This window comes from Microaerobacter geothermalis (assembly GCF_021608135.1).
Lineage (GTDB): Bacteria > Bacillota > Bacilli > DSM-22679 > DSM-22679 > Microaerobacter > Microaerobacter geothermalis.
Genome location: NZ_JAKIHL010000012.1, coordinates 1 through 57,671, shown reverse-complemented (window position 1 = coordinate 57,671; position 57,671 = coordinate 1). Strand labels below are relative to the sequence as shown.

Genomic DNA, 57,671 nt, shown 5'->3' with positions numbered 1-57,671 from the left:
CCCATATTCCTCAGCAAACCCTAGTTTATTTATACGGAGGAACTACTAATACATACATTAAACAATTGAATATCACGAAGGATAAAGTGGAAATTGTTTCACCTAATTTCTTTGTTTTAAATAAGGATGGTCAATTGACAATCGATGTAAATGAAAGCCTTGTTAAGTATATACGAGAAACCGGAAAAAAGATAATTCCTTTTATCAGCAACCATTGGAACAGGCAGTCGGGGATTCTTGCATTAAAAAACCAGGATCAGATTGTGGCGCAACTGGTAAAGTCCATCGTATCCTATGATTTGGATGGCCTCAATTATGATATTGAAAACCTGACAGAGAGTGAAAGGGATTTGCAAACCCAATTCATAAAAAAGCTGGCGGATAAATTACAACCCCTTGGAAAAACAGTGACTGTTGCCATCCCTCCCGTATCAGGAAATCAAAGTACAGGATGGTTCGCGTCCTTCGATTATGAAGCAATCGGAAAGATCGCCGATTACATATATGTGATGACCTATGACCAGCACTATGAAGGGAGCCCACCCGGGCCAGTCGCAGGAATACCCTGGATAAAGGAATCTCTGGATTATCTAACGAAAATCATTCCGCCTGAAAAAATCATCTTGGGCCTTCCTTTTTATGGGCGAACCTGGTCATCCGGCAGCAAAGGAAAAGGAATCAATTATTCTCAAATTGAAAATCTTATCTCGACATACGGCGGCAAGCCCGGCTGGGATGGAGAAAACCAGGTACCCTATGTCAAACTATATGATAAACGTGGAAACTTTCTTTATGAAATTTGGTATGAAAACGAAAGAAGTTTAACCCAAAAATTGCAGTTGGTCAATCAATATCAATTGGCCGGGTGGGGAGCATGGAGATTGGGTCAAGAAGATCCTGCCTTTTGGTTTAAAGTTGATCGATATCAGAATAATCCCTTCCGGGATATTTCAACCTATTGGGGGAGAGATGCGATCCTATCTTTAAACCGGCTCCATCTCATTAATGGATATCAGGATGGCACCTTTAGACCCAACCAAACCATAACAAGAGAAGAAATGGCCCAACTTCTTAAAAGAGTCATGAAGCTTCCGGATAAAAAAGGATTCCCCTTTTCTGACGTTCCCATGGAAAGATGGTCTTCTTCATCCATTGGGACCATCTCCTTATACGGATTGATGAAGGGATATCCTGACGGAACCTTTAAACCGGCACATCCGGTTACCAGAGCCGAATTGGCTGCCATATTAAGTCGCTCATTTTCTTTTAACACAAGCGAAGAAAAAAGAATGTTCCCGGACATTGTGGGCCACTGGGCAGAGAAAGCCATCTCCACCCTCCAGATGTCAGGAGTCATCAATGGATATGAAAACGGCCTGTTTAAACCCGATCAACCCGTTACACGGGGAGAAGTAAGTGCTATTTTAAATCGTATCCTAAATTGAACAAAACCGCGATTCCCTAAAATAAGGGTCATGTATGTGTAGTTCCACCATTAGGGAATCGCTTTTTCTATGTTTATATTTGCAGTTTGAACCGATTCTAGAGAGTTCAATTGCCTCTCAGCTTCTGCCAGCAGTCGTTCAGGACAAACACCACTTTCCGGTGCAGACGAAAGACCCACCTTCCAGTTGTCCAGTTTGATTTTTGAGCCGGTTGTAAAGGGATATACCTGAATTCGTTTTAATATTCTTCCCATAACCTCTTCTGCCTGTTTTTTATTTGCTTTTTGCAACAGGATGGCAAACCTGCTTTTATCGACTCTTCCTAACAAATCATCGTCCCTCAAACAGCTTCTGACAACCATGCAAAAATCCTTTTCATATCCTTCGTAATCGGACGGAATATTAAAAAGGCATAAGGTTATCGATTCATCCCGAAGATGGGATTGTAAAAGCAACTCCCGAACTCCTTGTAAGAAACTTGCCTTTGTCAGAGTATTGCTTTCTTTATCCCTTTCAGCCAGTTCCCTAAATTTCTTCCCGGACCAAAACAGGCGGTGAAGGAGATTTTTGATCTCCGAGTCGGAATCCGTTGATGATAGCTGGTCATATAAATATTCCGCCAAGCGAATGATCGGATCAGACATTTTCCGGGAAATGAGCACCCAACAAATCAGAATGTAAATGATTGTAATGAGAAGCACAGTCCCCTGAAGCCATCGAAGGGTTTCAATTCTTTGACGGTCCTCCTGCTCCAAAAGGTTAACCATTTGATTTGAAAAAGAAATGAGCTGATTATGGTCATTTAATAAATGGTTGATTTGTTCCTTATCCAAGGGGCTATTCATGATTTCAGCCAGTTTTAGTTTGTAACTTCCCCAAAAACTTCGGATATCCTTCAGAACAGCAATCACTTCTTTATCCCTACTTGGCGAGATGTCCAATTCAATATCTCCTGTTTCCAATATGGACAATCCCAAGTCAAAGGCTCTTACCACCGTAAACACTTCATTCTTTTGTTCCTCTATTTGATCAGGTTCCGATAGATACAGCTGATACACTTGATTCGTGATTTCTTCTGCCAGCATCCGCTGTTTACCAGCCAGATTAATCTTCTTTCCCATATTCTCATCGTGGATGAAGGTGATTAATAACGCTCCTGTATTTAGAATTAACAAAACAACAAAAAACAAAAAAAGAGATGTCTTGATTTTCAAGTAAAACGCCCTCCCATCCCCCTATACGTTAACTGTAACCATTTCATATTTCACTGTCCATGGGTTCCGGGATTTTTTAAAAATCTGTAACATTTACAAATATAGCGCTCCTGCATAGTAAACTTACTTCAGGTGTAGTTTTCTTTTCTACCTGTTTAGTTAAACTTGTCCAGGAGCCTCCCGCCACTTATCTCAAGATTCATAATCGCGAATATTAGTGGGGTTAGATACTGGGCAAGATTCACCGGGCTTTTTGAAGATTTTCTATAAGTTGGACAATATCCTTTGGAAGCGGTGCTTCAAATAACATCTCTTTTTTCGAAACCGGGTGAAAGAACCGAATGGATTGGGAATGGAGGGCCTGTCTATCAATCCATTCTGTTCGTCCTCCGTACAAAGTATCTCCAAACAGTGGGTGGCCCAGATGGCTTAAATGAATTCGTATTTGATGAGTTCTTCCTGTTTCCAGTTGAAGCCGAAGCAACGCCCCTTGTCCATATTGTTCAACTACCTGATAATGGGTAATGGCTTCATCACCAGTGGAAGAGACGATTCTTTTAATCGGATGTTCTGTGCTTCTTGCGATGGGATATGTAATGGTCCCTTTTTTTTCAAGAAATTGTCCCTCAGCAACGGCGGTATAGACCCGAATGATTTCACCTTCTTTTAACTGCCGATCCAACAATTGGTGAAGATATCCCGATTTGGCAATTAAGATGGCTCCCGAGGTATCTTTATCCAGACGGTGGATAGGGTGAACACCAGGCGTGACCCCTTTCTTTTCCCAATGATAAAGCAACCCATTCGCCAACGTTCCGCTTTGCCCTAATTTCACCGGATGAACCATTAAATTGGGCGGTTTGTTGACGACAATGATCGCTTCATCTTCATACAAAATATCAAAAGAGATGTCTTCAGGAATTAAATTGCTGCTTTTTGCTCCTCCCTCTACTAATATCTGGATTTTATCTCCCGGCTTAACCATTCTTTTTAAATAAGGATTTCGGCCGTTTAATTTGATACCCTCTTTGCGGGTTAGTCTGTTCACCATTCGTCGGGAGATCAACAGTTTCTCCTTTAACACTTCCTGGAGGAGACATCCCCCTTCCTCTTCCCCTATGATGTATTCAAGCCATTTCCCTTTGATCTGCGGCATCTTGCTGCACACCTCCAATTATCCCCGTAAGGTCATATCCCCGTATTTTATTTTTCCCCATTTTCTTAACAGCTCTGAGAAAATCAGTGAGATAAGAGCCGGAAGGAAAAATTGAAGCAACAAGATTTTAACTATCACTTCAGATGAGAGACCCATAGCGGCAACAGTGCCAAATTGTCCCACTAATCCACTGGTTCCCATTCCAGCCCCTGTCGGTACATTCTCCATCTGAAACCACGTGGTAGCCATGGGGCCCAGAATTGCCCCGGCAACCGTGGGAGGGAGCAGGATCCAGGGATTTCTAACGATGTTTGGAATTTGAATCATGGAGGTTCCCAAGCCTTGAGCAAGAAGCCCTCCTATTCCATTTTCCCGGTAGCTGCTGACGGCAAATCCGATCATTTGGGCAGCACAGCCCACTGTAGCAGCTCCTGCGGCCAACCCTTTTAAATCAAGCATAATCGCGATGGCTGCACTGGATATCGGTGCTGTGAGGGCAAGTCCCATCACCGTTGCCACCAAAATTCCCATGAGTATGGGGCGCAGTTCTGTAGCCCACATGATAAATAATCCCAAGCTTTTCATCAACTGGTCGATTCCCGGGCCAATCAGACGTGCCACCATTAGACCCACCAAAATCGTGACCATCGGTGTGACAATGATATCCACCTTCGTTTCCTTGGATACCATTTTTCCAAATTCCGCTCCAAATACTGCTGCAACAAAGCTTCCTGCCGGTCCTCCCAATTGGGCTCCCGCCAATCCAGTAATTACAGATGAGAAAATAACCAACGGCGGAGCCTCTAAACCGAAAGCTACCGCCACTCCAATGGCCGGACCCATCATAGACATGGCTAATTTTCCACTCTCAACCAGCCAATTCCAGCCTGACTGTTCCCCGATTACTTTTAAGATTAGACCAATGATTAAAGAGGAAAACAGGCCAAGTGCCATATAGTTTAATGATGTAATAAAATATCTTTCGGCAGACAATTTTATATTTTTTCTCTCTAAAAATGCCTTCATTATGAACACTCTCCTCGCTTATTGACTACTATGTACATCATATTAAAAAAAGAGCTGGGTTTAAATACCCAACTCAGCTTTCCTCAATCATCATTTTAGAGGATTCATGCATAACCTTCATCTGATGTTCACTCATCATCCCGTGTTCATCCATCCCGGCCATATGCATTTTTTTATGGTAATAATACTCCATTTTTTTGTGGTACTGATACTTCTCCAAATAGTACATGTGCAAAAAGGGATCTCCCATAGACATGTGAGCCTTCCTGTGGTAGTACATTGCTCTTTCCCGATGGTACATATACTTCTCCTTATAATCGTCGCTCATTTTTTCCTCCTTACTTATGATATCATCTTCAATCAGATGCCCCCACAATGACGAGCAGGATGAACAACACCAGAACCAAAGTAAATTCATCGTTAAAAATTCCGCTCATCTTAATCCCCCTTTCCCTATTATCTTCTACCATCTCTATTCATCAGCCCCCTATTTGGTATGGACGTTTACCTAAGAATGCTCAAATTAGTACATTCGTCTTAAAAAATATACTTGCCACCTAAATATCCCAAAAAAGCAAGCAGAACACCAATTGTGTACGTAGCGCCCAGGTAAATCACCAGGATTCTCCACTCTTTTTTTCTTGCTAACTGGATGCTTTCTACCTTTAGAGTAGAAAAAGTAGTAAAAGCTCCCATAAATCCTGTTCCAAGTAGCAGCAGGACAGAAGCTGGCCAATCTGCCGCAATGAGAAAACCCAGAAGAAATGAACCTGATAAATTTACAAATAGAGTTCCGATAGGGAAATGGGAAGGAAATCGTTTCAACATCCATTGACTGACATGATATCGTGAAACGGCTCCAAAACACCCTCCCAAAGCCACCATCAAGCTGTTCCATATCATCCAGAATGTCCCTCCAGTCCTTTTTTCCTTTCATTCTCCTTCTTTTCCCATTGTTTTCGGGCAAGCCGGTATCCGCTCCAGGCCAACCATAGTCCGCCCCATAAACTAATTAACACATAAAAGATCCCGTAACCCCACAAACCCCTTTGAACCAGTTCCAACGTTTCAACACTGAAGGTGGAAAATGTAGTAAAAGAACCGATTAAACCTGTGCCTATTCCAATGCGAATATGGGAGGGTATTGAGGAAGAATGAGTAGACCAGGTTGTAAACCATCCAAGAAAAAATGCTCCAATATAGTTGGCCAGAAGTGTTGCCAGCGGAAAAGACTGAATCCACCAATTGGAGATGATCAAACCTAATTCATAACGAAGCAGTGATCCCACAGCTCCAGCTAAACCAGTTACAACATAAGTAATCATTCTTATAACTTCTCCCTTTGTCGAATCCTTTAAAAAAATTATTGATTCATGTAATAAATTCATGGTATCCAATTTCAACTGATTAATCAATGAACGATAAGAAAGAAGACTTGGTTCAATATAAATGGGTGAGATAGTTTATTGTCTGATGGACAAATTCATTATTTTGGAAGAAATAAACGAAAAACCGCTCCTGTCTATACCCTCCTGTCCTTCTATCACATAAAATTTTTATTGTAGAAGGGAGGTGACACCATGAATGAAAATTTAGGGGTTCGCCAAACCAACCGTCAACTTTTATTCAGGATTGACAGACGTACGTTACGAATATTAAGGAATACACGGCTAATTCTTGAGGAATTACAGCAGCATGATCGTCGCGTTGATAGAAGATTGCGTCAAATTGAAGAAAGATTGAGAAACAGCAGCCACACCAGAAGAACCTATAGGGGAAGTTGGTAAAAAATCAGAAAATAATAGACGGGAGACCTAATCAGGTACTCCCGGTTTGTTTAACTATCTATATACGAAGTATTCTCTTAGAGAATATCGTGCCTGACAAATAAGGTAAAGGGACGATTTGACCTAATTGATGGTCCCTTCTCGTATTTTCGCCCGGATTTGACTAGTGGACGTGTAAATCTTTTCCGTACCAATGGATCTAGTTTAAATCTGCTTTTTTGGCTTCCACAATGTAGGTGACATATTCACCGATGTTAGTAGCCAGATCAGACATCCTCTCCAGGAATCGGGCAACAAAAGCAAATTTCATAGCCTCTTTAATATGCTTGTTGTTTTCGGTCATATATTCAACAAGTTCATCCAATATCTCCTGATAAATCCGATCTACTTCATCATCTTTTTCAGCCATTTTTCTGGCCAAATCCACATTTTCGGTGATATAGGAGTTGATTCCATCGTGAACCATCTCCTGGGTTAATTTTGCCATATTCGGAATGTCCACCAAAGGTTTATAGAGGGTTAAATTTTCATCAACAAAATCGATGGTTACCCTTGCCAAATTACATGCCAAATCAGCCATTCTCTCCAAATCCTTGGAAATATGCATGGCCGCTGCTATCTTTCTTAAGTCCTTGGCAACAGGCTGTTGCGTAGCGATCAGTGTGATTGCCTTATTCCCTATTTCTAAATCCATTTGGTCAATCTCTACATCCCGGTCCAAGGTTTTTTGGGCTAATTCCTTATCTAAATTGGCAAGGGACCTGACGGATTGATCAATGGAAATTTCAACGGCTTCTGCCATTCTTAATAACTTCTCCTTTAATTCATTCAGGGAACGACTGTAAGCTTCTCTGTTCATACACTCACCTCATTTTTTCAATAAATTAACCAAAACGTCCGGTAATATAATCCTCTGTTCTTTTGTCCCTTGGGTTCTGGAAAAGTGTAGATGTTTCCGTACACTCAATCACTTCACCTTGCAAGAAAAATGCGGTCACGTCAGATACACGGGCAGCCTGCTGCATATTATGGGTAACAATCACAATGGTATAATTATTCTTTAATTCCTGAATTAATTCCTCTATTTTTGCCGTTGAAATCGGATCAAGGGCAGAGGTAGGCTCATCCATCAGCAAGATGTCCGGATTGACTGCCAGGGCTCTGGCAATACAAAGGCGCTGCTGCTGACCGCCGGATAATCCATAGGCCGGTCTTTTCAAGTAATCCTTTACTTCTTCCCAAAGGGCAGCCTTTTTTAAGCTCTCCTGAACAATTTCATCCAAATCATTCTTTTTGGTGATGCCATGCATTCTGGGACCAAAGGCGATATTATCGTACACACTTTTAGGAAAAGGATTGGGCTGTTGAAATACCATTCCTACTCTTTTTCTTAAGGATTCCACACTAACGTTCGGATCATAAATATTTTCTCCAAGGATTCTAACGGAGCCGGTTATATGAACTCCCTGTATCATATCATTCATCCGGTTTAATGTTCGTAAAAAGGTAGATTTCCCGCAACCAGACGGACCAATAAATGCACAGATGGATTTTTCCTCAATATTCATGGATATATCTTTTAGGGCATGAAAATCCCCATAATATAAATTTAAATCCTTTACTTCAATGATAGACACTACATTCAACTCCCCTATTCAGACTATAGATCCGGAACTAAAGATTTACACGTCTGCTTGTCGAGTTCGGTCCAGATGTGGTTAATGTCCACTTCAAGTCTAAAGAACGGAGCCCTCAAAAACATCTGGCTATTTCAAAGGTGGAGTCAGTTTGAGGGCTAATTCCCGTTCTTTAGCCTTTTCGCTTAGTTCGAACTCGAAGGCCGTCCTTTGTAAATTCTTTGATATGAAAATACCTTTTCATATCAATTTGTGACCCTTCGGGTCATGTAAGTTTAGTTCCGTACATATAAAAATTCTGCCGATACGGACATCCATTAGAATCTGCGCTGAAATTTATTCCGTAAATAAATAGCGATGGAGTTCATCGTTAATAATACAATAAGCAAAACCATAATTCCTGCCGCAGCTACATACTGAAACTCTTCCTGAGGCCTGGAGGTCCAGTTGAAGATTTGAATAGGCAAAACAGTGAAGGAATCAAAAATGCTCTTCGGCGTGAAAGCAACAAAGGTAAGGGCTCCAATCATAATCAAAGGAGCTGTTTCACCGATCGCCCTGGATAAGGCAAGGATGGTTCCGGTTAAAATGCTGGGAAACGCAGCAGGCAGTACAATATTCCTTATCGTTTGCCAACGGGTTGAACCCAAGGCATACGAAGCATTCCTTATGGTCTCAGGTATGGCGCGAATCGCCTCTTGGGCAGAAACAACAATAATGGGCAAAATTAATAGACTCATGGTTAATGCCCCGGCAATTAAACTTCTCCCAAAACCGATTCCCCTTACAAAGAGAGTTAATCCCAGAATCCCAAATACAATGGAAGGAACCCCAGCCAGGTTATTAATATTGATTTGGATCAATTTGCTGAACCAATTTTTCTTTGCATACTCTTCCAAATATATCGCTGTTCCAACACCAAGTATAAAGGAGATAGGGGCTGTTAAGGCAATGAGCCAAATACTCCCCCACAAGGCTGACTTGATTCCTGCCTTTTCAGCAAAACGGGAAGGAAAGCTGGTGAGGAACTGCCAATCAAACCAACCTAACCCTTTGGATAATATGCTATAGATAAGAATCGCAAGAGTAATAATTCCAACCGATGTTCCGGCGAAAAACAACCAATGATTGATTTGATTGATCCTTTTTCTTTTCTTGATCAATTGTTCCAATTTTACATCCATTATTTATACTCCTCCTTAAAGCGGCGAGTAATCCACTGAGCAATGATATTCATTAGAAGGGTGATGACAAATAAAGTCATCCCAACAGCAAAAATTGTCAAATATTCGATGCTACCATATGGTGTATCCCCAAGGCTGACCTGAACAATATAGGCGGTCATCGTTTGAATACTTTCTAAGGGATTCGCTGTCAATTTTGGAGTAGCGCCGGCTGCGATTGTAACAATCATCGTCTCCCCAATGGCCCTGGATAATGCCAATACAAATGAAGCGACAATACCTGAAAGGGCAGCAGGAAGGACCACTTTAAGAGCCACTTCAAATCTTGTGGCACCCAAGGCATAAGCACCATCTCTAAGGGACTTTGGTACGGATCCCATGGCATCTTCGCTGAGGGAGGAAACCATCGGAATAATCATGATTCCAACCACAATGCTAGCACTTAGGGCATTAAAAATCCCCGTATCGGGCAAAAAGATCCTTATCACCGGAGTGACAAATGTAAGGGCAAAATAGCCGTAAACAATAGTTGGAACTCCAGCAAGGACTTCCAAAATTGGTTTAATGATTCTCCTTGCCCGATCAGGGGCATATTCACTTAAATAGATGGCACTAGCTAATCCGATGGGTAAAGCAACAATGCTCGCTCCAATGGTAACCAGAAGCGTGCCGCTCAATAAAGGAAGGATTCCAAAATGTTGTGGCTTAAACAGAGGTGTCCATTTTGTATCCGTCAGAAACTCAAAAAAGGGAACGACCCGAAAGAAGTTAATAGTTTCCAGCAGTAGCGTAAGAACAATTCCCACGGTTGTAAAAATTGAGATTAGCGCAGCAAAAAACAGCAACTTCGGAACTATGAGATCTCCTAAAGGCTGCCGTTTTCCTTTCAATGAAAAAGGTTTATCCGGTAACGACATGGTGAATCTCCCCTTCCTGGACAACAAAAATCCTGATATATATGCGTAAATAAACTTACATGACCCGAAGGGTCACAAATTGATATGAAAATGGTGGTGGCCCCAAGGAAATCCTCCTCGGGGCACCACAACGATTCATGTCCCTTTATTACTTTATTTTACTGCTTGAACTTCTGCAAGACTTTTTTCATACATATCTTGTGGCAGTGGCACATATCCTACTTCGGGAACAAAGTTTGGTCCTTCGGTTAGGTAGTATTCTACGAAAGCTTTCACTTCAGGGCGTTGTAAGGATTTTTTGCTTACATAGATGAATATCGGGCGAGATAGCGGGGCATAAGTCCCATTATTCACTGTTTCATCAGTTGGTTCAATAGGGCCGTTCCCGCCATCAATCGGTACTACTTTAATTTTATCTTTGTTTTCAATATAGTAAGCATATCCGAAATATCCAAGGGAATATTTATCACCGGCAATACCTTGCACAAGGACGTTGTCGTCTTCACTGGCAGTATAATCAGAACGGCTGGCACCATCTTCTCCATTAATTACTTCAGTGAAGTAATCGAATGTTCCGGAATCTGTTCCAGGTCCGTATAATTTGATTTCTTCATCGGGCCAACCTTCACGAACTTGACTCCATTTGGTTACCTGGCTGTTTGGCTCCCAAATTTTCTTTAATTCTTCAGTGGTCAAGTAATCAACAAAATCATTTTCAGGATTTACTACTACAGAAAGTCCGTCAAAAGCCACAGGAATTTCAATATATTCAATGCCGTTTTCTTTTGCCTTTTGCGCTTCAGAATCTTTAATAGGACGGGAGGCATCGCTGATATCCGTTTCCCCTACGGTAAACTTCTTAAAACCTCCACCAGTACCGGATACCCCAACGTTTACGCGAACATCAGGATTTGCAGCCATAAATTCTTCGGCAACCGCTTCAGAGATGGGGAAAACCGTGCTGGAACCATCAATTTGAATTTCTCCAGATAATTTGGTTTCCGCCGCTTTTTCTTCAGTTTTTTGATCGTTGGCTGCTCCGCAACCCACCAACAAAATCATAGTTAGTGCAAAAATTCCTAGTACAACAAATGATTTCTTAAGACCATTCACTGAAAAACCCTCCTTATATTTTTGCATTGCCTTTCACGATTTCTAATATACCAGCCAATTATTGAGCTAGTATAATGGAATTGTTAAGGTTTTGTTAAGATAATAAGAGTTTCTGGTATTTTTTCCATTTTATCTGCCATTCATTCGATACGATAATCTGACATGCAAATCTTGGAATGCCATTTTTGACGAATTATTGCTACAGTATAGACAGGAGGTGTCCATATGAAGATTACCGTGATTGGCACAGGTTACGTCGGCTTGGTGACCGGAGCTTGTTTGGCCCACATGGGGCATGATGTCATTTGTGCCGATATCTCCGTGGAAAAAATTGCAACGTTACAGTCAGGCGGACTCCCCATTTGGGAGCATGGATTAAAAGGAATCATAGATGGGGCCAGGAATGAGAACCGTATTCAATTTACAACGGACATGGCCCAGGCCATTCAAGAATCAGAGGTCCTGTTTATTGCTGTCGGAACCCCCTCCCTCCCTGATGGAAATGCCGACCTCTCCCAACTGTGGTCCATTGTGGTGCAAATCGCAACGGTTAGCCAGAGTGATAAAACCATTGTGATTAAAAGTACAGTCCCTGTTGGGACATCGGATGAGGTAGAAGCCGTTCTTCGACATTTGTCTTCAGATCCTCTTCATTTTGAGGTCGTCAGCAACCCGGAATTCCTGCGCCAGGGAAATGCCGTTTACGATTTCCTTCATCCTGACAGAATTGTTATAGGCTGCTCCAGTTCAAGGGCAAGAAAAACTATGTCTCTAATCTATAAAGATTTCTCGGTTCCCATCCAGTTTTGCGACAGACGAAGTGCAGAAATGATCAAATATGCCTCCAATACCTTTTTGGCGATGAAAATTTCCTATATTAATATGATTGCCGGGCTCAGCGAGAAAGTGGGAGCCAACGTGGATGAGGTAGCCAGAGGAATGGGATTGGATCGGCGGATTGGTCCTTCCTTTCTTCAGGCGGGAATCGGGTATGGAGGTTCCTGTTTACCAAAGGATACCAGTGCCCTTCTTGCCCTTGGCAAGCGATTGGATCACGAACTTCCTCTGGTTGAGGCCGCTGTAAAAATTAACAAGGAGCAGTCTCAGCTGATCATCAAAAAGCTGCGCCATTCCCTTGGCTCATTGAATCAGAAGCGGATTGCCATCTTGGGATTGTCCTTTAAGCCAATGACGGATGATATTCGGGAAGCGCCTTCCCTGTCGGTTATCCGCCAATGCTTAAAGGAAGGGGCCATCATTCGGGCATATGATCCCCTTGTCCATGACTATCCTTTGAAAGACATCACCCTATGCCATGATGAATACTCGGCTATTCAATTTTGCGATGCCATAGTGATCTTGACGGAATGGGAGCAGTTCCGCCATTTGGATTGGGAGAGAATCAGCCAGAAATTGCGCCTCCCTCTGATTGTGGACGGCAGAAATATCTTTTCACTAAAACAAATGGAAGCCATTTGTGAGAAATATGGGTTGATCTATTTTTCTGTCGGACGACCTACGATCTTCGGCACATTTGGATGTGATGCCAAGGAAAAAACTTCAATCCTGGAGGAACTCAAAGCCGCTATTAACGGTTTGTAAAGATTTATTAAATACACAAAAAATGGCCTCTCCATTTCATGCATGCCCTCTGGTTGATTATGGTTTCTTATCAGGTGTCTATTCTCTAAAGAATAGAATAGCGGGAAGAACGGTGAATTTCTTCCCTTTTTTTTCTTACTTTCGTCATACTTTCGTCATTTTTTCCCTTTATGCTGAAATCAGCAGGGGAGATCTCCTTTGTCAAAAAATAAAGAATATCGAAGGAGGAATTTAGGATGAAAAAGTTGATGTCATTGGTTTTGGGGCTTGTGATTGTTCTTGGAATGGCAGTAAGCGGATATGCCGAGGATTTCACGCAGAATTCACCTGTGGATTCAATGACAAGCGGGGTAAAAAGCAAGTTTCAAGAAAAAAGGGAGGAGTTGAAAGCCCAGAAAGAAGAATGGCAAGCAGCGTGGGGAGATTTAAAAGCCAAAGGGGAAAAATGGAAAGAGTATAAAGGGGCATTTCAAGAGAAACACCAGATCATCAGGGAAAACCGACAAACTGTTCTTTCCCTGAGAGAGGAAATTCTCTCTCTTAATACAGAAGTCAGGGAGAAAATAAATGCCCTTCGGTCAAACCCAGAGGGAATCTCGGAGGAATTACAGACCCAGATTAAAGACCAGCTCGCAGTCATTAAGGCTGACAGGGAAGCATTGAAAGAGATAAGGGAATCTATGCAGGAACAAAAAGAACAGTTTAAAGCCAATAAAGAAAACCGGGATGCCGACGCCATGCTGGCCAACTTGGATAATGTTATCCGCATCCAGGAAACAAGGATCGAACTGTTGAATCAGCTAAGAAGTAACATGGAAAAGCTGCTGTCAATTGTGCAGTAATCGGGCTGCTTCAGACAAACTGAAGAAACCTCTGAGTCTATCTTCTGTCTCAGAGGTTTTTTCTTGTAAGTATAAATCTTTTATTTATCCGATGGCTAACCGCCACTAAGACTCCCGATGGAACTAAAGAATTTACACGTCCGCTAGTCGAGTTCGGCGGGAAGTAATTAAAGTCCGCTCCGAGACTAAAGAACGGAGCCCTCAAAAACATCCGGGTATTTCGATGATGGAGTCAGTTTGAGGGCTAATTCCCGTTCTCTAGCCCCGTAGCTTCGCACGAACTCGAAGGCCGTCCTTAGTAAAATTCTTTGATATGAAAATACCTTTTCATATCAATTTGTGACCCTTCGGGTCATGTAAGTTTAGTTCCATCCATCCATATATTTGGGGGATAAGTGGCGCTAAGCCCCTGGATAAGTTGTCGACAAAAACGCAGCGTCCTGCTGCATTGTCGACATTGGCACGTCCTGTTGCAACGTCGAAGTTAGCACCTCCATGTGTGTCATAAAACTCCACCTGAAGTAAGTTTCCTTTATACTTCCGGCGGGTTTTCTTTATGCAAATCTACTGAACGGGAAACATCAGGGTAAACTTCGTTCCTACACCTGGCGTGCTTTCTACACGAATATCCCCCTGATGTGCATCCACCAACTGTTTAACGATGGCGAGTCCAAGGCCTGATTCCCCTTTGGATTTTGTCCTCGAAGGGTCAATTTTATAAAAGCGGTCCCAGATGTCACATAAATGATCAGGAGGAATGCCTACTCCAGAATCTTGGATGGTCACCATCGTCCCTTGATCTGTCATCCAGCCATTCACTTCTATTTGGCCCCTTTCGGTAAACTGAATTCCATTTTTGATCAGGTTCATAAAGATTTGCTGAAGGCGGTCATAATCACCAAAAATGGTCGTTTCTGATTGGATCTCATAATTGAGACCCACCCCTTTCTCATCCGCCAGAGGTTGAAGCTGCTCTATCACGATTTCCAGAATGTCATTTAATGAATGGACTTCTTTTTTTAATTCAATTTTCCCGGAACGAATTTTTTCCAGGTCCAGCAATTCGTTGATGAGACGGATCAATCTCATGGTCTCCTTTTCCATTATGGCTAAATATTTATCCTTGTCCTTCTCTTCAACAAGCCCTTTTCTCATTCCTTCAATTAGCCCCCTTATGGAGGTAAGGGGTGTTCTTAATTCATGGGTCACATCAGCTGTAAATTGCTGTCTCCTTTTTTCCATGATTAACAGCTGCTGATGGCTCTCCCTCAGTCTTTCACCCATGATATTCATATCCCTTGCCAGCTGAGAAATCTCATCCTCTTTATGAACTGGAATGGGAGTTACTTGATCCCAATAACCTGATGCCACCTGTTTGGCAAATTGCCGCAATAGAAAAAGCCGTCTCGCCATCCCCTTTGAAAGAAACCAGCTAAGAACCAGAGCAATGATAAATGAGATGAGGCCTGTTTTAAGCAGCAATAGATTAAACTGAGCAGCTGCCTCCTTTGTTCCCTTCAATGGAGAAGCAAGGATAAGGAACAGGGGCTGTTCCTTCTTGGGAGAACGCAGCGGATAAATGAGCAGGGTTGCAGGTTCTTTGAACCGGCGCAGTTCCTTGAGCTGGCCAACCGGCTTTCCGCTTTTTAAACGGGCTATTTCCTCTTCAGAAAGGCGAAAAGAAGTAAAGAACCCATTGCTTACACCCGAGTTACCAACGATCTGTCCATTTCTGTTGAGAAGGGCAATACGGATGCCACGCTGTTCGGCAAAGTTTTTTATCAGTTCCAATCCGTTGTCATCAGTCAATCTTTTCTGTTCTTTAAGAAGTTGTTTCACATTTTTGGCCAACTGGTTTAACTCTGCAAGCTTCTGTTCATAGGCATAATTGGTAACGAACTTCATCAAAAATCCAAATAGGAGAACAAAAGAGAGCAGGAGCACAATCACATGATTCAAAATGAATTTGCTAAAAATACTTTTCTTCATGATGACTCTTCCTCATCCCACTTGTAGCCTACTCCCCATACCGTATGGATCCACTGATGATCTGAAGTGGAAATTTTTTTTCTTAGACGTTTAATATGTACATCCACCGTTCTTTCGTCCCCATAAAAGTCAAATCCCCACAATTTTTCCAGCAGTTGCTCTCTTGTAAACACCTGCTTCGGGTGTTTAGAGAGAAAAGAAAGGATATCAAATTCCTTTGCCGTTAACCCATTGATTTTCACACCATCAATGAAAACTTCCCTTGTTTGATCATAAACCTGAATCCGCCTGTCTCCCGGTTCTGGAATCCCAGGCTGGGAAGCATTTTTCCTTCGGCAGACCGCTTTAATTCTGGCCAGCAAGGCAAGTGGACTAAAAGGTTTTGTAATATAGTCATCTGCTCCCAATTCCAAGCCAAGGATTTGGTCTGCTTCCGTATCCTTTGCTGTCAGCATGATTAAGGGTATATCCGATGTTTGTCGCAATTTCTTGCAAAGGGTGATCCCGTCCGTTCCAGGAAGCATCCAGTCAAGGATCACAAAGTCCCATGATTGCTGTTCAAGCATTTTCTGTGCTTCATCTCCATGATGTACGAATACAGGTTGATAGCCTTCTTTGGAAAGAAATAACTCTAACATCTGACAAACGCTTTGATCATCTTCAACGACAAGAATGTTCATGACCATGTCCATCCTTTCATTTTCCCTTACAAAAAGCATAGCAGAAATTCATGCAAATTTGGATGGATTTTGGGAAGCAATTCATACTTGCAAAAAAAGGCCTGAATCTTGGAGAAAGACTCTTTTATTTCAATGCTATAGGAAATATCTAATTGATTTTAACAACGGTACGTCCGCGAACCTGGCCTTTCAGGATCGCGGCCAAAATATTTGGCAGCTCTTCCAGGGTAATTTCATTCGCTGCTTGATCCAGATCATCAGGCTTTAAATCGGACCCCATCCGATTCCATAGATTGGCCCTGGTAACCATTGGACAATAGACCGAATCGATTCCTAATAGATTGATGCCACGAAGAATAAATGGATATACTGAGGTAGAAAATTCCCCGCCTCCCGTTAAGCCGCAGGAGGCCACAGACCCGCCATACTTGATTGTGCTTAATACATAAGCAAGGGTATTCCCTCCTACCGGATCAATTGCTCCAGCCCATCGCTGTTTATCCAAGGGTTTTATTTTTTCTGGCGATAATTCTTCCCGGGATAAAACTTCTTTCGCTCCCAACTGACGAAGGTAGTCATGTTCAGACTCCTTGCCGGTACTGGCTACTACATGATAACCAAGTCTGGAGAGCATGGCCACCGCCATACTTCCCACCCCACCCGTTGCGCCGGTAACCAGGACAGGGCCGTCTTCCGGCTTTAAACCATTCTCTTCCATTCGCTGAATGGATAAAGCGGCCGTAAATCCAGCTGTGCCATAAATCATCGCTTCTTTTAATGTGAGTCCTTTAGGCAAAGGAACCACCCAATCTCCAGGAACCCTTGCAAACTGGCTGAAACCGCCAAAATGGGAAACTCCCAGCTCGTAGCTGGTGGCTATCACCTCGTCTCCCTCTTTGAAGCGATGATCTGTTGATGAAACCACAGTTCCCGCCAGATCAATTCCAGGAATGAATGGGTAGAAACGAACAATTTTTCCATTTGGAATGCTGGCTAATCCATCCTTGTAATTGACACTAGAATAAGCAACTTGAATGGTCACCTCTCCTTCTGGAAGATCATCTAACGAGATCTCCCTCATGCCGGCCGAAAAAGATTCCTCTGTTTTATTCACGATAAAAGCCATGAATTTTTCTGTCATACATACAACCCCTCTCCTATTCTTTCTTCTCCACTTATCCATTTCTATTTTTTGATGATTATTCCTTTTATTTTTTTATGGATATTTGCACATTTGGGCTTATCTTCCCATTCACAAATTAAAATTATTTTAATATAATGTTTTGCATAGGGGAAACTTTTTGTCGTTCTATAAAAAAATAAGGTGGTGCACAACTTGAATCAAGAACATTTGTTAACTCAACAGTCCTTACTCTCCCTGTTAAAAAAACAAATAAAGTCGTTCTCACTAAAAAAGGCATTTCCGTTTATCGGCCCTGCCTATTTAGTCAGTGTTGGATATATTGATCCAGGAAACTGGGCAACCAATATTGAGGGAGGCGCAAGCTTTGGATACAAGCTGCTATGGGTTCTTCTTTTAAGCAATCTTATGGCCATATTGTTGCAGGTACTTTCTGCAAAATTAGGCATTGCCACTGGAAAATCTTTAGCAGAAAACTGCAGAGAGCATTTTTCAAAACCCCTCTCCTTTTTTCTGTGGGTGACGGCCCAATTGGCGGCTATGGCTACTGATTTAGCTGAATTCCTCGGAGCTGCACTGGGATTTTATATCTTATTTGGCCTGCCCATGATGCAATCAGCCCTGTTGGCTGCGGTGTTTACCTTTCTTGTTCTCGCGTTACACCGATACGGATTTAGAAAAATTGAGTTCATTATTTTTGGATTGGTGGGAATCGTCGCCGGGGTTTATGTCCTTGAATTATTCCTGGCCAAACCGGATTGGGGACAGGTGGCCTATCATGTATTTGTTCCACAAATTGATTCAGCTAGTATATTTGTCGCCATCGGCATGCTAGGGGCAACGGTTATGCCCCATAACATCTTTCTTCACTCCGCCATTGTGAAGCATCGGCTGAAGCCCCATGATCCGGCACATAATCAAAGATTATTCAGGTATTCTGTCCTGGATTCCGTAGTGGCGTTAAATACGGCATGGTTTATTAACTCAGCGATGATCATCATGTCTGCAGCTGTATTTTTTGCCAATGGAGTAGGGGTGACTTCCATTGAAGAAGCCCAAGCTACCTTGGTTCCATTGCTGGGGGGATTTGCTGGTACGGCCTTTGCTATTGCCCTATTGTCATCTGGGCTTTCCTCTTCGGTAACAGGGACCATGGCTGGTCAGTATATTATGGAAGGATTTCTACATCGGAAAATTCCCATGTGGCTAGGACGATTTATTACCATGATTCCTGCCTTAGTGATCATTGGAATGGGAGTCAATACTTTAAAGGCCCTGATCTTAAGCCAGGTTATTTTAAGTTTGCAGCTACCTTTTACAATTATTCCTCTCATCTGGTTTACAAGGAACAAAAAGTTGATGGGAGAATATGTAAATAAAAAAATAACCACCATCCTGGTGATCCTGGTAGCTGCGATCATCCTGTTCCTAAACGGATTACTGATCTACGAGGTTTTTGGAGGGGAATTTTAGGACAGGAGTTCTAATAATTTCCGTTATCCATAAACGGTTAGCTACAGGGTATGGTAAATGACTTTGTAGGTATAGACGGAACTAGAGGGCTGTCCTTTGTGAATGCTTTCGTTCCGTCTTATACTTAAGAACGATTATTTATCTTCCAGATAAATTTCTACTTTTGAGTTGTCCAGCTCTTGAACGACAATATCATCAAAGGCTTTTTTCGCCAGGAAGGAAAGGTGCTGTTCATCTACCCCAGGATTTTCTTTTGCCACTTTCCCCTTTAACTTTTCTGTTACCTTTTCAATTAAAATGACATCTTTCATTTTTTCCTTTTCCCTGGCTTTAAATTTATTTTCTCCCATTTCCTTAATAAACTTCTGATAAGCCCCATAGATCTCCAGCTGATCGATATAACTGTCCAGCCTTTCTTTCACTTCTTCATCGGTAACAGACATGTTTTCCTTTTTAGCAATGTTGGTCATGGCGATGAACCGAATCATTTTCATCAATGCATTTTTTTCCGTATAGGCATTCTTCTCCCTGTTCAAATCTGATAATCTACCCTCCAACTCGCTTCCCGTAAAGTTTTTCCGTATATCTTCTTCGTTAATGGCAAACTGAAGCTGGTCTAATTTCACTTGATAATCCAAATCAGCTCTTGTAATCATTTCATCATTCACTTTAGCCACCAAATCTGTGCCATTATTTCTTTCAGAAGTACAGCCGCTAATGAAACCTGCAACAAGAATGCCCAACAGCATCATTCTTACATATCTCTTTCTCAATCTATCCACTCCCCTTTTACAAAAAACTAGTTTATACTTTACATATCTCATTCACCATTTATTTGCTATGAAATTTATCACAGAGGGGGAGATCCAATGTGATGATTCAAAAATTAGACGAAATTCGAGGAGTCGTCCTCTTCGTGATGGTGATATTCAGCATCATCCTTAGTCTTCCCGGCTGTTCCGCCAATAAAAACACTACCAATGAAAATATTGCCAATGATAGCGAAATCACGACAGCACCGGAAATAACCTCTGGCTTTTCCCAGGAAATGAATTTAAAATGGATTCGTAATTTTTATGACTATTCACTAACCTATGACCCTGAAAAAAAAATACTAACGGGAAATGGGTCATTAGTATATGTAAACGATTCGAAAGATGACCTTTATTCTATTGTTTTGCAGCTTTATTTAAATGCTTTTTCAAGTAATTATGATGGAAATCCGGTATTGCCAAGGTTTGCTGGAAAAGCATATCCCCACGGCAAAAAATATGGAAAAATCTCCATCAATCAAATTACTTCCGAAGGAGTCCCTTTATCTTTTTTAGAAAACACTTTATCCGTAATCATCGATCTCCCCCAACCTTTGCACCCAGGGGATTCCTTCCCAATTGATTTGCAGTTCTCCGCGGATATTCCAGATATCCGACATCGGGTAGGAAGTACCCCTAACGCCCAATGGTTCGGCAACGTATTGCCTTCCTTTGGTGTATATGATAATGGGGAATGGTTGTCCTATCCCTACTACCCCATTGGAGAACCATATGTTTCCAATATAGCTGACTATAAGATAAAACTAATGGTGCCTAAAGGTTGGGAAGTCATAGCTACAGGAGAAAAAACGAAAACAGAGGCTGTAGATGATGACGATTGGGTCAAATATTGGATTGAAGCAGAAAATGTAAGGGATTTTCTGTTCGCTATTGTGAAAGAATACAAAGTTCAGACCTTAAGTACAGATAACGGGACCCTCATCCATTTCTATTATCGAAAGGCCGATGACAAAACCGTTGACCAGCTTCTGAATCAAGTGGCCCGATCAATAGAGTATTTTTCCCGCAGGGTTGGCCCCTATCCATATAAAGAATTGGATCTCTTAGAAAATAACATGTTTATTACTGGAATGGAGTATCCTGGAATGGTGTTGATCAGGGAAGACCGGATGAATCCAGAGGGTCTAAATACGATTATCCATGAAGTGGCCCACCAATGGTTTTATAATTTAATAGGAAATGACCAAGTGAGGGAACCCTGGCTTGATGAAGGTTTTGCCACCTATCTGACCGATGAATTTATTCAAGGGGATAACTTGACTCGTTATTACCAACAGTTAAAGAAAGGGCTTCACGGCAGAATATTAAATGAAGGAACTACCTTATCCTTTTCTACTTCCCAATTTTCAGACTGGGGGCCCTACTGGAGACAAGCCTATGGAAAAGGGAGCCTGTTCTTGTTCTCACTTAGGGAAAAAATCGGAGATGATGCTTTCTCCCAATTACTCAAAAGTTTGTATAGGGATTATCAGTCTAAAATCATTCAAGCAACAGATGTCCAAAGAGTAGCGGAAAAAATATTTGGCAATTCCTTGGACGATTTTTTTGCCGCCTGGTTAAATGGAAAAGGAATCCCAAATCATTCATAAAATTTTTCATCATCACCAGCGGCAAATAAACTTTCCATTCTCACCATTAGAGATGAAGTTACGTCTTAATCATGTTCCTCCTCTTCTGTTTTATGGGGGAGGAACCCTCTCTTTTCCAGATAGGAAGAAATTTTTATCACCAAATACATGGCCACCATCACCATAAGGACAACATCAAGCAAATTGGCTCCAATAGCTAAACCGATCATGCCTGTTGCCCAAAGCTGAGCCGCAGAAGTGAGCCCTTTAATATTCTTTCCATATTTGAGAATCAGTCCCCCGCCAAGGAAACCCAATCCGGAAACCACCTGAGAAGCCAGCCTCATGGGGTCTTGCACCACATTGCTTTGTTTGGGAAGTGTCAAACTCCCGACTACCTGCTCCACTCCATAAATAGAAATAATCATAACCAAGGTAGAGCCCATACAGACAAAGGAATAGGTGCGTATTCCGGCCGGCTTGTTTTTTGAGGTTCTTTCATATCCAATGAGGAAACCGACCACTGCACTGATAAAGATTCTTAGATAAACATCCCCAGGCAATGAAAAAAATGAAAAAAAAGCTTCCTTCACTATACTCCCCCCTAAGGATCATTTCTCTAAGAGTCATTTCTTTTTCTTTTTCCAAATTGAAATGCATAAAACAGGGCAACGATAACAGATATGATTATGGCTAAAAAAATGGATTTTACAAAGAATTTAAATAAAACGACCAAAAACAAAATCACGGCAATAAAAGTTAAATTAAACCAGATCCGTCCCATATTTCTCCCCCATTCCTGATTCTACTGTCCATTTTCTCCTAAAATGATCCCTTATGCAACTTTTACCACATTGGCATCCTCTCAAAAACCCCATATACTAAAAGAAAACGATTTTCTATGTGACCATGGACAAGTGTAAGTAATTTTTTGATCAGTTAAGACAATAGATGTGGAACCAAAGATTGACATGTCCGCTAGTCGAATTCGAGCAAGAAGTGATTCACGTCCGCTTTAAACCATATAGTTCTGATCAGTAAAAACTGATTTTCTGAGGAGAGGATATCTATGGAGAGTCAACATTCTATGGAACAGAATCTTTCAACAACCGAGCTTAGCCGCAGAAAAAAATCAAAAAAAAGCCGCCGAACAGGGAAAACGATCATGGTATTCTTTCTTTCCGTTCTGGTTTGGGCCAGTTTAGCCTATGGCGGATATCGCCTTGGCTTCTCGCTGATTAACCAATCTACTGCAGCCCTTCAGCAATCGATTGATGATGTGAAAGAAAGCAACGCTCTTCAGCTTCAACGAATGACAGAACAAATGAAATCTCTGGAATTTGAATTGCAGTTGATTGAGGAATCCATCAATCAAACGGATTCACAATTATCCGATTCCAACACAACCCGCGAAGCTCTGATCAACCGGATCACTGAGTTGGACAAACAACTGGAAGAATTAAAAAAGTCCTTGCAGAAGCTAAAGGAGAATACCCGTGGTTAGACGCATCATTTGGTATTTAAATCGTTTTTTATTCTTCTTGAGTGCACCTGTCATCGGTTTTCTATTAGCTTTATCCCTTCATCCCATACCATTTCATGTAGAACAAAACCGTCTCTTAGTGAATACTGAAACCTTTCAATCCCAATTAAAGGAGCTTCGCAACAAAACAAACTCAATCGTTGAAAAGACAAGTTCGATTCAGCTTTCCCTTGAAGAACTGAAGAGCACCTTTGTAAGCCAGCAAGACCTGATTCAGGAGTTAATAGAAAAAAGCAAAGTCCAGAGCGGACTAGCCGATACAATTATCGAGGAGCAGATCATTGAACGATTGGGACCTATTTTAGATACTTATGAATCAGATCGGGTAAAGATTCAGCTTTTTGCCGTAATCGGAAAACCATACAGGGGACACGTGGCAAAAGTAAAGCTGAAGGATCCATCCGCCATTCGGGTGGTGCTGGCAAAAGATCGTTGGGGAGAAACGGAAACCACCAGTGAAGCGGCAAGGCGGATGAATGCCATCTTTGCAGTCAATGGTGGTGGCTTCTATGAAACCATTGAGCAAGGAGAAATTAAAAACAAACCGATTGGAACAACCATTGTAGACGGGAAATGGTTGAGCGGCTTCTTTCCAAGGGGGGACGATGTGTTTTTCTCAGGTTTTTCTAAAGGGGGGAGTTTGATCGGCGGCTATTTTAAAAGTAAGGAAGCACTGGCCCAATTGGAGCCCCAATCCGGGGTCAGCTTCCTCCCAATTTTAATCAAGGACGGGAAACCTCTCCCCATTCCGAAGGATTGGCAGAATCAGAGACACCCTAGAACCATCCTGGGACAATTTGTTAATGGCGATCTCTTCTTTATGGTGATTGATGGCCGCCAGCCCCGCTGGAGTATTGGCGCAACCCTTGAGGAAATACAAGAGAAGTTGATGAGCTGGAAAGTGATAGATGCCTACAACCTGGATGGCGGCGGTTCTTCCACCCTGGTTTTCAAAGGAAAACTATTAAACCGCCCCTCCGACGGACAAGAGCGGCCTGTAACAACCAATATTGTGATTTTGCCGTAATTTCATATCATTGTCCTGATACACCCGGTAAGTTATACTGGACTTAAGTGAATTTTCAAGATTAAGGAGGGAGTCATCATGAGCAGCACACCCTCAGAGAAGTCACAAAAAGTCGTAAAAGAACAGCAAGAGGCCTATCAAGAGGCAAACATCCCGAAACACTATCCTTTTATTGAAGAAAGGTATGAAATCATCAACAACATTCGTTATGACTTAAAGCCATCCCCAACGGTAAAACATCAAAGGATCCTTGGATATCTTCATAAATCCCTAGACGCTACCTGTCACAATAACGGGGTGATCATATTTGCCCCAATGGATGTTTATCTTGATGAGGGAAACATTTTTCAGCCGGACTTGATTTTTATCCTGCATGAGAATTCAGAGATTATTAAGGAAGCGAGAATTGAAGGCGCCCCTGATTTGGTTGCGGAAATTTTATCACCAAGCACAAGCCAGAATGATAAAATCCGCAAAAAAGCCCAGTATGAGCGTTTTGGAGTGAAGGAATATTGGATCGTTGACCCTGTTCATTTTACCGTCGATCAATTTGTATTGGAAAATGGGAGGTTTCTCCTGAATGCAACGTATGGCGAAGGAGATACCCTCACCTCTGATTTATTTTCCTGCGTTTCCATAGACCTAAGCCCTTTATTTGACCAAATCCGATAAAAAAAACTTACTACAGATGGAGTGATTTTCTCCATCTGTAGTTTAGTTGTGCCGCACAGGACGTGCCAATGTCGACAATGCAGCAGGACGCTGCGTTTTTGTCGACAACTTATCCAAGGGCTTAGTGCCACTTATCTCCCAAATATATGGATGGATGGAACTAATGAATTTACTAAGGACAGCCTTCGAGTTCCATCATCGAAGTACCCGGATGTGTTTGAGGGCTCCGTTCTTTAGTCTCGGAGCGGACATTGATTACTTCTCGCTGAACTCGGCTAGCGGACGTGTAAATTCTTTAGTTCCATCGGGAGTCTTAGTAGCACTTAGCCATCGGACAAAAGATCAGCTAATTTCCTGCATTGATCTCTTTTATCCGTTGGACAGCCTGGGGATTTTCCAAGGATGACAGATCTCCAGCTTCTTTCCCCAAATATGCGGACCGAATCACCCGCCTTAAAATTTTCCCATTCCTCGTGCGGGGAAGCTCGTGAACAAAATGAATCGCTTTCGGTTTTAACGGTTTCCCAAGATTTTGGGCAACCAATTCCATTAACTCCCCTTCCAATTTCTCTTCCATTTCATCGGAACACTCATCCCACCTCGGGACGACAAAACCAACGGCAGATGTTCCCTTCACCTCGTCCGGCACACCAACAACGGCCGCTTCAACCACAACAGGATGGGACACCAAAATGGACTCCAATTCGGCCGGACCTACCCGTTTTCCGGCAATTTTTAACGTATCATCACTTCGCCCCTCAATATACCAAAATCCCTCATCATCTATGCGGGCCCAATCTCCATGGACCCATACATTAGGCCACTTATTCCAATAGGTCTTTTCATAGCGTTCGGGGTCCTGCCAGAAACCGCGGGTCATTCCGGGCCACGGCTGTTTAATCACCAGTTCCCCTACTTCTCCTCTGACCGATTCTCCCTCTTCATTTACCACATCCACCACCATCCCGGGAATAGGCCCGTGAAATGAACAGGGCTTCTGGGGCAAACCAGGAAAACAGCCGATGATTCCTCCGGAAATCTCTGTCCCTCCGGAATAATTGATGATGGGACACTTCCCTTTGCCTGCTTGTTCATAGAGCCATTCCCATGGAGTTGGATTCCATGGTTCGCCTGTTGAGCCGAATACCTTTAAGGAAGAAAGGTCATGCTTTTCCACCCAAGACGTGCCGTGGGTCATTAAGCTGCGTATCGCTGTGGGTGAAACTCCAAGATGAGTCACCTTGTGCTTTTCCACCAAAGACCACATTCTATCCGGTTGTGGATAATCGGGTGTTCCCTCAAAGAGAAGAACCGTTCCACCCAACAACAGAGCGCCATATACCATCCAAGGCCCCATCATCCAACCCATATCGGTAATCCAAAACAGGATATCATCCTTGGCAAAGTCAAAGGAAAACATCATATCCTGAGCCGCCTTAAAGGGAAAACCGGCATGGACATGAACGGTCCCCTTCGGTTTTCCGGTAGTGCCGGATGTATAAATCAACAAAAACGGATCTTCACTATCCATAGGTTCAGCTTTCATCTCATCCGATTGTTGATTTAAAAGGAGATCATAACCGACTAGCAATGGGGACGATTGGCTCTGATCAATCTCTAAAGCTCCTGTACGGTCGACAACAACCAGATGAGTGAGGGATGGAGAAAGGGCAGCGGCACGTTTTGCCTCATGAAACATATCTACCCTTTTCCCCCGACGGAAAAATCCATCGGCTGTTACCATCACCTTGGCTTGACTGTCATTCACTCTTGTGGCCACGGCTTCTGCGCCATATCCGGAGAATACAGGGATGACAATGGCACCGATCTTGGCAGTCCCCAACAGAACAACGGCTGTCTCAGGGATCATGGGCAGATACATGACAACCCGATCTCCCTTTTTCACTCCCAGGCTTTTTAATCCATAGGCAAACCGGTTAACCGTCTTGTATAATTCAGAATAGGTTACCCTGCGGTTTTCTCCTCCATCTCCTTCCCAAATCAACGCTGGTTTGGTTGCGGATTCCCCTTGGGCATGTTTATCCAGAGCATCATAAGTTAAATTCATCTTTCCGTTCACATACCATTTCGTCCACGGAATACCCTGTGAAGTATCCATGACTTGGGAATAGGGTTGAAACCAGGTAAGGCCTACTTCTTTCTCCATCTCTCCCCAAAACCAGGAGGGATCATCGGCAACCGCTTGATGAAGGCTTTTTAGTTCCTTAAATCCATGCTTATCCATAAAACGTGCTAACTGCGAGAATGTCAAAATCATCGACCCTCCCTCTCGTATCTTTTTTACAACATTATACCAAATCATACACTTAATTTTTAGAAAATATGAAAGTGTAGCGCATTTAAGCTCTTCTTACCCGGATGGTTTAGATATGTCCTGTACTGGACTTCCCATCGTTTAAGATGGTTTGCCAATATTGTTGAAACCATTACCAATATGAAACACCCTCTCCTTCACTTATTCTCCATTAGGCAGGGCAGGACAATGGTAAAGGTGGATCCATTATTCTTGTCGGAGATCACTTCAATTCTGCCGCCATGATTTTCAATAATTCGGTAACAGATGGATAAGCCCAATCCCAGCCCTTCCTCCTTCGTGGAATAAAACGGGTTGAAAATGTGTTTGATTTCTTCTTCTTCCATCCCGATTCCTTCATCCTGTATCATTATTTTAGTTTCATTCTGATCCGCCAAATGTTCCAGTTTAACCGTTATTTCCCCTCCCCTTGGCATCGATTCGATAGCATTTTGAATCATGTTCATGAATACCTGCTTCATCTGGGATTTATCGATCATCACAATGACAGGTTCATGATAAGAAATATAATGAACACTGATGTTGAACAATATGGCTTGTGTTCTCATGAGTTGGACCGTCTCTTCCAGGACTTCATCTATATTTAATGCTTTTCGTATCGGGGAGTCCGGCTTAGCTGTTAACACAAAATCCGTAACCAGTTTATTCATCCGACTCAGCTCATCCGTAATAATATGCAGATACTGTTGCTCAGGTTCTGTTGATGAGTACCTCTCCTTTAACAGATGAATAAACCCAGATACAGTAGTTAACGGATTTCTGATTTCATGGGCCAATCCGTCTGCCAGTTTACCAATAATTGAAAATTTTTCAGAAGAAATAATCTGCTTTTCCAATTCATAACGCTCGGTAATGTCCCGGAATTGAACAATTACCCCAAAGAATTCATCGTTCTCATCATAAATAGGAACTGCATCGAAGAGGCAGACAATCGGTTTTCCACCCTCCTTGGAATGAAGCTTCAACTCAACGTTTTCACAGGGTTTCCCCTCCGATATAATGGAACGGATATATTTCCCGATAGGTTCCAATTGGTACAGCTTGTTTCCTTGCAGCTTTTCTTTTGGATAGCCCAACAGCTTTTCTGCGAAATCGTTCATTTCATTGACTCGCCCCTGGTTGTCCGTAATGATGATTCCATTTCTTGTTGTACGAATCATCATTTGATTGAACAACTCCAACCGTTCATTCTGTTTTCTTAACAGCAATTCCCTCTCAATGGAATCAACCATCGTTGACAATAATGAAACATATAAGGAACTGGCATACTCTATTGATGTCATAATGGAAATGGTTCCCCTTATGTCTTTAATATCAGGAAAATGAAAGGGTATCGAGTAGTAGGCAGATTGGTGGAGATGATAATGATAGTGGTCTGTTCCAACCACCTCAACGACATGGTCATGTTTTAGAGCTAATGAAATGGAGTTGGTTCCCATCTCTTCTTCGGAGAATTTAACCCCGATATGAATTCCGATCTGATTCACCTTTTTTTTATCATCTCATCCCCATACATTTCCAAAATAAACCCGTGTTCATCAGACACGACAATTAATAAAGGATCATCCTTAATAAGGGAAATCAGCTTACTAGCAAATAAAATCACCACAGACAATACATCATCATACTCTTTTAGTTTTTTCCTTAACTCACCCTGGGATAAAAAATTGGATGGTGTTGGAATTTGGAATGGATTCATATGTCTTCTTTCACAAAATTCTTTAGATTCTTTGATATACTTGATTTCCATCTTTCGACTCCCTTAGCAAGCGTGATTAACAAAAAATTCGGCAAAAGGAAACAAATTCCTCCATTTTCTATGCATAGATTCGAAAAATACATTAAAAAACAAAACCCATCTTTATGGAAAATTCCTAAAGATGGGTCTTTCAAGCTGAATTTATTCCATTTCAAATCCCATATCGGCAAGCATTTGGTAATCCTGTGATGCTTCTTGTCCGCCGGTTGTCAAATAGTCTCCGATAAAAATAGAGTTTCCAACATATAAACCCAAAGGTTGAAGGGAACGAAGATTCACTTCCCTCCCCCCGGAAATACGGATTTCCTTTGAAGGGCAGACAAACCGGAACATGGCCAGTACTTTTAAACACCTAGTTGGAGTTAATTGATTCAACCCTCCCAATTTTGTTCCCGGAATTGGGGTTAAAAAATTGACCGGGATGCTGTCGGCATCCAATTCCCGTAACGCAAAGGCCATATCCACAATATCTTCATCAGTCTCTCCCATTCCAACAATACAGCCTGAACAGGGAGACATTCCGGTTGCTTTTACAATCTCCACGGTTCTTACGCGATCCTGATAGGTATGTGTTGTTGTAATGTTCCCATGATGGGCTTCACTGGTGTTAATATTGTGATTAAATCTTTCCACGCCTGCTTCCTTTAAGCGAATGGCCTGATCAACGGTAATTAGGCCAAGGCATGCACAAATCTTAATCTTCATCGTTTTTTTTATCTCCTTGACCGCTTCAATAACCTGATCCAATTCTGGTTCAGTAGGCTTTCTCCCGCTAGCAACAATACAGTATGTACCGGCATTCATTTCGAGGGCTTTTTGGGCACCCTTTACAATTTCATCCTTTGAAAGCATGGTATATTTTTGAATAGGTGCCGTTGAATCCTTCGATTGGGAACAATAGCCGCAATCCTCCGAACAGTGACCGCTTTTCACATTGGCAATCAAGTTCAACTTCACTTTGTTTCCAAAATAGTTTCTACGGATCAAATATGCTCCAGACAATAGTTCCAGAATTTCCTCATCCTTTGTTTGCAGGATGGCCAAAGCTTCTTTCCGTTGAAGAACATGTCCTTCCAGAACTTCCCTTGCCCGTTCCACCCAATTTTTTAACCCCTTTTCTTGAGCTTTCTGTGTGTTCATCATCACTTCTCCTCCCATTTAAGCGTACCGTGAAAATAAAAAGTTAACTTTAAATTATATATAGTTAACTTATTTCCTTTATTATCAAGGAAAAGTGTTAACGAGTCAATTAGAATAGTTAACTTTATAGAAATTGAAAGGGGTCCGTCGATATCTGGGAGATGATGACATCTGTTTTGTATTTGTTCTCATCCAATTTTCCCTTTAAAAAATTGGCGACGCCCTGCTTCATCACTTTTTCGATATGATGACCGGGATCAATAATGTTTAATCCGCTGGTTAAGGCATCATGGGCCGTGTGGTAATAAATATCTCCTGTGATTAGAACATCTGCGCCTTTAAACGAAGCCTTTGATACAAAGCTATTGCCATCCCCGCCAACCACTGCCACTTTTTGCACCATTTCATCAAGGACGCCTACCACCCTAAGACCAGAAACACCGTACGCTGTTTTTACTTTTTCTGCCAGCTCCCTTAGAGATACAGGCTGAGGAAGTTTTCCAATCCTTCCAATTCCGTAGGGTTTTCCAGGGATATCCAAAGGATAAATGTCATAGGCTACTTCTTCATAGGGATGGGCTTTCATCATCGCACGAACAACTTTGCTTTGAATTTCTGCCGGAAAGATGGTTTCAATCCTGATTTCTTCCACCTTTTCCAAATTCCCATGGGAGCCAATATAGGGGTTGGTCCCTTCCCTTGGCATGAATGTGCCAAAACCTTCGATATTGAAAGTACAATGGCTGTAATTCCCAATCCAACCGGCCCCTGCCTCTGCCATGGCATGAAGTACTTCACCATGATGGGTTTTTGGAACAAAAACCACCAGTTTCTTTAACTGCTGAACATAACCTGTCTCCAGTATTTCGACCTCTTCAAGTCCCAAGGGCTGAATCAGGAGATCATTTACCCCGCCATGGGCGGCATCCAGATTGGTATGGGCGGTATACACGGCGATATCATGTTTAATCAGCTTTTCAAATATTTTCCCTCCCGGGATATCAAATCTCAAATGTTTCAACGGGCGATAAATGAGGGCATGATGGGAAATGATCAGGTCAATCCCTTGATCAATCGCTTCATCAACCACATTCTCCTGAACATCCAGGGTAACCATCACTTTTTTTATTTCCTTATTTAACGTACCTACCTGGAGCCCGATGCGATCCCCTTCCACTGCCAGGTGCTTTGGCGCAAGCTGTTCTAGGTATTGGATAATGGTTTGTCCGTTGGCAAACATGAAAGTACCTCCTGTATGCTTAATATTCGCTGACTAAAGTCCTCTTTTTTTTCCTGAGCCTCAATACTGTGGCTCCTCTCCAATTGTTTTACCACCCTTTCCATCTTTCGCAGCTCTTCTTCCCATTTTATGCGAAGAAGCAATGGCTGTCTTTTCCAAAGAAAGGGGCCAATATGAAACAAAACCTCTTTGTCCCAGGGTTGATTCAGATAGGGAGCCTCACGATCTCCCTTTTCAGCCACCACTATTTCATAGATTCGTCCTCCTTCTTCCAAAATGGATTCATCGACCAGCTGCCAGTGGTGATGGTAGAGCCAGCGTCTCACCAGTTCTTCACCTACGTTGGGCTGGAGAATCAATCGCTTGACGGCATCCAGTTTCCCTTTTCCTCCCTCTAAAATTTCAGTCATCAGGGGTCCTCCCATTCCGGCAATTACAATTGCATCCACTTCTTCAGGAGAAACAACGGAAAGTCCATCGCCTAACCGTACATCCACGTATGCGGACAAGCCTGACTGTTCGATTTGTTTTTTCGCTGATTTCCATGGTCCCCGGTTGACTTCACCGGCTATGACAAAGGGAGAAATCCCTTCCTGAACTAAAAAAGTGGGAAGGTAGGCATGATCGGAGCCGATATCGGCCACGGGACATCCTTTGGGGATATATTGAGCAATCTGATGAAGACGTTTTGAAAGCTGAATGGAATGATTCATTTTTCACCTCAAACTGGATAAAATTATTCTTACCACATTATAATCATAATTGACACAAAAAACGAACGAAAGGGTTGGAACTAACAATAAAGAAAACTTGGCTTATGCCAAGTTCCCTGTCCCAAAGACTATTTAACATTGTATCTCACAATTAAGCCGTTTCTATTTCGTTTGCCTGCTGTAAACCTAATTCCTTTATTGCCATTTCCCGCAATTTAAACTTCTGAATTTTTCCCGATGCGGTCATTGGATACTCCTCTACAATCATCACATAACGGGGAATCTTAAATTTGGAAATCTTCCCTTCACAATAGGAACGGATTTCATCCTGGGTCAATTCCACCCCGTCCTTTTTCTTAATGCAAGCCAATACCTGTTCTCCGTACTTTTCATCAGGAACCCCCACAACCTGTACGTCCAATACTTTTGGATGAGTATAAAGAAACTCCTCAATTTCCCTCGGATAAATATTTTCTCCTCCACGAATGATCATATCCTTTAAACGACCAGTAATTTTAAAATATCCCTCTTCATCCATCGTGGCTAGATCTCCGGTGTGGAGCCATCCGTCAGAATCGATGGCTTTTAAGGTTGCTTCAGGCATATTGTAATAGCCCTTCATGACCAGATACCCTCTGGTGCAGAGTTCTCCTTGAACACCAGGAGGTAAAGTTTCCCCCGTGGCGGGATCAATCACTTTCACCTCTACATTGGGCAGTACCCGACCTACTGTTGATACCCGACGCTCAATACTGTCAGAGGTTCTTGTCTGGGTAATCACCGGGGACGATTCCGTCTGCCCGTAAGCGATCGTCACCTCCCTTGCCCCCATCTGTTCTACTACTTTTTTCATGACTTCAATGGGACAGGGAGAACCTGCCATGATTCCTGTCCGCAGGGATGACAGATCATAGGAAGAAAAGTTGGGATGATTTAACTCTGCAATAAACATGGTCGGAACCCCATGAACCGCGGTGCACTTTTCCTGCTGGATGGCTTTTAGTACGGTTTCAGGATTAAACTCGATCACAGGAACCATCGTGGCTCCCAAAGCAGCGCAGGCCAGGGTACCCATCACGCACCCAAAGCAGTGAAAGAAGGGAACGGGAATGCAGAGCCGATCCTCATAGGTTAAATTCATGCATTCAGCCACATTGACGGCATTATTTAAGATATTCATATGGGAAAGCATGACTCCTTTGGGAAAACCGGTTGTTCCTGACGTATACTGCATATTAATAACTTCGTCATAATGGAGCTGGTTCTGACGGTTGGCCAATTCCTCGTCAGAAATCCCATCCCCCATGTTCACAATATCTTCCCACAGGAACATCCCCGGCTTTCTTTCTTCTCCAATGTAAATGACATTTTTTAATTTCGGCAATCTTTCAGACTTTAGTTGACCCGGTTCACAATCCATTAATTCCGGACATATTTCATAAACCATGTCCAAATAGCTTGCTCCTCTGAAACCATCAATCATAAGGAGAGTGGTAGAATCCGACTGTCGAAGAAGGTATTCTAGTTCATGGGTGCGATAACTGGTATTTACGGTGACCAAGACCGCCCCCATTTTGGCGGTTGCAAATTGGGTGGTTACCCATTCCGGAACATTGGTTGCCCAAATGGCTACATGTTCACCCTTTTCTACTCCCAATTTCATGAATCCCTTCGCGACTTGATGAACGATCTGATGAAACTGCCGGTAGTTGTAACGAAGCCCCCTTTCAATATAAACGATGGCATCCCGATCACCATACTTCTCAACTGTTTCATCAAATACTTGCGGGATGGTTTTGTAAATTAATTCAGCCAATGTACCTCACACTCCTTTTTCCCTTCTTGTGATATGGACCGTTAACAACCGATTTCCCTGGCAATGACGTTTCGTTGAATCTCGGAAGTCCCTTCGCCAATCTCCAAAAGTTTAGCATCCCGATACATTCTTTCCACATGATATTCACGCATATATCCATATCCGCCATGAATCTGGATCGCTTCATCACATACCCGAGTACTCATCTCTGAGGCAAACAGCTTTGCAATAGAAGCTTCCTTGGTAAATTTACGGCCTTGATCCTTCAACCAAGCCGCCTTGTAAACCATATTTCTTGCCACTTCAATGTTCATGGCCATATTGGCCAATTTATGCTGGATGGCCTGAAACTTGGACAGGGATTGGCCAAATTGCACCCGCTCCTTTGCATACTGCAATGCTTTTTCAAAAGCACCTTGGGCAAGGCCCACTGCCATAGCTGCAATCCCGATTCTTCCCCCATCAAGGGTAATTAAAAACTGCTTAAATCCTTCCCCTTCTTTTCCCAGTATATTTTCTTCCGGTATACGAACATTCTCCAATATTAATTCAGTCGTATTTGAAGAGTGAAGACCCATTTTTTCATAGTTTGCAATCACTTGAAAACCTGGTGAATGGGTTGGGACGATAAAGGCACTAATCCCCCTTGCCCCCTTTTCCTTGTCTGTTACTGCTGTTAAAGCCAGATATTTTGCATAGCTGGCGTTGGTTATAAAACACTTGGAACCATTAATCACCCATTCAGACCCGTCTTTCATGGCCGTTGTCCTGGTTCCTCCGGCATCAGAACCGGCATTGGGTTCTGTCAGACCGAAGGCGCCAAGGGTTTCCCCGCGAAATAAAGGGGGTAAATATTCCTTCCTTTGCTCCTCAGTCCCAAACAAATAAATGGGAGCACATCCTAGTGAAATATGGGCAGAATAGGTAATTCCAACTGATCCGCATACACGGCTTAGCTCTTCTACCGTAATGGCAAAGCTGACCGTGTCTGCTCCTCCTCCGCCGTATTCTTCGGGAAAAGGGAGACCGAGAAGCTCCAATTCTGCCATTTGTTTGATAATCTCCATGGGAAATTGGCCTGTTCGATCCCTTTCTTCCACCCCGGCGGCCACTACCTCATCAGCAAAATCCCTTACCATCTTCTTTAACATCTGTTGTTCTTGTGTTAAATCAAAGTTCATAGCCCACCCCTCCTCTTGGTATTCTGAGCGTTTGTTCAGTTAATAGGAATAATTATAACCTTTATATATATTCAGATTATTATACAAAAAGGATAATTTTCCTTCTTTTTTGAAGAATATTTAATTTTTTATTTGATATATCAGTTCCGTTTTTCGATATAATATAGGTGGACCACCTTGGAGAAGGATAAATACATAAGTGAAGGGGCAGTGATCGATGAGCCATAGCCACCACCATCATGACCATCCCAATCGTACAAAAGCAGTAGATCAAAATCGCGTGTCCATTTCCATAGCTCTCATTATTACTTCTGCTTTTGTCATTGTTGAAGCAATAGGAGGTTGGATATCCAATAGTCTTGCCCTCCTTTCTGATGCCGGCCATATGTTAAGTGACGCCGCCTCTTTGGGACTCAGCTTATTTGCCATGTGGATAGCCACCAGACCGCCCTCTTCAGAGAAAACCTTCGGCTATTACCGTTTTGAGATTCTCGCTGCCCTTTTTAACGGCCTGGCTTTACTGGGAGTCTCCATCTATATCTATATAGAAGCTTATCATCGGTTTTGGCAGCCACCAGAAGTTGCAAGCCGAATGATGCTTTTCATCGCTTTTATCGGTCTCATTGCCAATTTAGTCTGCGCTTGGATTTTAACAAGGGGAGATGTAAAGGAGAATTTAAATCTGAGAAGCGCCTTTCTTCATGTCATTGGCGATATTTTGGGTTCCCTCGGAGCCATCGGGGCAGGGCTGTTCATCTATTATTTTAATTGGTATATTGCTGATCCTATTATCAGCGTCATCATTGCAACCCTTGTTTTCCTCAGCGGTCTTCGGGTCACCGGTGAATCCCTTCATATCCTAATGGAAGGGACACCAAGGGATATAAACGTCACCCTGCTTGTAGAGACCCTAAAAAAAATACCCGGAGTGAAAAATGTCCATGAACTTCACATCTGGACCATTACATCAGGGTTTCATTCTCTAAGCTGCCATTTAGTGATTCCTTATGGAGAGGATGATCAGGAAATTCTGGAAAATGCTAAAAAGGTGATCCAACAACAATTTGGAATCACCCATACCACCATTGAAATTGAAAGACCATCCTAGCTCATATCCCTTGGAAACAACAAAAACGATACAAATTGATTATCCCCTGTGAATGATGGCATCAATCACTTTTTGCAATTTCACATATTCTGTTTTTTGCAATCCTCTGCGATACTTTGCATACAGATAGGCGGCTTTGCTAAAAGACAATTCGGTATGACAAACGACCCCTTCAACAGAATAAGGGTTATCAAAGAGAACCTGCCAGGTCCCTGATCTCTGATGTTCAGGAATCTTGGCATAAACATCCTTCTTGTATTGAAGAATTTCTTCAAGTTCCTGCCAAATAAACTGCCAAGAAGGACTAATATCCCCCGGGTTAGAAATCTTTACCTTTAGCCCATGAAGGGCTGTTTCTATTTCTGATAAGCCATTTTCATCACATTGGGCCAGCCCATCCTTTATTTGCTGAATCCATTGGTTTAACGTTTGGTAATTTACTTCTATCAGATCAAATTCTTTCAAAAATCTTCCCTCCTAACCCTTTCATTCTACGGATAAAGGAGGGAAGTTGCAAACCCCTTCAGCACATTCCCTCTGCTTTGCTTATGGAACTGCCCACGAATAGAGGTCGTTTGATCATTTAGTTGATAAACTCGTGTTTGAATGTTCCGTCCCAGGAATAGATGATCGGTTTATCATTAATCACCGTTTCCAAATGAACGGGCTCTCCCCAAAGAGCAAATACATAAGGAAGTGTTTTTTCCACATATTTGACATCCAATTCAATTCCCTCATACTGATGAAAAAGCAGCAATTCATTCTTTCCCCGGTAATGATCATCCTTCACGACAAGATAAGGGAATCCGCCATTAATTTTTGATTGGACCAGGCGATCTCTTATTTCCTCCCAATCCTTGCCTACGATTTGATAAATATCCCCTGATTTTCCAAATAGATAAAGATCCAGCTCCTTAATCAGGTCCTTGGTTAAATAGTTTCGCAAAAAGGAAAGATCATGATCCAGGCTCCTCGCTTCAAAACAAGCTTCCAATCCATATTTCCGCTCAATATCTTCAAAGATTTTTAACCCCAAGTGATAAGGATTGATTCCTGTTGGAGAGGGTTGTGTGACACTGGCATTTAATTTGGCAAACTCAAAAGTTTCTTGCTCGGTCAGCTCCATCTTACGCAAAAGACGAAGGTGCCAAAAGGTGGCCCAACCCTCATTCATAATTTTTGTTTCCAACTGGGGCCAGAAGTACATCATTTCATCATGGAGGATAAACAAGATATCCCTTTGCCAAGGTTCCAACCGACCGCTATGTTGAGCGATATACAAAAGGATATCCTTATCCGGGAAGATCCGTTTATCGTTCTCTTTCTGCTCCTGTTCGTCAAAGTGATTGGGAGCTCTTCCCCGCATAGTGCCGTCCCGATAATTTCGCCAGGGATCAATATGCTCCTGAATGGAAAGACCGGCGTCCAATATTTTTTCAACCTCATCCAATCCGTGATCAAATTCGTATTGACGGATTCGCTCCGCAACCACCGCCATATGATTCACCATATCCCGGTTGGTTAATGAAAAGTAGGGGTTGTTTTTGAAAAAGTCGCTGTGACCCAGCACATGGGCGATAATTAATTTATTCTGCAAAAGAGAGTTCCCCTCCAACAGGAAAGCGTAACAGGGGTTGGAATTGATCACCAATTCATAGATGCGGCTAAGATTGTAATCATAATCCATTTTCATCCGGTAAAAGTTTTTTCCAAAGCTCCAGTGATGATATCTTGTCGGCATGCCGTATGCCCCAATGGAATATAAAATATCTGCAGGGCATATTTCAAAATGCATCGGAAAAAAATCCAATCCTTCTTCAAGGGCCAGGGAAGTGATTTGATCAATGGCATCGGCTAACGGTTTCATCTGACTTCCTCTCATGCTGCACCCCCCTCTTTCATTCCAAAGAAGGTTTTTAAAGCCATATAAACATCCTTTTTCTCTTCAATTAAGCATTGGGTAAACCGGGGATGATCTATAGAATGAAACAGGTGCATTAATGTACTTCTTGATCCCCTTCTTCCAATTTCGCCATATCCTACCATATTGCTTACTTCAAGGAGCTTGTTTAACAATGACAAGGCCAGCGGGTTGTCATCAGACCAATTGTCGCCATCGGAAAAATGAAAGGGATAGATGTTATACCGTTGAGGAGGATACCGGTTTTCAATCAATTCCAGGGCCAACTGATAAGCGGAAGAACAGCGGGTTCCGCCGCTTTCCCCCTTTGTAAAAAACTGTTCCTCCGTTACTTCTTTTGCTTCAGTATGATGGGCAATAAAGACAATTTCCACCCTTTGATACCTGGTCCGCAAAAATCGGGTCATCCAGAAGAAGAAACTTCGGGCAATATATTTTTCAAAACTGCCCATGGAACCGGAAGTATCCATCATGGCCATGATGATGGCATTTGTCTCGGGACGATTCACTTCATTCCATGTCTTAAAACGGAGATCTTCCTCGTGTATCGGGCGGTTCATCACGCACCCATCAAGCTGGGTCCTTTTCAGATGGGCCAACAATGTTCTCTTTTTATCGATATTTCCCATGAGTCCTTTTTTTCGGATATCGTCAAAGGTAATGTCTTGGGTATATATCTCGTTTTTTTCTTTGTTTTTCAGGTTGGGAAGGGAAAGATCCTCGAATATCAACTCAGCCAGCTCATCCACCGTAATTTCCGCTTCATAATAATCCTGGCCCGGCTGATTCCCGGCTTGCTCATTCCCCTGTCCCTGACCAGCCCCATCGTTGGCCCGTCCCAATACATCCCCCACCTGACTGTCTCCCTGTCCTTGACCTACATGTTTCTGTTTATCCAGATTAAACTTAAACCGAAACTGTTCAATGGAACGAATGGGTACTTTAATGGTATCCTTACCGTTTGAAAGAATAATAGATTCCTCACTGACAATCTCCGCCAAATTTTTGCGAATGGCATCCTTTACCTTTTTCTTATGTCTTTCCTGATCGGCATACCCTTTGCGGTGAAGGCTCCAGTCTTCCTGGGACAGAATAAATAAGGGATGGTGTTTCTCCATGGGTTCTCACTCCTTTCCATTTCCCTGCTTGCACCTACCTGTTTAACAGACTGCCCACATATTTCAAAAGTTCGTTTGCACAGGTTGCACAATACCCATGATGGTCAATCAACTGTTTCATCACCTCATTCATTCGCTTCAATTGCTGTTCATCCGGCACTTTGCTTGAAGTGGTAATTTTGACGATATCTTTCAGATCGGAAAACAGTTTCTTTTCAATGGCTTCCTTCAGACGTTCATGGGATTGGTAATCAAATGTTTTTCCTTTGCGGGCATAGTACGAGATTCGAATCAAAATTTCCTCCCTGAATGATTTTTTTGCATTTTCGCTCACCCCGATCTGTTCCTCAATCGACCTCATCAGCCTTTCATCAGGCTCCCTGGGCTCTTCTGTAATTGGATCCTTTATTTTTAATCCGCTGCAGTAGGCCTCTACATTGTCCAAATAGTTGTTTAATAGGGTTTTTGCCGATTCTTCAAAGGAATAAACAAAGGCTTTCTGCACTTCTTTTTTTGCCTTTTCATCATACTCCTGCCGGGCAAGGGCGATATAATTCAGATATTTCCCCTTTTCTTCTTCAGAAATGGAAGGATGTTGATCCAACCCGTTTTTTAACGCCCGTAAGATATCCAACGCATTGATACACCGCTTTTCCTCATTGATAAATGCCGTAGAGATTCGGTTGATGACATACCGAGGGTCAATGCCAAACATTCCTTCATCAGGAAACTCCTGTTTTAACTCCTCCACATCCTTTTCATGGTAACCTTCAATATCTCGGCCATCGTAAAGGTACAGCTTCTTTAGCAGGTCGATTCCCCGTTTCTTCGACTCCCTCAGCCGAGTTAAAATGGTAAAGACCGAAGTACTCCAAAGGGCATGTGGAGCAAGATGAACATCTTGTATATCACTCTGTTTAATCAGTTTTTGATAAATTTTTTCCTCTTCCGACACCTTCAAGTTATAGGGGACCTTCATCACAATAATACGGGAATGAAGGGCTTCATTTTTCTTGTTGCTAATAAAATTCCGGTATTCCGTCTCGTTGGTATGGGCAATGATCAGCTCGTCCGCTGAAATTAGCGCAAATCTGCCTGCTTTGAAGTTGCCTTCCTGGGTCAGTGAAAGAAGATTCCATAAAAATTTTTCATCACATTTGAGCATTTCCTGAAATTCCATGAGTCCGCGATTGGCAATGTTTAATTCCCCATCAAACCGGTAGGCCCGGGGATCTGACTCTGAACCATATTGGCTAATGGTCGAAAAATCAATGCTTCCGGTTAAATCGGCAATATCCTGGGATTTCGGATCAGACGGGGCAAACGTTCCAATTCCCACTCTCTTTTCTTCAGAAATCGTAATTCGAACTACCGGAACCTCTTCAATTCTTCCTTGATAGGTTTCCTCTAGGTTAAACCGGCAGACAGGGCATAAGCTTCCTTCCACTTTAATATGATATTCATTTTCAAAATCTTCACGTAATTCTACTGGGATCAAATGGAGGGGATCTTCATTCATCGGACATCCCTTAATAGCATAGAGAGCCCCTTCATCGGTTCGGCTGTACTTTTCAAGCCCCCTTTTCAACATAGTAACAATCGTTGATTTCCCGCCACTTACAGGCCCCATTAGCAGGAGCAATCTTTTCTTTACATCCAAACGCTGGGCAGCAGGACGGAAGTATTCTTCAACTAATTTCTGTATGGCATCTTCCAATCCATATAATTCCTGTTGAAAGAAAGGGTAGATGGTCTTTCCGTTTTCTTCTTCCATCCCGTGAGACATAATCATGGAATAAATTCTGGCATGGGCGGTCTGACTTAACCTCGGGTTTTCCTTAACCATTTTCAAATAATCCAGGAATGTTCCTTCCCACTGCAGTCCCCTATCCTTCTCTCGATGTTCCGACAACTTCTCTAAAAACGGCATACATCCGACCTCCTTCTCATTAAGTTTCTATCAGTTTGCGCCAGAAATGATTTGGGTCAGCATTGATCTAAACAACTGAGACCTCTATGTCTATATAGTTGAACCATATAGAAGTGGAAAAAGGCACCAACTTATATACAGATTAATCTTGTGAACCCTTGTCCATCATTTCTGCATATAAAGTCGGTGCCTTACTGAGATGTCATATATATTCTTTTGTTAGTTTAATTATAGCTTATTTTACAACATTAATAAAGGGAATATTTTGTAAATTCTGTTTTTTGTGATTCGATTTTTGTTTGCCTTATCTTCATAAGTTTTTAATATTTATTGGATAAATTTTAGATAAGGGGTTAGGTATTTTAAGATGATGCCAGAAGTCGAAGTGTTAGTGGGAAGTGTCACTAGGTACAAGTGATTAAGGGAGGTGAGTCATGTGAAGAAGAAAATCATTGCCGGGTTAGTCCTTCTTTTGGTTCTGCTAGCCGGTACAGCGTATGCAGCAACTGATGGTTTCTACAACTTTGAAGACATGCTGCCGTTTATGAAGCAGGTACACCCTGATTGGAGTGACCAAGACCTACAGGATATGTACAATGCTTGCCATGGTGACAATGGTGCAGTTCCCTCCAATACCGGTTATCAGATGATGACCAATCTGTAGTAGAACAAAACCACCGAAGTGGTTTTTGTTCATGTTTTTTGTTCAAAATCACACGTCAGGAAATCGGCGATCCTGCTGATTTGCAGACTGAAAAAGAGACATGCTTCTCTAAGAAACATGTCTCTTTCTTCATTCATTATATATTTATTATTGTATGATTTCTCGCCCGATTTCTGTGTTCAAGAAGCAATCTGAGAAAAAACAGTTTCTGAACGAATGAGTGAATAAAACCTTCCATCTATCATGCGGACTCCCAATTCCACACAATAATCACGATCTTCTTTAACCCCATAAAGCACCCATTGAGGCGCTTCCTGATTAATCAGGAAATCGACGTAATGATCCATCCCGTCCCCCCTTATTTCCCTGTCAGTCACGTCATACAAACGCAGGACAAAAGGAAGTTCCTGAAAGGGTATGGAAAATTGCTCCTCAATATCCATCTTCATTGAATGCGGAATCTCCCATTTGGCTATCAACGTTCTAATATCAGACCATTCCATACGTATATCCGGTCCGTCAGAATCCTTTGTCTCTTTTGACGATAACCTCATTCTTAACAATCGACTCCTTTATTACTTTTTTCTCTATTATTATATCACCGAAATGTCAGAAAATGAATGGACAAAGTTTATTTAGGTGAAAAGCCGACTTAGAACACTACGAATTTCTTTATAATCTAAATATTTCCAGAATAATTCGCCATATATCAAGATATCTGTTTGCAGGTGAAAACCTTCTCTGCTCCCCTCTACTCCATTGCTAGTCCCTGAATTACCTACATAACCAAGACGTTCTCCACGGGCCACTCTCTTTCCAACTTCAATGCCATCTTCTATTCGGGAAAGATGTATATACCTGACCAACACGCCGTTCTCATATTGAACCCATACCGATCTCCCCCGCAATTTGTCCAAAATATATAAAGGAGTGCTTACAGACTGCTTTGATTGTTTTAGTAAATCTTCCCTTTCTTGATAAGTTAATTCTTGGTAATCCAGATCAGCCCTAACCACCACACCATCGGCCATAGATAACACGGGTGTCCGATCATCAATCTGTATTCCGGTAACCCCGCTATACCAATCAATTCCTTCATGAATGCCATTCCTGTAGGTTCTTGGAGCAGCAGGAAGCTGCGAATCTCTCGTGCTTAATTTGGCATTCTCAATAGGAATAGAGAGAAAGGACAAATATCTAATAAGTTCTTCAGAGGTCATATTCTCTAACGCAATATTGGGCTTCGTTTGATCTGTTGAGCCAAAGGCGGGTTTAGAGGGCTTTATGTAATAAATCTCTCCTTCTTTTATCTCTCTTATATCCAACTGTAATGCGTCACTTAAAAAAGAGGTTGGAAAAAACCACTCGTTTTCATTTTCCTTATAAACAAATGAAAACTTTTTAGGAAGGGCAATCCCATTACGAAAAACCACAGGAATTCCCCTGATTATTTCAAAAGACTGCCCTAACACTTCAAATTGTATTGTACCATTGACTTCGTCAAAAGATAACCTCCCATTCAGCTGGGAAATCAATGCTTCAATTGAAAAGAAGAAAGTTCCGTCCTGATTTAAAACCGGCAATGATTGCATCGGCAGACTCTCGGGTTGGGTTTCAACCGGGTCGATTGGTTTAACAGGTTTAACCGGTTCAACCGACGAAGCTGGCTCATCTGATTCAACTGCAGATGGCGAGGAATTTCCCCCTGTCACCTCGTCTATTTCGTTCACATTGGCCACAATAGCAAAAAGAGTTGTTAATCCTGCAACTAATCCTATTATTATCCAAATTTTTTTGTTCATCTTCCCTGTTATCCCTTTCTTTATGTAATTATTTTTACGATATCATTCCTTCATACTATCATTGTAGACGATAATCAATCATTTGGCTAAATAAAAATAGGGACTATCCCAATCACTTTGGGACAGTCCCTTCCAGTTATTCTTATTTTGCTACGATAATGATTTTTTCCCCTACGGGCTGAAATAAATTGCTGTCATCATTTTTAAACTTCATGAGAAGCTTTGCCTTGTAGGTTCCATACGCCTTAAAAGGGATATTCAATTGTTCATTTAAACGAACGGCCCCCTTTGAACCTTCAACCGACAGCTCTTTTCCTTCAACAACCAACTGGTTTTCCTGATTATACACTGCAAATTTAAAGACTGAATCCTCTTTGGGGAGATTTCCGACTTCAGCATAAAAATAAATGGTGAATGTATCTAAAAGCGGAATAATTCCAATGGGTCTAATTAAGAATAGATCATCATTTTTCAGTTCGTATTGGGTGCTAAAATACCTTTCATAATCATCATACGTTATTTTTGTTAAAGCCAACATATTGACATTAGGCTTATAAATATTAAGGGTGCCGTCAGCATTATAGCGGACAATCGCATTTAACTTCCTTGCCAATTCCGTAATCAAGGATATTTTAGGATCCAATACAAAGGAGCTTTCAGAAGGTACAATCTCCTTCCCATTTAAAAGCACTTTGACTGAAGACTCTCCCACAGTTCCAATAGCAGGGGCTGCAGAAACCGTCAAGCCCCCAATCAATAACAAGATGGTCAGCAATAATGAAATTTTCCCTTTCATGTTTGTCCCTCCGCCATTTCCTTTGCCTTTCTACGCAAAGGTTGCCTTCAATTCCATAGTTATTACTTTATACGCATAACCTTCGATTAAGTTGTGGTTCTTTCATGAAAAATTGTATGGAAATTTTCATGATGTGAAAAGATCTAAAATGAACACAGCAAAATTCCTAAAAACATTATCGAACAAAAGACAGAAAAATAATTACTTTGCACGGACAAAGCTATTTGAAGTAGATCATTACAATACATAATTTTTTATTTTTTTAAAAAAAGGGCTTGAGTTTGAAAAAATACTGTATTATAATACACTTAACAATTAACAATGTGTATTATAACAATGCTAACACAAGAAGATTTAAAAAATTTCAGGGAGGTTATTAAAATGGCTGATTGCTACAGATGTAATGGAAATGGTGAAGTCGTTTGTCCGACTTGTCGTGGAGAGAAACAAAATCATGACGGAAAGCATTGCAACCATTGTCATGGTGAAGGAATTGTACACTGTTCATACTGCGGCGGAAACGGATCCCTTGAAGTATGTTAGAAAAATACAATAAATGCGAATCCATATTTTTGCCCTCCAACGAATCATCGCTAGAGGGCATTTTGTTTTTGAAGACTGTTGATCAAGATCAAGGGTTTTTGTTTAATATATTTTCATCAACAGGATAGGAATGCAGAAATTGGTGATACAGTGATTTAAGTCAAACTTGAGTAGAAAGGAAACGCACTAATCAGTAAAGGTAAATAAAATTACTTCTCTTGATCCATTGATATACAGCTTTCCATTACATGATTCGGGCTGCTGATCCTTGATTCGCTCCCACTGGTGCATTTAATTCGCCTTCTGTAGCAGCAACAACCACGGCTGCAGCGCCATCACCGGTTACGTTGACCGACGTTCTAAACATATCTAAAATACGGTCAATCCCTGCAATTAACGCGATCCCTTCCAAAGGGAGGTTAACAGACGTCAATACCATCGTCAACATGATCAGACCCGCTCCCGGTACGCCGGCCGTTCCAATGGAAGCCAATGTGGCCGTCAGTACGATTGTTAATTGTTGTATGAAGGATAAGTCAATGCCGAAAAATTGAGCTACGAACAATGCGGAAACACCTTGATATAGTGCCGTTCCATCCATATTTATGGTTGCTCCTAATGGAAGAACGAAGCTGCTAACATTTTTGGAAACACCTAAATTATCTTCCGCACTTTTGATGGTTACCGGCAAAGTTCCAGCACTGCTAGTGGTACTGAAGGCCACTAAACTTGCAGGTGCTATACCCTTGAAAAATTTGACCGGACTCATTTGGGCGAAAACTTTTACACTCGTGGAATATACGATCAGTGCATGAAGAATACAGCCAATAGCGACAGCTAATATCACCTTTATCAATGGCAATAGTACAGAAATGCCATATTTACCAACTGTTGGTGCAATAAGTCCAAATACTCCTACCGGGGCAAATTTCATGACAACCCCCGTGATTTTATACATCACTTCGGCAAATCCATCGAAAAATTGATAAACCGGTTTCGCCTTTTCTCCAACCATCGTAATTCCAAGACCAAGGAAAATAGCAAAAAAGATGATTTGAAGTATGTTGCCTTGAACTAAACATCCATGACCCGAAGGGTCACAAATTCGGATGAAAATTTTATTTTCATATCAAAGAATCAAAAGGATTGGTGGGTACGATAGCAAGTAATGTAGCTATAAAACCTTCAGACTCTTTAGGTTCCACTTTTACATCGGACGATGCGATATCCAAGCCGCTCCCTGGTGCAAATAGATTTCCAATGATTAAGCCAAGGGATATGGCAATAGCTGTAGTAACTAAATAGAAAAAAATGGTCTTTCCACCCATTCGACCTAGTTTCTTAACATCTCCTGTACTTGCGACCCCTACCACCAAAGAAGCCAATACCAAAGGTGCAATAATAAACTTTATCAATCTTAAAAATAAGTCCCCAAGAGGTTTAACTACTTCAATACTTGGCCCAACAATAGCACCCAAAATAATAGCGACTACAAAAGCGACCATAATTTGAGTTAAAAGATTATTTTTCATTCATTCTGCCTCCCTTAATTATTACGTATTGTCAAAAATGTTTTTATATAAAAGTGAATTTTCCTTGAAAACAAAGGGATGTAATAAAAAAGCCTTGCCACTCCCCTGTTTTTAGGTTATAGATTAGGTATCCACCACCAAATCTCCAAAAGAAAGAGAGCAAAGCAAGGTTTTACCTAATCTTATATCACTTTTATTGATGTATATCAAGATTCAAGAAAAAATTATTGTGTGCCTGACGGGCTCTCTAGTGGGAAAATCTATTACATGCTCTTCTAATGAATAAATTCCCCTTGCATCGCCTATCGCTTCATATTTGATTCATATCTCCTCGTTCAGATTGATTTAATTGGCGATATATTGTTACAGTTTCAAGATAAAGGATCATAAAGCATCCTGGCTTACCATCGCTAACTTACTGATTATCAACTACAAATATCTTCAGGAAAGGCTAACTGATCAATATAAATAAACTCCCCTTTGATAAATCTAAATGCCTTTAATTACCCCTCGCTTAAAATTTGGATTTTTTTCATGTGGTTTAAAGCGCAAGATATTCTACCGATAAATAAGAATCTGTGATATCCTATACCTAATGAATAGGCGAAACCATTAAAATTATTCTAACTTATTTGAATATACCGTTGAGGTGTTACAGTAATGAAAATTGAACAAATCGAAGCCTTTGTTTATGTTGCCTTAACTGGAAGTTTTAGCAAAGCCGGAGAAATTCTATTTCTTTCCCAACCTTCTGTAAGCGCTAGGGTAAAATCATTAGAAAATGAACTAGGAAGCACTCTGTTTAATAGGGTTGGTAAAAACATTATTCTATCGAAGAGTGGAGAAAATTTTCTTCCATACGCTAAAGAAATTTTACATAACGTTCAATCAGGCAAATTAGCTATTCAAAAAGAGAACAATAAAACAGAAGGTAAACTTGTTATTTCTTCTGTGCTTATTGCTGCTTATTACATACTTCCGCAGCTTTTCGAAAAGTTTCAAAAAGCCTATCCAAAAGTGAGATTAGTTATTCATACAGGTCACTCCCACCATGTGTTGGAACAGGTTCTTAATTATGAAGTACCCATTGGCATTTCCCGTGCGGTCAACCACCCTTTGATTGAAACTACCCATTTAATGGATGATGAAATGGTTTTGGTGATATACCCAGACCATCATTTTTCCTCAAGGAAAACGGTCTCGATTGAAGAAGTCGCAAGAGAACCTTTGATCTTATTTAATCGTAGTACGTACGATTGGTCATTAACTTATGGGGTCTTCAAAAACTTAAATATTGAACCAAACGTAGTGATGGAAGTAGATAGTATAGAGGTTATAAAACGAATGGTCAAGAAACAAGTCGGAATTGCCCTACTTCCTCGTTTTTCTATTAATGAAGAATTAGCAAAAAATCAACTACTAAAAGTCAATGTATTGAATATACCCCAACTCAATCGGAATTTTGAACTCATTCATCTAAAAGGTGCAACATTTGAAGGTATTGAAAAGTTATTCATTGACTTTATCGTCAATTATTTTAACCGTAAATCCACTAATTTCTACTTATAGTGCCAACCGCTTTTTTAATTTCAACCTCCAACCCACTGATGGTAATTCTATTAATACCACATTTCAATAATTTTATGTTTTCTACGTTATTCTCGCATCTTCAATTTTTAGATACGAAACAACCTTGGATCGCTAGTAAAATATTTAGTATTTCAGCTATTTTTTATATTAGCATAATTTATACTTTATAAAAATTTAATATTTAAATTCAAAGTATAAAAAACTTCTATACTTGACTCTTGTAAATTCCGTATCTGATCTCTAAAAAAGAGCATACGGGCGGGTGTGCAAGGCGAAAAACCGTTTTTAGGCGGAAAGCTTTAGGTACTGCAGCACCTTATGGAGTGGTTTTTGTGCCAGAGCCTGCCCATACACATAGACAACTAGTTGTCAGAGATCTTTAATATAGGTACTTTAGCCTTTAAAGTTTTTCACAGAAAAAAAAGCTTCACCCTCAAGCAGAAATTCATGATAAAAGCCTGCTGAGAGTGAAGTCTTTATTGAATTATCCAATTAAAAAACCTTCCGGATATGGATCGTCTTTTTCGATGATAAACTGATGCATTCCGGTAATCCATGCCGACCCAGTGATCTGTGGAATCACAGCTTGGTACTTTCCTACTTGCTGGACATCAAGCAGTTTTCCCACAAATGTTGAGTTAATGATACTTTCATGAACAAATTCCACGTGAAGAGCCAGCTTTTTTTTTTGATATAAGGAAGCCATCTTTGCACAAGTTCCTGTACCACAAGGCGATCTGTCGATTTGTCCATTCCCGAAAACAACTACATTGCGGTAATGAATCCCTGGTTTATTGGAAAGTAAGCTAAACTCAACCAGATCAATTTTATTAATCTGAGGGATCAGGGGATGGGCAACCTTCACTTGCTTATTGGCCTCAGTCATAATCAGTTTCCCAAAATATATAAGCTGTTGATGTTCTTCCATCATTAATTTAAGTCCTAGTTGTGCAGCATCGACGATACCGAAGATACTGCCTCCAAAAGCAATATCCATGGTAATCTTTCCTATTTCAGGAAGGTCGATATCAATATCCTGGTATAAAACAAATGATGGAACGTTTTTAAGGCTCACTTCTTTCACGGTATCATTCTCAATTTTCACTTTGCATTCGACAACACCGGCAGGTGTATCCAGTCTAATGACAGGTTTGGGTTTCATGATTCCGGTATTGATGGCAGTTGTTACGGTTCCCATGGTCCCGTGACCGCACATGTTTAAATAACCCTTCGAATCCATAAAAACGACTCCCAGATCACAGGTTTCATCACAGGGTTCCGTTAATATTGCCCCAAACATATCCTTATGGCCTCTAGGTTCGCTCATTAATAATTTTCTTAACCAATCCAGCTCTGATTCCATATACAACTTTTTTTCCATCATGGTTTTTCCAAGGATTCTCGGAGCTCCGCCGGTAATAATTCTGGTTGGCTCACCCATGGTGTGGGAGTCAATAGTTTGAATATAATGTGAAAAACGAATCATAGTCACACCCCATCCTCATGAAAGTCCTTTACGATTGCTAATAAATTTTAATAATTCTATGGCAGCAAACAATGCAACGGAAATTGTGATTAATATGGAGGCGATAGCCGCTATCGTAGGGTCGATTTCCAAACGAATTCCTTCCCACATTTTTACCGGGAGCGTTTTTGCAAACACTCCGGAAACAAATATGGACACAATGAGTTCATCAAAAGATGCAATAAAAGCAAATAATGCCCCTGAAATAAGAGCGGGTGAAATAATTGGGACTGTGACTCTCATAAATGCAATAAAGGGATGAGCTCCTAAACTGATCGCCGCTTGTTCAATACGGATATCAAATCCTCTCAAGGAACCAACTACCGTGGTAATCACATAGGGAATGGCAATGATTGTATGGGCAATCACCAATCCGATAAAGGACCCTTGCAAATTGGTTCGTATAAATAAACTGTATATCGCTACCGCTATGATAATGAGAGGAACAATCATCGGAGTTACCATAATATAGTACAACATACTGTTCCATTTGGAATTGCTTCTGGCCAAAGTAATCGATGCCAATGTTCCTAATATGGTTGCACTTATCATCGTAACAAATCCAACTTTTAAGCTAAAAAAGAAGGAGTTGACCCAGGAATCACTGGAGAAAAAGTTTTTATACCACTGCAAGGAAAAACCTGGTGGCGGAAACTCCAAAAAACGTGAAGGGCTAAATGATATTGGAATTACAATAAATGTAGGCAGTATCAAGAATAATAAAACAAGACATGCAAATGAATAGATCAATATTTTATTCCAATTGATTTTCATAGAATCGCCTCCTTACGGACCAAATGATATTTTTTCCAATCCAAAGTATCTGTTAAATAAATATAGGAGGCCTAATACAACAACTAACAGAACCAAAGCAATGGCTGAACCAAATCCCCAATTAAGCTGCTCACCAATCTGTTGAGCAATAAGCTGAGAAATCATCGTGTCTTTCCGCCCTCCCAGTAACGCAGGTGTCACATAATATCCAATAGAAATGATAAATACTAGAATCGACCCGGCTGCTATTCCCGGAAAGGATAACGGAAGAAACACTTTGGTAAAGGATTTATATGGTGTTGCCCCAAGACTTTGGGCTGATTTGACCAAATCCATGTCAATATTTTTCATCACACTATAAAGCGGAAGAATCATAAAGGGTAGTAAAACATGTACTAAACCAATAATTACCCCAAAGGTATTATGAACCATTTTCATCGGTTCCTCTATGATCCCTAAAGCAAGTAATGTCTTATTTAATATTCCTTCTTTTTGTAAAATAACGATCCAGGCATAGGTTCGAACCAAAAAACTGGTCCAAAACGGCAGTAATACAAAGATTAATAATAGATTGCGAACTCTATCTGGCACAGAGGCCAGCATATAAGCAACTGGATATCCTAGAACCAAGCAAATAAAAGTAACCAATAATCCAGTTTTAATCGTGATCCATAACACCTGAAGATATGCCGGTTCTGAAAAAAAACGGACATAATGCTTCAGGGTGAATGACGGATCCAAAACACTGTTAAAAAGTACTTTAATTAAGGGATAAATAAAGAAAAACAATACAAATATTAATGCTGGGATAGCCAATAAATTTACACCCTGAATAGGAATTCTAGCTTTTTTTTGATCTGCCGTAACCCCGTGAACCAAATCTGGTTTCATACGTTGTCCTCCTTAATATTAGAAAACTTGGCATTTCGCCAAGCCTTGGACGCTGGTGAAACTTTCTTATCTGCTAAGAAAAGAAGTGGGGATATTCATCCCCACATTATTTTAATAGCCACTCCTGAAAACGGTCATTGATGGTTTCAAAGTTATCGTTCCACCAGTTTACATCTAAAATAATTTGCTTATCAAAATTGTCAGGATATGTGGGGAGTGATCTTGCATAAGATTCCTCCATAAAATCAAAGGCCTTTTTATTCGTCGGACCATATGGGATTTCATTTAGCAATTCTGCCTGTGGTTTTCCTTGAGAAGCAAATTGAATAAATTTCATAGCCGTCTCCTTATTTTTCGCTCCTTTCGGTACAACCCATGCCTCTGAGTCTAAAATTCCGTCATCATAGGTAAATGCCAACGGTTGACCCTCTTTGGCAGCGGAAGCGATACGTCCATTCCAGGCTACGGCCATCACTACTTCTTTATCAGAGAGAAGCTGGACTGGTTGAGCTCCCTGTTCCCACCAAACAATTTCATTTTTGATGCTATCCAACTTATTAAAGGCACGATCCACATCTAAAGGATACAACTGATCAGGAGCAACTCCATCAGCCAACAAGGCAATTTCTAAGGTTGTTATCGGTGATTTATATAGTGCTCGTGTACCAGGAAACTTCTCTTTATCAAAGAAGTCAGCCCAACTTTCAGGTGCTTTTCCGTTTGGGAGATTTTCATTATTGTAGGACAGTACGGTTGAATAATAGTCAATATCAACGTTATATTCTCCTACAGCACTTTCCAGCATATCGGTCTTGTCTACAATCGTGTAATCGATGGGTTCCAACAGATCTTCACTGACAAGCTTTGGAACGTCCATTCCTAGTACATCCACAACATCCCATTGAACATTTTCACCCTTAACCATGGCTTTTAGCTTTCCGATATCCACCGGGCTATCTTCTACTAAATTAACACCAGTCTCCTGCTTGAATGGTTCAAACATGGCTTTTCTTTGGGCATCCTGATATGCTCCGCCCCAACTTACCACGACAAGTTGTCCGCCGTCACTTGTCTTATCTGGAGATGAATTTTCTGTCGGTGCAGAACCGGTTTCATCTTTGGTATTTCCACCGCATGCTGCTAAGGATAAAACCAAAATAAAGATAACTGAAAATCCTAACCATTTACTCCATTTTTTCATTAGTGAAAAACCTCCTTTTATCATTATCAATTTTGTTTATTAATGAATTAAAACTCCTTGATTTACTTCCCATCCAATCATCAATTCCTGTCCCTCTCGAACAAATGGAATTTCTTTTGGACTGAGTTTAATTTTTAAATATTCACCTTTTTCTGTGATCACTTGACAGCGGCTTGAATCTCCTAAATAAACGATATCCTGAACAACTACCCGCAGCATATTATCGCCTGGCTCCTCAGGAGATACGATTGAAATAAGCTCCGGACGTATCGCAATGGTCACATTCTTTAACTCTTTGTTTAAGGTAACTGCCCGCAACAGCTCCCCTTTATTTGTTTTTATGATAGCAATTTCCTCTTCCCATCCTACAATTTGTGCATCTATTAAATTGGTTTCACCAATAAACTCCGCAACAAATCGATTATTTGGATGTTCATAAATCTCTCTGGGTGTTCCTAATTGCTCAATTTGTCCGTTGTTGATAATGCAAATTCTTGTAGACATGGTTAACGCTTCTTCCTGATCATGGGTAACTGATACGGTTGTAATTTTTAACTTTTCCTGAAGCTTTTTAATTTCCAACTGCATTTGAACCCTAAGCTGCTTATCCAATGCACCCAACGGTTCATCCAACAACAGAACTGGGGGATCAAATACAACCGCTCTTGCTAAAGCCACCCTCTGTCTTTGCCCTCCGCTAAGCTGACTCGGATAACGGTCTTTAAATTTGGTTAATTGAACAAGCTCAAGAGCTTCCAATGCTTTTTCCTTCATTTTGTCTTTTGACACTTTCCTCATCTTTAATGGAAAGCAAATGTTGTCATAAACCGTCATATGAGGAAATAAAGCATAGTTTTGGAAAACCATTCCTATTCCTCTTTTATGAGGAGGCGAGAAGGTCACATTTTCCGAACCAATTAGAACATCTCCGGATGAAGGGGTTTCAAAGCCTGAGATGATTTTTAACAACGTGGTTTTTCCTGAGCCGCTGGGGCCAAGTATGGTTAAAAATTCGCCATTTTTTACATGTAAAGATGTAGGCTGCAAGGCAGTAAAATCACCATAGTGTTTTTCTACATTTCTTACCTCAACATCAAGTGACATCTAACCCCCCCTTTTTTGGCACATCAGAAAGTACAACATCCTGATTTCAGTTATTTTATATTTTTTGTCGTTTTCCTATTTTCCGTAAATTCATTATATTATCTATACTGTTTTAACACATTGGTTCTCAACCACAATATTTTGACTATTCATTTGTTTCTGAATCACAAATGGACAATAATAAAAAAAACCCCCAATATAGAAGGCTCTTCTCAAAAAGTTATTTAAGATACCGTAAAATTAATAGATCAATATATAGCTGGCATCGTGTATGAAAATCATCAAAATCAATTTTAGCAATTTCCATGATTCTTTTAATTCGATAATTTAAAGTGTTAGGATGAACATAAAGACGCTCAGCCGTCTCTTTTAATTTACAATTGTTCACAAGATACACTTCTAAGGTTTGCAGTAATTCACTTTGATTTTCACGGTCATACTCCATAATCTTTATTAATGATTCATTGAAATAATTATCATTTTTGTTCTTCTCATGGATTGTTGTTAACAGCCGATAAATCCCAAGCTTTGAATATTCTATTAATCGTCTTGATAATTCCGGCTTTAACATACTGACGATATTAATGACTTCCAAGGCTTCCGTATAACTCTTTCCCGCCATTAAGATATTCGTATATTCATTACCAATTCCAACATAAGGAAGAATCAGTTTCTTCTTTTCCATTTGCTCAAATATTTGGTTGACAAATTCATTTGCCAATGTTTGAGAAGATCCTTCGATTAGTGAGGGACTGTCAATGATCACAACGATCTGCTCCCGGTTTTCTATCCAATGAGTGGTTTTACTCGTATAGGTAGAAAATGAACGAATTAAATTTCTAAATTGATCAATCTCCTGGTCTGATGAAAATGAGGCTAAGGAAAAGACGATAAGCGAAAATTTAGCTGGTAATGTTAATCGAATGAGTTCAGCCTCCCGTTTTAAAGCTCGTTCTGTTTTAAATTCACCTTTTAATAGCCGCCAATAAATGTTATCTTTTGCTTCTTATTGTGCCTTTTTCGTACTACTGATCTCTAATAGAATACGGGCAATATGGCCGGAAATATTCTCTAGAAATTGGAATTCCTTTTCTGTTAATGGCGGAAAATCCTCCTGAATCCAAATATACCCAATAACCTGCTTCTGGTATCCAATACTCATAGCTATTCTTTGGGTTAATCCAACTTCTTCTAAAGGGGGGATGCGAATAGGATGATTGGTAGATTCCAATTTGCGAATAATTCCGGCTCGGTTTAAACGGTCTACAACAAAACTGGGGACCTTCTTCTCCAGTATGGTTTTTTGACGGGCAGAATCAACCTCTTGGTGATTCGCACTATACGCAATCAAATCAAAATTCTTTGCTTCAATGGTTACGGGTTTCTTTAGCTCTTGACTAATCACTTCAACCATTTCATGTATGTTATCGATCAAACCATATCTTTCAAATTGATGATCATCGGGATGCTTTATACTATTATGCATTCTATCACCTGTTTCAATAAACGAATTACATTTGATATAGGGATTTATTGCATAAATATTTCACAAAATTTCAAATACCAACGTTAATATTATTTCAATTAACAATATTTTAATATTTTTTGACTAATAATAATATACCATTTTGCATATTTATTTTCCAATATTATAATAGTGATAATTGTTTTAATGTTCCATTTGTCATGCTATAATAATGAAGCAGGAGTCTCAGTAGCACTTATCTATCGGATAATCTTGAGGTGAGAAGATGACAATTATCATTGTAATCTCTATGATCATTATTTTTGCCGTTATCGGAATCTCTGTTTATGTGACAAAAAAAGCTTATTCTATAAAAGAAGAAATTGATGAAATAGAAAAAGACTAACCTATTCATCGGTGAAGGAACCATGGACGACCGCCCATAATAAGCTATATTAGCTTATCTATGATGGGAGGTACTGAAGTTGATCCAACACCCTGATTCAAGTCCTATTCCCGGCCACTTTGTAATGGACCCGCAAAAAGCATTGCTGGTTCCTCCGGAAATGAAAGGTGCACCACTTGAATCGTTAAGTGAAAGAATGTTTATTGAAGGTTCTCTTACCGAAAATCGATTTTGGTTAAGAATTATGAAGGAGCATGCGTTATTTCTTAGTGAAGGATTTAATCGTAAGGACAAAAATCTGATTCAGGAGGCACTTAAATTTTTTGATTTATTTGATCATCTGCTTAAACGGGCCCATTCCATTCCTGAAACAGATCATGCCGTGAGACAGCTAAATGAAGAAAGCATCCAGTCAACGTATGCGTTTCGTAACTTTAAGAGAAATGTCCTGATTTTAATCATCAATTGTAAAATCTCCGGGTTCAATCTTCCGCTGCTGGTAGACCATATTGCACGGGAAGCTGAATATTTTTTAAATACCCTGATTAAATTTAATCAAGGTATTCTCGAGCCTATCCAAGATGCCATTATTCTTGAAAACGTGTTTTGGCTGCGTATTATGATGGAACATTCTCATTTTATTGCCCATTTCCTTGATCCATCAGAACGGAATCTAGTGATGACAGCCCAACAATTTGGGAATGACTTTGATGTTTTATTAGATCAAGCACGGGATGTTGAATCCATGCTGTTAGGGAAAAAACCAACTTATCCTATTATCGGAAAAACAAATGAAGAAAGTCAAAATGCCACAATGGAATTAAGAGACTTCAAAAAAGCATTACTTGAAATGATTAAAAAATGTCAGATCAAGAGTGTCATCAACCCGTTATTAGCTGACCACGTACTTCGTGAAGCCGAGCATTACCTCTTTATGATCAACATCCTTGAAAAAAGATTAAAGGAAAAGAAACGAAACAAGCCTGAAGCTGCAGATGAAGCAAATTAATACACCACCAAAAAAGGGGTGACTCATAAGTATGAGCTGCCCCTTTGTTCATACTACATATTGATTATTGGTATGAATAATACATCAATACCCTGTTGAGTTTAGGTGCTCTAATTTGAATTTTGTGACACCTTCTTTATGTATACCAACCTCCGTTTATATGAAGGACATGTCCATTCGTATAGTTGGAAAACGGTGAGGCGAGGTAAAATATGCCTGCCGCTGCCTCTTCCACCGTACCAGCCCGCTTCTGGGGAATGGATTGCTCAAACATCTGCCTTACCTTTTGTGGAATACCCACTTCCACGCCGTTTACTTTCTCACCCATTTCTTTTGCCTGGGTCAATCGGGTGTCAATCAAACCAAAAGCTACGGCATTACAATTCACATTGAACGGCCCCCATTCCCTGGCCACCGTTTTGGTTAGACCGATTAAACCTGCCTTGGCCGATGAATAGTTGGCCTGCCCAACATTGCCCATAACTCCTGCCACCGATGAAACGTTTACAATCTTTCTATAGTGAAGTGTTCCCTGCTCGATATCCGCCTTGCCCGCATCCCGGAAGTAAGGGGCTGCTTCACGAATCAATCGGAATGGCCCGATTAAGTGTATATCCAGCATGGCCTGAAACTGTTCATCTGTCATTTTGTGTATCATCCCGTCCCAGGTATAACCTGCATTATTAATCAGGATATCCAGCTTGCCAAAGGCTTGAATCGTTTCTCCAATGATCTTTTTGGGAAAATCAGGATCGGTAACATTCCCCACAACAGAGATCGCTGCTCCTCCCTTGGCCCTGATCTCCTTTACCGCTTCAACAGCCGGTTCCGGATCAAGATCCGACACCACCACACGGGCCCCATGTTCCGCCATCATCTCTGCAACGGCACGTCCCACTCCCCTTCCCGAACCGGTAATAATTGCTACCTGGTTTTCCAGCATCTTCATCCCCATTTCCTCCCATTTATACGATATTTTTTGCCCGATGGCTAAGTGCCACTAAAGCTCCCGATGGAACTAAACTTACATGACCCGCAGGGTCACAAATTCTCATGAAAATAATTCCATCCAGTAGTTACCTAGTTACTGTATCATCGTCATCTTCTCATAATGGAAATTGAACAGGGGAATGGTAAGTCGTAAATCTTTATGGTGGTAGCAATATCAGACCCCGCGAACTAAACGGACAGCATCGATCATTGAGCACAAATTCCTGTTGCTGCGAGCACGAATATCAAATTACTGTTTGTCTCTGATC

General features: G+C 41.1%; 56 protein-coding genes and 1 pseudogene (1 of these 57 running past the window's edge). 15 read left to right on the top strand and 42 right to left on the bottom strand.

Annotated features, from left to right (window positions below; genetic code table 11):
- Positions 1-1,445, top strand: partial view of an S-layer homology domain-containing protein gene (locus L1765_RS06950; protein ID WP_236405941.1) — the 3' portion only. It extends 61 nt beyond the left edge of the window; the window shows 1,445 of its 1,506 coding nt (coding positions 62-1,506); its start codon lies off the left edge, out of view; the stop codon is at positions 1,443-1,445.
- Between the two features lie 50 nt (positions 1,446-1,495).
- Here the strand turns inward: L1765_RS06950 and L1765_RS06945 are convergent, their stop codons facing one another.
- From L1765_RS06945 to crcB (L1765_RS06915), 7 genes are all read right to left on the bottom strand, one after another.
- Entirely contained in the window at positions 1,496-2,659 is a 1,164-nt protein-coding gene (locus L1765_RS06945; RefSeq protein WP_236405940.1) for a diguanylate cyclase domain-containing protein, read from the bottom strand.
- Between the two features lie 241 nt (positions 2,660-2,900).
- Complete coding sequence (locus L1765_RS06940; protein ID WP_236405939.1) at positions 2,901-3,815, bottom strand: RluA family pseudouridine synthase; 915 nt, start codon at positions 3,813-3,815, stop codon at positions 2,901-2,903.
- 18 nt (positions 3,816-3,833) lie between these two features.
- Complete coding sequence (locus L1765_RS06935) at positions 3,834-4,841, bottom strand: PTS transporter subunit IIC (RefSeq protein ID WP_236405938.1); 1,008 nt, start codon at positions 4,839-4,841, stop codon at positions 3,834-3,836.
- Positions 4,842-4,914: 73 nt separating this feature from the next.
- Entirely contained in the window at positions 4,915-5,169 is a 255-nt protein-coding gene (locus L1765_RS06930; RefSeq protein ID WP_236405937.1) for a hypothetical protein, read from the bottom strand.
- A 28-nt stretch (positions 5,170-5,197) separates the two neighbouring features.
- On the bottom strand, positions 5,198-5,311 hold the full coding sequence (locus L1765_RS06925; protein ID WP_236405935.1) for a YjcZ family sporulation protein: 114 nt from the start codon (positions 5,309-5,311) through the stop codon (positions 5,198-5,200).
- Positions 5,312-5,378: 67 nt separating this feature from the next.
- Complete coding sequence (gene crcB, locus L1765_RS06920) at positions 5,379-5,744, bottom strand: fluoride efflux transporter CrcB (protein WP_236405933.1); 366 nt, start codon at positions 5,742-5,744, stop codon at positions 5,379-5,381.
- Positions 5,741-6,166, bottom strand: a complete 426-nt coding sequence (gene crcB, locus L1765_RS06915) for a fluoride efflux transporter CrcB (RefSeq protein ID WP_236405932.1) — start codon at positions 6,164-6,166, stop codon at positions 5,741-5,743. The genes crcB (L1765_RS06920) and crcB (L1765_RS06915) overlap by 4 nt, the downstream gene beginning before the upstream one ends.
- A gap of 255 nt (positions 6,167-6,421) precedes the next feature.
- Between crcB (L1765_RS06915) and L1765_RS06910 the strand changes: the two genes are divergently transcribed.
- Positions 6,422-6,628: a hypothetical protein gene (locus L1765_RS06910; protein ID WP_236405931.1), complete on the top strand. Its 207-nt coding sequence runs from the start codon at positions 6,422-6,424 to the stop codon at positions 6,626-6,628.
- 199 nt (positions 6,629-6,827) lie between these two features.
- On the opposite strand, the gene phoU is transcribed toward L1765_RS06910, so the two are convergent.
- The 5 genes from phoU to L1765_RS06885 form a co-directional block, all read right to left on the bottom strand.
- The gene (gene phoU, locus L1765_RS06905; protein WP_236405930.1) at positions 6,828-7,487 is read right to left on the bottom strand and encodes a phosphate signaling complex protein PhoU; all 660 of its coding nucleotides are present in this window, start codon (positions 7,485-7,487) and stop codon (positions 6,828-6,830) included.
- A gap of 25 nt (positions 7,488-7,512) precedes the next feature.
- Positions 7,513-8,265 carry a phosphate ABC transporter ATP-binding protein PstB gene (gene pstB, locus L1765_RS06900; RefSeq protein ID WP_236405929.1) on the bottom strand — a complete coding sequence of 251 codons (753 nt, stop codon included), beginning with the start codon at positions 8,263-8,265 and terminating at the stop codon, positions 7,513-7,515.
- A gap of 317 nt (positions 8,266-8,582) precedes the next feature.
- The gene (pstA, locus tag L1765_RS06895; protein WP_236405928.1) at positions 8,583-9,449 is read right to left on the bottom strand and encodes a phosphate ABC transporter permease PstA; all 867 of its coding nucleotides are present in this window, start codon (positions 9,447-9,449) and stop codon (positions 8,583-8,585) included.
- Positions 9,449-10,366, bottom strand: coding sequence for a phosphate ABC transporter permease subunit PstC (gene pstC, locus L1765_RS06890; RefSeq protein WP_236405927.1), 918 nt, complete (start codon positions 10,364-10,366; stop codon positions 9,449-9,451). The genes pstA and pstC overlap by 1 nt, the downstream gene beginning before the upstream one ends.
- A gap of 153 nt (positions 10,367-10,519) precedes the next feature.
- Positions 10,520-11,506: a PstS family phosphate ABC transporter substrate-binding protein gene (locus L1765_RS06885; RefSeq protein WP_407942217.1), complete on the bottom strand. Its 987-nt coding sequence runs from the start codon at positions 11,504-11,506 to the stop codon at positions 10,520-10,522.
- Between the two features lie 198 nt (positions 11,507-11,704).
- Here L1765_RS06885 and L1765_RS06880 point away from each other — a divergent pair, with 198 nt between their 5' ends.
- Positions 11,705-13,081, top strand: a complete 1,377-nt coding sequence (locus tag L1765_RS06880; RefSeq protein ID WP_236405925.1) for a UDP-glucose dehydrogenase family protein — start codon at positions 11,705-11,707, stop codon at positions 13,079-13,081.
- Between the two features lie 236 nt (positions 13,082-13,317).
- Positions 13,318-13,923, top strand: coding sequence for a hypothetical protein (locus tag L1765_RS06875; protein WP_236405924.1), 606 nt, complete (start codon positions 13,318-13,320; stop codon positions 13,921-13,923).
- 564 nt (positions 13,924-14,487) lie between these two features.
- On the opposite strand, the gene L1765_RS06870 is transcribed toward L1765_RS06875, so the two are convergent.
- The 3 genes from L1765_RS06870 to L1765_RS06860 form a co-directional block, all read right to left on the bottom strand.
- Positions 14,488-15,912: a sensor histidine kinase gene (locus L1765_RS06870; RefSeq protein WP_236405922.1), complete on the bottom strand. Its 1,425-nt coding sequence runs from the start codon at positions 15,910-15,912 to the stop codon at positions 14,488-14,490.
- Positions 15,909-16,592 carry a response regulator transcription factor gene (locus L1765_RS06865; protein ID WP_236405920.1) on the bottom strand — a complete coding sequence of 228 codons (684 nt, stop codon included), beginning with the start codon at positions 16,590-16,592 and terminating at the stop codon, positions 15,909-15,911. Before L1765_RS06865 ends, L1765_RS06870 begins: the two co-directional genes overlap by 4 nt.
- A 148-nt stretch (positions 16,593-16,740) precedes the next feature.
- Positions 16,741-17,733, bottom strand: coding sequence for an NADPH:quinone oxidoreductase family protein (locus L1765_RS06860; protein WP_236405918.1), 993 nt, complete (start codon positions 17,731-17,733; stop codon positions 16,741-16,743).
- 195 nt (positions 17,734-17,928) lie between these two features.
- Here L1765_RS06860 and L1765_RS06855 point away from each other — a divergent pair, with 195 nt between their 5' ends.
- Positions 17,929-19,206, top strand: coding sequence for an Nramp family divalent metal transporter (locus L1765_RS06855; protein WP_236405917.1), 1,278 nt, complete (start codon positions 17,929-17,931; stop codon positions 19,204-19,206).
- Between the two features lie 134 nt (positions 19,207-19,340).
- Here L1765_RS06855 and L1765_RS06850 read toward each other — a convergent pair whose 3' ends face one another.
- The gene (locus tag L1765_RS06850; RefSeq protein WP_236405916.1) at positions 19,341-19,979 is read right to left on the bottom strand and encodes a SurA N-terminal domain-containing protein; all 639 of its coding nucleotides are present in this window, start codon (positions 19,977-19,979) and stop codon (positions 19,341-19,343) included.
- A gap of 101 nt (positions 19,980-20,080) precedes the next feature.
- Between L1765_RS06850 and L1765_RS06845 the strand changes: the two genes are divergently transcribed.
- The gene (locus tag L1765_RS06845) at positions 20,081-21,628 is read left to right on the top strand and encodes a M1 family metallopeptidase (RefSeq protein WP_236405915.1); all 1,548 of its coding nucleotides are present in this window, start codon (positions 20,081-20,083) and stop codon (positions 21,626-21,628) included.
- 65 nt (positions 21,629-21,693) lie between these two features.
- On the opposite strand, the gene L1765_RS06840 is transcribed toward L1765_RS06845, so the two are convergent.
- Both L1765_RS06840 and L1765_RS06835 read right to left on the bottom strand, forming a co-directional pair.
- Positions 21,694-22,200, bottom strand: coding sequence for an MgtC/SapB family protein (locus L1765_RS06840; RefSeq protein ID WP_236405914.1), 507 nt, complete (start codon positions 22,198-22,200; stop codon positions 21,694-21,696).
- Positions 22,201-22,226: 26 nt separating this feature from the next.
- On the bottom strand, positions 22,227-22,391 hold the full coding sequence (locus tag L1765_RS06835; RefSeq protein WP_236405913.1) for a hypothetical protein: 165 nt from the start codon (positions 22,389-22,391) through the stop codon (positions 22,227-22,229).
- A gap of 285 nt (positions 22,392-22,676) precedes the next feature.
- Here L1765_RS06835 and L1765_RS06830 point away from each other — a divergent pair, with 285 nt between their 5' ends.
- From L1765_RS06830 to L1765_RS06820, 3 genes are all read left to right on the top strand, one after another.
- Positions 22,677-23,111 (top strand): hypothetical protein, encoded by a 435-nt coding sequence (locus tag L1765_RS06830; RefSeq protein WP_236405912.1) that lies wholly within the window; start codon positions 22,677-22,679, stop codon positions 23,109-23,111.
- Entirely contained in the window at positions 23,104-24,177 is a 1,074-nt protein-coding gene (locus tag L1765_RS16105) for a phosphodiester glycosidase family protein (RefSeq protein ID WP_236405911.1), read from the top strand. The genes L1765_RS06830 and L1765_RS16105 overlap by 8 nt, the downstream gene beginning before the upstream one ends.
- A 78-nt stretch (positions 24,178-24,255) precedes the next feature.
- Positions 24,256-24,849, top strand: coding sequence for a Uma2 family endonuclease (locus tag L1765_RS06820; RefSeq protein WP_236405910.1), 594 nt, complete (start codon positions 24,256-24,258; stop codon positions 24,847-24,849).
- Between the two features lie 346 nt (positions 24,850-25,195).
- Here L1765_RS06820 and L1765_RS06815 read toward each other — a convergent pair whose 3' ends face one another.
- The 8 genes from L1765_RS06815 to L1765_RS06780 all read right to left on the bottom strand — a co-directional run bounded on the left by L1765_RS06815 (position 25,196) and on the right by L1765_RS06780 (position 35,033).
- Complete coding sequence (locus L1765_RS06815) at positions 25,196-27,127, bottom strand: AMP-binding protein (RefSeq protein ID WP_236405909.1); 1,932 nt, start codon at positions 27,125-27,127, stop codon at positions 25,196-25,198.
- Between the two features lie 194 nt (positions 27,128-27,321).
- Complete coding sequence (locus tag L1765_RS06810; RefSeq protein WP_236405907.1) at positions 27,322-28,671, bottom strand: ATP-binding protein; 1,350 nt, start codon at positions 28,669-28,671, stop codon at positions 27,322-27,324.
- Positions 28,668-28,934 (bottom strand): hypothetical protein, encoded by a 267-nt coding sequence (locus tag L1765_RS06805; RefSeq protein WP_236405906.1) that lies wholly within the window; start codon positions 28,932-28,934, stop codon positions 28,668-28,670. The genes L1765_RS06810 and L1765_RS06805 overlap by 4 nt, the downstream gene beginning before the upstream one ends.
- 150 nt (positions 28,935-29,084) lie before the next feature.
- Positions 29,085-30,083, bottom strand: coding sequence for a biotin synthase BioB (bioB, locus tag L1765_RS06800; protein WP_236405958.1), 999 nt, complete (start codon positions 30,081-30,083; stop codon positions 29,085-29,087).
- A 124-nt stretch (positions 30,084-30,207) separates the two neighbouring features.
- Positions 30,208-31,323 (bottom strand): Nif3-like dinuclear metal center hexameric protein, encoded by a 1,116-nt coding sequence (locus tag L1765_RS06795; RefSeq protein WP_236405904.1) that lies wholly within the window; start codon positions 31,321-31,323, stop codon positions 30,208-30,210.
- Complete coding sequence (locus L1765_RS06790) at positions 31,287-32,036, bottom strand: tRNA (adenine(22)-N(1))-methyltransferase (RefSeq protein ID WP_236405902.1); 750 nt, start codon at positions 32,034-32,036, stop codon at positions 31,287-31,289. The genes L1765_RS06795 and L1765_RS06790 overlap by 37 nt, the downstream gene beginning before the upstream one ends.
- A gap of 151 nt (positions 32,037-32,187) precedes the next feature.
- Positions 32,188-33,840 carry an AMP-binding protein gene (locus tag L1765_RS06785; RefSeq protein WP_407942218.1) on the bottom strand — a complete coding sequence of 551 codons (1,653 nt, stop codon included), beginning with the start codon at positions 33,838-33,840 and terminating at the stop codon, positions 32,188-32,190.
- Positions 33,841-33,893: 53 nt separating this feature from the next.
- Positions 33,894-35,033 carry an acyl-CoA dehydrogenase gene (locus tag L1765_RS06780; protein ID WP_236405900.1) on the bottom strand — a complete coding sequence of 380 codons (1,140 nt, stop codon included), beginning with the start codon at positions 35,031-35,033 and terminating at the stop codon, positions 33,894-33,896.
- 217 nt (positions 35,034-35,250) lie between these two features.
- Here L1765_RS06780 and L1765_RS06775 point away from each other — a divergent pair, with 217 nt between their 5' ends.
- A complete protein-coding gene (locus L1765_RS06775; protein ID WP_236405899.1) occupies positions 35,251-36,141 on the top strand; it encodes a cation diffusion facilitator family transporter in 891 nt (296 codons plus the stop codon).
- Between the two features lie 39 nt (positions 36,142-36,180).
- On the opposite strand, the gene L1765_RS06770 is transcribed toward L1765_RS06775, so the two are convergent.
- The 4 genes from L1765_RS06770 to L1765_RS06755 all read right to left on the bottom strand — a co-directional run bounded on the left by L1765_RS06770 (position 36,181) and on the right by L1765_RS06755 (position 41,110).
- Positions 36,181-36,606, bottom strand: coding sequence for a hypothetical protein (locus tag L1765_RS06770; protein ID WP_236405898.1), 426 nt, complete (start codon positions 36,604-36,606; stop codon positions 36,181-36,183).
- A 118-nt stretch (positions 36,607-36,724) separates the two neighbouring features.
- On the bottom strand, positions 36,725-38,023 hold the full coding sequence (locus L1765_RS06765) for a SpoVR family protein (protein WP_236405897.1): 1,299 nt from the start codon (positions 38,021-38,023) through the stop codon (positions 36,725-36,727).
- Complete coding sequence (gene yhbH, locus L1765_RS06760; protein WP_236405896.1) at positions 38,020-39,180, bottom strand: sporulation protein YhbH; 1,161 nt, start codon at positions 39,178-39,180, stop codon at positions 38,020-38,022. Before yhbH ends, L1765_RS06765 begins: the two co-directional genes overlap by 4 nt.
- A gap of 34 nt (positions 39,181-39,214) precedes the next feature.
- Positions 39,215-41,110 carry a PrkA family serine protein kinase gene (locus L1765_RS06755; protein ID WP_236405895.1) on the bottom strand — a complete coding sequence of 632 codons (1,896 nt, stop codon included), beginning with the start codon at positions 41,108-41,110 and terminating at the stop codon, positions 39,215-39,217.
- A 427-nt stretch (positions 41,111-41,537) separates the two neighbouring features.
- Here L1765_RS06755 and L1765_RS06750 point away from each other — a divergent pair, with 427 nt between their 5' ends.
- Complete coding sequence (locus L1765_RS06750) at positions 41,538-41,774, top strand: CUE domain-containing protein (RefSeq protein WP_236405894.1); 237 nt, start codon at positions 41,538-41,540, stop codon at positions 41,772-41,774.
- Between the two features lie 179 nt (positions 41,775-41,953).
- Here L1765_RS06750 and L1765_RS06745 read toward each other — a convergent pair whose 3' ends face one another.
- The 3 genes from L1765_RS06745 to L1765_RS06735 form a co-directional block, all read right to left on the bottom strand.
- On the bottom strand, positions 41,954-42,328 hold the full coding sequence (locus tag L1765_RS06745; RefSeq protein ID WP_236405893.1) for a DUF4912 domain-containing protein: 375 nt from the start codon (positions 42,326-42,328) through the stop codon (positions 41,954-41,956).
- An 81-nt stretch (positions 42,329-42,409) separates the two neighbouring features.
- The gene (locus L1765_RS06740; protein WP_236405891.1) at positions 42,410-43,576 is read right to left on the bottom strand and encodes a M23 family metallopeptidase; all 1,167 of its coding nucleotides are present in this window, start codon (positions 43,574-43,576) and stop codon (positions 42,410-42,412) included.
- 142 nt (positions 43,577-43,718) lie between these two features.
- Entirely contained in the window at positions 43,719-44,372 is a 654-nt protein-coding gene (locus tag L1765_RS06735; protein ID WP_236405889.1) for a hypothetical protein, read from the bottom strand.
- A 403-nt stretch (positions 44,373-44,775) separates the two neighbouring features.
- Here L1765_RS06735 and L1765_RS06730 point away from each other — a divergent pair, with 403 nt between their 5' ends.
- Positions 44,776-44,928 (top strand): hypothetical protein, encoded by a 153-nt coding sequence (locus L1765_RS06730; RefSeq protein WP_236405886.1) that lies wholly within the window; start codon positions 44,776-44,778, stop codon positions 44,926-44,928.
- Positions 44,929-45,159: 231 nt separating this feature from the next.
- Here the strand turns inward: L1765_RS06730 and L1765_RS06725 are convergent.
- A pseudogene (locus tag L1765_RS06725) lies at positions 45,160-46,447 on the bottom strand (dicarboxylate/amino acid:cation symporter).
- A gap of 660 nt (positions 46,448-47,107) precedes the next feature.
- Here L1765_RS06725 and L1765_RS06720 point away from each other — a divergent pair.
- A complete protein-coding gene (locus L1765_RS06720; RefSeq protein WP_236405884.1) occupies positions 47,108-48,016 on the top strand; it encodes a LysR family transcriptional regulator in 909 nt (302 codons plus the stop codon).
- A gap of 505 nt (positions 48,017-48,521) precedes the next feature.
- Here L1765_RS06720 and L1765_RS06715 read toward each other — a convergent pair.
- The 7 genes from L1765_RS06715 to L1765_RS06685 form a co-directional block, all read right to left on the bottom strand.
- A complete protein-coding gene (locus L1765_RS06715) occupies positions 48,522-49,523 on the bottom strand; it encodes a proline racemase family protein (RefSeq protein WP_236405882.1) in 1,002 nt (333 codons plus the stop codon).
- 15 nt (positions 49,524-49,538) lie between these two features.
- On the bottom strand, positions 49,539-50,336 hold the full coding sequence (locus tag L1765_RS06710) for an ABC transporter permease (RefSeq protein WP_236405881.1): 798 nt from the start codon (positions 50,334-50,336) through the stop codon (positions 49,539-49,541).
- Positions 50,337-50,348: 12 nt separating this feature from the next.
- The gene (locus L1765_RS06705) at positions 50,349-51,227 is read right to left on the bottom strand and encodes an ABC transporter permease (RefSeq protein ID WP_236405880.1); all 879 of its coding nucleotides are present in this window, start codon (positions 51,225-51,227) and stop codon (positions 50,349-50,351) included.
- A gap of 106 nt (positions 51,228-51,333) precedes the next feature.
- On the bottom strand, positions 51,334-52,428 hold the full coding sequence (locus L1765_RS06700) for an ABC transporter substrate-binding protein (protein ID WP_236405879.1): 1,095 nt from the start codon (positions 52,426-52,428) through the stop codon (positions 51,334-51,336).
- A 39-nt stretch (positions 52,429-52,467) separates the two neighbouring features.
- Positions 52,468-53,532 carry an ABC transporter ATP-binding protein gene (locus L1765_RS06695; RefSeq protein ID WP_236405878.1) on the bottom strand — a complete coding sequence of 355 codons (1,065 nt, stop codon included), beginning with the start codon at positions 53,530-53,532 and terminating at the stop codon, positions 52,468-52,470.
- Between the two features lie 220 nt (positions 53,533-53,752).
- Complete coding sequence (locus L1765_RS16100; RefSeq protein WP_329609996.1) at positions 53,753-54,523, bottom strand: PucR family transcriptional regulator; 771 nt, start codon at positions 54,521-54,523, stop codon at positions 53,753-53,755.
- Between the two features lie 15 nt (positions 54,524-54,538).
- Positions 54,539-55,018: a hypothetical protein gene (locus tag L1765_RS06685; RefSeq protein ID WP_236405877.1), complete on the bottom strand. Its 480-nt coding sequence runs from the start codon at positions 55,016-55,018 to the stop codon at positions 54,539-54,541.
- A gap of 265 nt (positions 55,019-55,283) precedes the next feature.
- Here L1765_RS06685 and ytzI point away from each other — a divergent pair, with 265 nt between their 5' ends.
- Both ytzI and L1765_RS06675 read left to right on the top strand, forming a co-directional pair.
- The gene (gene ytzI / locus L1765_RS06680; protein WP_236405876.1) at positions 55,284-55,403 is read left to right on the top strand and encodes a YtzI protein; all 120 of its coding nucleotides are present in this window, start codon (positions 55,284-55,286) and stop codon (positions 55,401-55,403) included.
- Between the two features lie 124 nt (positions 55,404-55,527).
- Positions 55,528-56,412 (top strand): DUF2935 domain-containing protein, encoded by an 885-nt coding sequence (locus tag L1765_RS06675; RefSeq protein WP_236405956.1) that lies wholly within the window; start codon positions 55,528-55,530, stop codon positions 56,410-56,412.
- 136 nt (positions 56,413-56,548) lie between these two features.
- Here the strand turns inward: L1765_RS06675 and L1765_RS06670 are convergent, their stop codons facing one another.
- A complete protein-coding gene (locus tag L1765_RS06670) occupies positions 56,549-57,361 on the bottom strand; it encodes an SDR family NAD(P)-dependent oxidoreductase (RefSeq protein ID WP_236405875.1) in 813 nt (270 codons plus the stop codon).
- Positions 57,362-57,671 lie beyond the last annotated feature (310 nt).

Excerpts from the sequence above, each read along its gene's own strand:
- L1765_RS06940 (WP_236405939.1), bottom strand. The coding sequence starts at position 3,815 with ATGCCGCAGATCAAAGGGAAATGGCTTGAATACATCATAGGGGAAGAG.
- L1765_RS06935 (WP_236405938.1), bottom strand. The coding sequence starts at position 4,841 with ATGAAGGCATTTTTAGAGAGAAAAAATATAAAATTGTCTGCCGAAAGA.
- L1765_RS06930 (WP_236405937.1), bottom strand. The coding sequence starts at position 5,169 with ATGAGCGACGATTATAAGGAGAAGTATATGTACCATCGGGAAAGAGCA.
- L1765_RS06925 (WP_236405935.1), bottom strand. The coding sequence starts at position 5,311 with ATGGTAGAAGATAATAGGGAAAGGGGGATTAAGATGAGCGGAATTTTT.
- crcB (WP_236405933.1), bottom strand. The coding sequence starts at position 5,744 with ATGATATGGAACAGCTTGATGGTGGCTTTGGGAGGGTGTTTTGGAGCC.
- crcB (WP_236405932.1), bottom strand. The coding sequence starts at position 6,166 with ATGATTACTTATGTTGTAACTGGTTTAGCTGGAGCTGTGGGATCACTG.
- L1765_RS06910 (WP_236405931.1), top strand. The coding sequence starts at position 6,422 with ATGAATGAAAATTTAGGGGTTCGCCAAACCAACCGTCAACTTTTATTC.
- phoU (WP_236405930.1), bottom strand. The coding sequence starts at position 7,487 with ATGAACAGAGAAGCTTACAGTCGTTCCCTGAATGAATTAAAGGAGAAG.
- pstA (WP_236405928.1), bottom strand. The coding sequence starts at position 9,449 with ATGGATGTAAAATTGGAACAATTGATCAAGAAAAGAAAAAGGATCAAT.
- pstC (WP_236405927.1), bottom strand. The coding sequence starts at position 10,366 with ATGTCGTTACCGGATAAACCTTTTTCATTGAAAGGAAAACGGCAGCCT.
- L1765_RS06885 (WP_407942217.1), bottom strand. The coding sequence starts at position 11,506 with ATGCAAAAATATAAGGAGGGTTTTTCAGTGAATGGTCTTAAGAAATCA.
- L1765_RS06880 (WP_236405925.1), top strand. The coding sequence starts at position 11,705 with ATGAAGATTACCGTGATTGGCACAGGTTACGTCGGCTTGGTGACCGGA.
- L1765_RS06875 (WP_236405924.1), top strand. The coding sequence starts at position 13,318 with ATGAAAAAGTTGATGTCATTGGTTTTGGGGCTTGTGATTGTTCTTGGA.
- L1765_RS06870 (WP_236405922.1), bottom strand. The coding sequence starts at position 15,912 with ATGAAGAAAAGTATTTTTAGCAAATTCATTTTGAATCATGTGATTGTG.
- L1765_RS06865 (WP_236405920.1), bottom strand. The coding sequence starts at position 16,592 with ATGAACATTCTTGTCGTTGAAGATGATCAAAGCGTTTGTCAGATGTTA.
- L1765_RS06860 (WP_236405918.1), bottom strand. The coding sequence starts at position 17,733 with ATGACAGAAAAATTCATGGCTTTTATCGTGAATAAAACAGAGGAATCT.
- L1765_RS06845 (WP_236405915.1), top strand. The coding sequence starts at position 20,081 with ATGATTCAAAAATTAGACGAAATTCGAGGAGTCGTCCTCTTCGTGATG.
- L1765_RS06835 (WP_236405913.1), bottom strand. The coding sequence starts at position 22,391 with ATGGGACGGATCTGGTTTAATTTAACTTTTATTGCCGTGATTTTGTTT.
- L1765_RS06830 (WP_236405912.1), top strand. The coding sequence starts at position 22,677 with ATGGAGAGTCAACATTCTATGGAACAGAATCTTTCAACAACCGAGCTT.
- L1765_RS06820 (WP_236405910.1), top strand. The coding sequence starts at position 24,256 with ATGAGCAGCACACCCTCAGAGAAGTCACAAAAAGTCGTAAAAGAACAG.
- L1765_RS06815 (WP_236405909.1), bottom strand. The coding sequence starts at position 27,127 with ATGATTTTGACATTCTCGCAGTTAGCACGTTTTATGGATAAGCATGGA.
- L1765_RS06805 (WP_236405906.1), bottom strand. The coding sequence starts at position 28,934 with ATGGAAATCAAGTATATCAAAGAATCTAAAGAATTTTGTGAAAGAAGA.
- bioB (WP_236405958.1), bottom strand. The coding sequence starts at position 30,083 with ATGAACACACAGAAAGCTCAAGAAAAGGGGTTAAAAAATTGGGTGGAA.
- L1765_RS06795 (WP_236405904.1), bottom strand. The coding sequence starts at position 31,323 with ATGTTTGCCAACGGACAAACCATTATCCAATACCTAGAACAGCTTGCG.
- L1765_RS06790 (WP_236405902.1), bottom strand. The coding sequence starts at position 32,036 with ATGAATCATTCCATTCAGCTTTCAAAACGTCTTCATCAGATTGCTCAA.
- L1765_RS06780 (WP_236405900.1), bottom strand. The coding sequence starts at position 35,033 with ATGAACTTTGATTTAACACAAGAACAACAGATGTTAAAGAAGATGGTA.
- L1765_RS06775 (WP_236405899.1), top strand. The coding sequence starts at position 35,251 with ATGAGCCATAGCCACCACCATCATGACCATCCCAATCGTACAAAAGCA.
- L1765_RS06765 (WP_236405897.1), bottom strand. The coding sequence starts at position 38,023 with ATGAGAGGAAGTCAGATGAAACCGTTAGCCGATGCCATTGATCAAATC.
- yhbH (WP_236405896.1), bottom strand. The coding sequence starts at position 39,180 with ATGGAGAAACACCATCCCTTATTTATTCTGTCCCAGGAAGACTGGAGC.
- L1765_RS06755 (WP_236405895.1), bottom strand. The coding sequence starts at position 41,110 with ATGCCGTTTTTAGAGAAGTTGTCGGAACATCGAGAGAAGGATAGGGGA.
- L1765_RS06745 (WP_236405893.1), bottom strand. The coding sequence starts at position 42,328 with ATGAGGTTATCGTCAAAAGAGACAAAGGATTCTGACGGACCGGATATA.
- L1765_RS06740 (WP_236405891.1), bottom strand. The coding sequence starts at position 43,576 with ATGAACAAAAAAATTTGGATAATAATAGGATTAGTTGCAGGATTAACA.
- L1765_RS06735 (WP_236405889.1), bottom strand. The coding sequence starts at position 44,372 with ATGAAAGGGAAAATTTCATTATTGCTGACCATCTTGTTATTGATTGGG.
- L1765_RS06730 (WP_236405886.1), top strand. The coding sequence starts at position 44,776 with ATGGAAATGGTGAAGTCGTTTGTCCGACTTGTCGTGGAGAGAAACAAA.
- L1765_RS06720 (WP_236405884.1), top strand. The coding sequence starts at position 47,108 with ATGAAAATTGAACAAATCGAAGCCTTTGTTTATGTTGCCTTAACTGGA.
- L1765_RS06715 (WP_236405882.1), bottom strand. The coding sequence starts at position 49,523 with ATGATTCGTTTTTCACATTATATTCAAACTATTGACTCCCACACCATG.
- L1765_RS06710 (WP_236405881.1), bottom strand. The coding sequence starts at position 50,336 with ATGAAAATCAATTGGAATAAAATATTGATCTATTCATTTGCATGTCTT.
- L1765_RS06705 (WP_236405880.1), bottom strand. The coding sequence starts at position 51,227 with ATGAAACCAGATTTGGTTCACGGGGTTACGGCAGATCAAAAAAAAGCT.
- L1765_RS06700 (WP_236405879.1), bottom strand. The coding sequence starts at position 52,428 with ATGAAAAAATGGAGTAAATGGTTAGGATTTTCAGTTATCTTTATTTTG.
- L1765_RS06695 (WP_236405878.1), bottom strand. The coding sequence starts at position 53,532 with ATGTCACTTGATGTTGAGGTAAGAAATGTAGAAAAACACTATGGTGAT.
- L1765_RS06685 (WP_236405877.1), bottom strand. The coding sequence starts at position 55,018 with ATGCATAATAGTATAAAGCATCCCGATGATCATCAATTTGAAAGATAT.
- ytzI (WP_236405876.1), top strand. The coding sequence starts at position 55,284 with ATGACAATTATCATTGTAATCTCTATGATCATTATTTTTGCCGTTATC.
- L1765_RS06675 (WP_236405956.1), top strand. The coding sequence starts at position 55,528 with ATGGACCCGCAAAAAGCATTGCTGGTTCCTCCGGAAATGAAAGGTGCA.
- L1765_RS06670 (WP_236405875.1), bottom strand. The coding sequence starts at position 57,361 with ATGAAGATGCTGGAAAACCAGGTAGCAATTATTACCGGTTCGGGAAGG.